We start from the raw sequence: 56,540 nt of genomic DNA on the forward strand, positions 1-56,540 counted from the left end.
TCAGTGCCGAGGCATAGACTTCGACGCTGTTCCCCGAACTGTCCGCCCCCCTGTCGTCGAGCGTTTTCCATGGAGGCCACGCCGTGTCAAAGCCGCCGTTCACGCACCTGCACGTCCACACCCAGTACTCCCTGCTGGACGGTGCCGCGCGGCTCAAGGACATGTTCAACGCGTGCAACGAGATGGGCATGACCCACATCGCCATGTCCGACCACGGCAACCTGCACGGGGCGTACGACTTCTTCCACACCGCGAAGAAGGCCGGGGTCACCCCGATCATCGGGATCGAGGCGTATGTCGCGCCCGAGTCCCGGCGCAACAAGCGCAAGATCCAGTGGGGCCAGCCGCACCAGAAGCGGGACGACGTCTCCGGTTCCGGTGGTTACACCCACAAGACGATGTGGGCCGTGAACAAGACCGGCCTGCACAATCTCTTCAAGCTCTCCTCGGACGCGTACGCCGAGGGCTGGCTGCAGAAGTGGCCCCGGATGGACAAGGAGACGATCTCCCAGTGGTCCGAGGGGATCGTCGCCTCCACCGGCTGCCCGTCCGGCGAGCTCCAGACCCGGCTGCGCCTGGGCCAGTACGACGAGGCCCTGAAGGCGGCGGCCGACTACCAGGACATCTTCGGCAAGGACCGCTACTTCCTGGAGCTGATGGACCACGGCATCGAGATCGAGCACCGGGTCCGTGACGGCCTCCTGGAGATCGGCAAGAAGCTCGGCATCCCCCCGCTGGTCACCAACGACTCGCACTACACGTACGCGCACGAGGCGACCGCCCACGACGCCCTGCTGTGCATCCAGACCGGCAAGAACCTCTCCGACCCGGACCGCTTCAAGTTCGACGGCACCGGCTACTACCTGAAGTCCACGGAGGAGATGTACGCCGTCGACTCCTCGGACGCCTGGCAGGAGGGCTGCGCCAACACCCTCCTGGTCGCCGAGATGGTCGACACCTCCGGCATGTTCGAGGCCAAGAACCTCATGCCGAAGTTCGACATCCCCGACGGCTACACCGAGGTCACCTGGTTCAAGGAGGAGGTCCGCCGCGGCATGGAGCGCCGCTTCCCCGGCGGCATCCCCGACGACCGCCAGAAGCAGGCCGACTACGAGATGGACGTCATCATCCAGATGGGGTTCCCGGGGTACTTCCTCGTGGTCGCCGACTTCATCATGTGGGCCAAGAACAACGGCATCGCGGTGGGCCCCGGCCGAGGCTCCGCGGCCGGTTCGATCGTCGCGTACGCCATGGGCATCACCGACCTCGACCCGATCCCGCACGGCCTGATCTTCGAGCGGTTCCTCAACCCCGAGCGTGTCTCCATGCCCGATGTCGACATCGACTTCGACGAGCGTCGGCGCGTCGAGGTGATCAGGTACGTGACGGAGAAGTACGGCGCCGACAAGGTCGCCATGATCGGCACCTACGGCAAGATCAAGGCCAAGAACGCGATCAAGGACTCCGCGCGCGTGCTGGGCTACCCGTACGCGATGGGCGACCGGCTCACCAAGGCGATGCCCGCCGACGTCCTCGGCAAGGGCATCGACCTGAACGGCATCACCGACCCCTCGCACCCGCGCTACAGCGAGGCCGGCGAGATCCGCGGGATGTACGAGAACGAACCGGACGTCAAGAAGGTCATCGACACCGCCAAGGGCGTCGAGGGCCTGGTCCGGCAGATGGGTGTGCACGCGGCCGGCGTGATCATGTCCAGCGAGCCCATCGTGGACCACGCCCCGATCTGGGTGCGGCACACCGACGGCGTGACCATCACGCAGTGGGACTACCCGCAGTGCGAGTCGCTCGGCCTGCTGAAGATGGACTTCCTCGGCCTGCGCAACCTCACGATCATGGACGACGCCATCAAGATGGTGAAGGCCAACAAGGGCATCGACCTGGAGATGCTCGCCCTCCCACTGGACGACCCCAAGACCTTCGAACTGCTCTGCCGCGGTGACACCCTCGGGGTCTTCCAGTTCGACGGCGGCCCCATGCGCTCGCTGCTGCGCCAGATGCAGCCCGACAACTTCGAGGACATCTCCGCCGTCTCGGCCCTGTACCGACCGGGCCCGATGGGCATGAACTCGCACATCAACTACGCGGAGCGCAAGAACGGCCGCCAGGAGATCACCCCGATCCACAAGGAGCTGGAGGAGCCGCTCCAGGAGGTCCTCGCGGTCACCTACGGCCTGATCGTGTACCAGGAGCAGGTGCAGAAGGCCGCCCAGATCATCGCCGGGTACTCGCTCGGCGAGGCCGACATCCTGCGCCGCGTGATGGGCAAGAAGAAGCCCGACGAACTGGCGAAGAACTTCACCATCTTCCAGGCCGGCGCCCAGAAGAACGGCTACAGCGACGAGGCCATCCAGGCCCTGTGGGACGTCCTGGTCCCCTTCGCCGGCTACGCCTTCAACAAGGCCCACTCCGCCGCGTACGGACTGGTCTCCTACTGGACCGCGTACCTCAAGGCCAACTACCCGGCCGAGTACATGGCCGCGCTGCTCACCTCGGTCAAGGACGACAAGGACAAGTCGGCGGTCTACCTCAACGAGTGCCGGCGCATGAAGATCAAGGTCCTCCCGCCGAACGTCAACGAGTCGGAGCACAACTTCGCCGCCCAGGGCGACGACGTGATCCTCTTCGGCCTCGAAGCGGTGCGCAACGTCGGTACCAACGTGGTCGAGTCGATCATCCGCAGCCGCAAGGCCAAGGGGAAGTACGCCTCCTTCCCCGACTACCTCGACAAGGTCGAGGCGGTCGCCTGCAACAAGCGCACCACCGAGTCGCTGATCAAGGCGGGCGCGTTCGACACCATGGGCCACACCCGCAAGGGCCTCACCGCGCACTTCGACTCGATGATCGACAACGTGGTCGCGGTCAAGCGCAAGGAGGCCGAGGGCCAGTTCGACCTCTTCGGCGGGATGGGCGAGGAGGACACCAGCGAGCCCGGCTTCGGACTCGACGTGGAGTTCACCACCGACGAGTGGGACAAGACCTATCTGCTCGCCCAGGAGCGGGAGATGCTCGGTCTGTACGTCTCCGACCACCCGCTCTTCGGCCTGGAGCACGTGCTGTCCGACAAGGCCGACGCGGGCATCGCCCAGCTGACCGGCGGCGAGCACTCCGACGGGGCCGTGGTGACCATCGGCGGCATCATCTCGGGGCTCCAGCGCAAGATGACCAAGCAGGGCAACGCCTGGGCCATCGCCACTGTCGAGGACCTCGCCGGTTCCATCGAGTGCATGTTCTTCCCGGCGACCTACCAGCTGGTGTCGACCCAACTCGTCGAGGACGCCGTGGTGTTCGTCAAGGGCCGCCTCGACAAGCGCGAGGACGTGCCCCGCCTTGTCGCGATGGAGCTCCAGGTCCCCGACCTGTCCAACGCGGGCACCAACGCGCCGGTCGTCCTCACCATCCCGGCGCTCAAGGTCACTCCGCCGATGGTCAGCAGGCTCGGTGAGATCCTCAGCCACCACAAGGGCGAGAGCGAGGTCCGCATCAGGCTCCAGGGACCCAGCAAGACCACGGTCCTGCGCCTCGACCGGCACCGGGTGAAGCCGGATCCGGCGCTCTTCGGCGACTTGAAGGTGCTGCTCGGACCGTCCTGCCTGGCGGGCTGACAGATGTGAGCAAGGGGCGCACCCGCAACCGGGTGCGCCCCTCTTTGTGCCTGGGTCTCAACAACCCTTATGCAGATGTCAGTTGTGACCGAAGCTCTTCTGCCGGCCCTTGCGGGCGACATCGCTGGGAGTCACCTGCGTGGCACGCTGCTCGACCTGCGCCTCCATCGAGGACTGCTGGGCCTCCTGCTGGCCACGCTCGGACTGCGGCTGCTTACGGTTCTGCTTCTTGTTCTTGGCCATGGTGATCTGCCTCCTGAGGGTGATCTAGGGGCCAGGGCCGGGACCAGATTCACATAAGCTGACAAGAGGCGCATTTCGGATAATTACCGTGTGTGACAGGGAATGTCGCCGGGCGATGCCCCGAAACGCCACGCCGAAGATCGAGTTCGGGCCGTTAACCCCCGCGTCGTCGGGCAGACTCGAAGCAAGCCCGAAGCCCGAAGCAAACCTCCCGGAAAGAGGGTGGATCGCGTGGACCGCTGCATCGTCCTGGTGGACGCCGGGTATCTGCTGGGGGCCGCCGCGAGCCTCCTCGCCGGGGAGCCCTCGCGGTCCCGCATCACGGTCGACCACGCCGCCCTGGTCCAGGGCCTGCGCGACCGGGCCGAGTCCGACACGGAACGCCCGCTGCTGCGCATCTACTGGTTCGACGGCGCCCCCGACCGTGTCCCGCAGCCCGAGCACCGCAGGCTGCGCGTGATGCCCCGGGTCACCGTCCGGCTCGGCGCCCTGACCCGCAGCGACGGACGCTGGGCCCAGAAGGGCGTGGACGCCGCCATGCACGCCGAGCTCACCGAGCTGGCCCGCAACCGCGCCTGCTCCGACGTCGTGCTCGTCACCGGCGACGGGGATCTGCTGCCGGGCATGATGGCCGCCAAGGAGCACGGGGTAGCCGTACACCTGTGGGCCGTGCAGGCCGCCGACGGGGACTACAACCAGTCCGAGGACCTGGTCGCCGAGGCGGACGAGCGGCGCGTCCTCGACCGTACGTGGATCACCAAGGCCGTACGGGCGAAGGACCTCGGCGGGGTCTGCGCGCCGCCGCCCGTGCCGCGGCCGGAGATCGCCGCGATCCTCTCGGCGCCGCTGCCCGAGTCCGCGCCCGCCCCCGAGCGGACCGCGGAGGAGGACGAGCACACCCAGGCGGCCGCCTCGGAGAACGGCACCCAGGAGCGGGCGCCGGCGCCCAAGGGGGTGCCCACGCCCAAGGACCTGGCCGCGCTGCGGGCGCCCGGTTCCCATCCCGCCCCGCATCCGGCGAGCGCGACCCTCAGGTGGTCCTCCGACAAGGGCTGGGTCGACCGGCCCGGCGGTGCCGCCGAACCGCCCGAGGTCGCCTCCATGCCGACGCTCGCCCAGCTGACCACCGCCGAGCAGCGCTGGGCCGACCGGGAGGAGGACATCACCACGGTCGGCGGGGACCCCTTCGAGGTGGGCCAGGTCTTCGCGCGGCGCTGGATGGAACGGCTCGGGGACCAGGGGCATCTGCAGAAGCTGTCCGGGATGTATCCGCGGGTGCCGCACCGCATCGACGGGGAGCTGCTGCGGTACGCGGCCCGTTTCGGGCTGCTCGCGCACAAGGACGACCAGATCGACGAGCACGACCGCTATGCGATCCGGGCCGGGTTCTGGCGCGAGATCGACGCGCGGACGACCGCGGAACACGCGCCCGCCGGTGAGTGAGTATTGCGGCGTATTTCGGTATGAGAGCCGCCCCGGGAACGGCGGAGCGTTCCCGACCCCGTAGTCTCGTCCCTTGTGAGTACGCGCGCGGCACAGGCACTTCGACACGGTGGTGATGTCGTGTGTGCGGTGCGCGGGCTGACCAAGACCTATCCGGCGGTACGCGGGCGGCGCGGGGCGCCGGGAACACCCGAGGTGCGGGCCACCGACGACGTACGCCTCGACATCCGGCGGGGTGAGATCTTCGGGCTGCTCGGGCCGAACGGCGCCGGGAAGACCACCCTCGTACGGCAGCTGACCGGGCTGATGCGGCCCGACCGCGGCAGTGTCGAGATCCTCGGGCACGACATCGTGCGCCACCCCGACCGCGCCTCCCGCATCCTCGCCTACCTCGGCCAGGAGTCCACCGCCCTCGACGAACTGACCGTCTCGCTCGCCGCCGAGACCACCGGGCGGCTCCGTGGCCTGGAGGCCAGGCAGGCGCGGGCCGAGCGGGACGCCGTACTCGACGAGCTGGGGCTCACGCCCCTCGCCGCGCGGCCGATCAAGAAACTGTCCGGAGGGCAGCGGCGGCTGGCGTGCTTCGCGTCGGCGCTCGTCGGGGAGCGGCCTCTGCTCGTGCTCGACGAGCCGACCACCGCGATGGACCCCGTGGCGCGGCGCGCGGTGTGGTCCGCCGTGGACCGGAGGCGGGCCGAGCGGGGGACCACCGTCCTTCTCGTCACCCACAACGTCATCGAGGCGGAGACCGTGCTGGACCGGGTCGCCGTCCTCGACCAGGGGCGGGTCATCGCCTGCGACACGCCTTCCGGACTCAAGGAACAGGTCGCCGGGGAGGTCCGCGTCGACCTCGTGTGGCGTGAGGCGGCTCCGCTGCACGTGCCCGAGGTCGCCGCGCTCCAGGACCGCGCGGTGGCCGCCGGGCGCCGCTGGACGCTGCGGCTGGCCCCCGACGAGGCCCGCGCGGTCGTCGCCACCGTCACCGGCGGGGCCGCCTTCGCCGCCCTCGACGACTTCACGCTCGCCACGCCCAGCCTGGAGGACGTGTACCTCGCGCTGGGCGGGGCCGCACAGCAGGGGCTGGTGAAGGCGTGAGCACATTGAGTACGCGGACGGCCGTATCCGTACGTCACAGGGCGACCGCCGGAGCGAAGAGGAGCAGAGCCACGTGAGTGTCGTACCCGCCGAGGCTCTGCCGGGCGCCCTGGCCGTCGAGGAGACGGGCCGGGAGGCGGCCGCCGAGCTCGGACCCCGCGCGCGGCTGTGGCCGTCGCTGGTGGCCGTGTACCGGGCACAGCTGTCCCGCGCGCGGGTCGCCCGCATCCCGCTGCTGTTCGTGGCGACCTTCCAGTCCGTCGGGATCATGATCCTGATGCGGGGGGTCGTGGACGGCGGGGGCGAGGCGCAGTCCGTCGTCGCGGGGTCTTCGGTGCTTGTTGTGGCCTTCGTCGCGCTGAATCTGCTCGCGCAGTACTTCGGGCAGCTGCGAGCGAGCGGTGGGCTCGACCACTACGCCACGCTGCCGGTGCCGCCGGCCGCCGTCGTGCTGGGCGCCGCGGGGGCGTACGCCTCCTTCACCGTGCCCGGGACCGTGGTGACCGCGGTGTTCGGGTGTGTGCTGTTCGGGCTGCCGCTGGCGCATCTGTGGGTGCTGGTGGCGGTGATCCCGCTGGCGGGGGCCGCTCTTGCGGGGCTCGGCGCGGCTCTCGGACTGCTCGCGCCGCGACCGGAACTGGCCACCTTGCTCGGACAGCTCGGCATGTCCGCCGCGCTGCTGCTCGGGGTGCTGCCCGCCGACCGGATGCCCGAGGCGGTGCGGTTCGCGCGGGATCTGCTGCCTTCGACCTACGGCGTCGAGGCCTTCGCACGGACCTTCGGGCCGCATCCCGACTGGGCGTTCGTGCTCGGTGACCTCGCCGTCTGCGGGTGCGTGGGCGTGGTCTCGCTGGCCGTCGCCACCTGGGCCTATCGTCGGGCGGCCGTCCGGTGACGCGCCGCACAGGCGGGCCTGGCACGATGTCAGGGTGACCGCACCATTGACTCCTCCTCCGCCGCCCCACGAACCCTCCGCGTCCTCGCACGACGTGTGGCAGGCCCCGCACGTCGGGTACGCGGCTCCCGCCGAAGCCTCGTACGGGCAGGGTGGGCCCGGGATGAAGACCGAGCTGATCGAGGCCGCGGTGATCACGGTGGCCGTGGCGGTCGGCGGGGTGCTGCTGGGGGCGCTGTGGTGGTGGCTGGCGCCGCATGTGCCGCTGGTCGGGGATGTGGACGCGTCGGGGAACTGGGTCGTCTATCTCAAGGACACCGAGGGGGAGCAGGCGGTGGGGGTGGACGGGACGTTCACCCTGCTGGCGCTCGCCCTTGGCGTTGTGAGCGCGCTCGGCGTGTTTCTGTGGCGGCGGCGGGGTGGTGTGCCGCTGGTGGTGGGGCTGGCCGTCGGGGGGCTGCTGGGGTCGCTGCTCGCGTGGCGGATGGGGATATGGCTGGGGCCGTCGTCCGATGTGCTCGCCCATGCGAAGTCGGTGGGCAAGGGGGTGACGTTCTCCGCGCCGCTGAAGCTGGGGGCGAAGGGGGCGTTGCTGGCCTGGTCGCTCGCGGGACTGGTGGTGCATCTGGGGCTTACGGCGTTGTTCGGGCCTCGGGATTTTGAGCCTGGGTACGGGGCGCCGGTTCCTCGGGACGGGTACGGGGCGCCTGTGCAGTAAGGGGTGTTTCTTCGCCCCCGCCGCCCCTACCCGTCCCATCCCCAGGGGCGCTGCCCCTTCGACCCCGTTCCTGGGGGCTGCGCCCCCAGACCTCCATCGGCCCTGAAGGGGCCTCTTCCTCAAGCGCCGGACGGGCTGAGACGCGCGGACCGGTGGTCAAAGGGGAAGCCCAGGGGTTGGGTGGGGGTTCGGGACGGTGAGCGCCTTGTCCTCAAGCGCCGGACGGGCTGAGACGCGCGGACCGGCGGTCAAAGGGGAAGCCCAGGGGTTGGGTGGGGGTTCGGGACGGTGAGCGCCTCGGCCTCAAGCGCCGGACGGGCTGAACTACGCCGGGCGGCTGCCGTGGTTCGAGCGGCCCTTCTTCGTGCGCCACTTTCGCTTGCGTGTTTTCTTCGACATGCCCTTTCTGATTAGTCGAGGAAGGGGATTCCGTCGAGGGGTCACGCGCGGGCGATGGGTGCCAGGATCGCGTTCGTGAGGTGGGCCAGGTCGGTGGGGGCCAGTTCCACCTCGAGGCCTCGGCGGCCGGCCGAGACGCAGATCGTGGGGTGGGCGGAGGACGAGGCGTCCAGGACCGTGGGGAGCTTCTTGCGCTGGCCGAGGGGGGAGATGCCGCCGCGGACGTAGCCCGTGGTGCGTTCGGCGAGGGTCGGGTCGGCCATCGTCGCGCGTTTGCCGCCCGCGGCCGTCGCCAGGGCCTTGAGGTCCAGTGAGCCCGCCACCGGGACCACCGCCACCGTCAGCGCGCCGTCCACGTCCGCCACGAGGGTCTTGAAGACGCGTTCCGGGGAGACCCCCATCGCCTCGGCCGCCTCCTCGCCGTAGGAGGGGTGGGCGGGGTCGTGGTCGTAGGCGTGGACCGTGAAGGGCACGCCTGCCGTGGTCAGGGCCACCGTCGCCGGGGTGCCTGCGGACTGCTGCTGCTTCTTCGCCTTCTTCGGCATCTGGCGCTTCCCCGGCCTCAGTTCAGACTCGTCGGGCCGAGCGTCAGCTCGGACGCCGGCAGCGACGGAAGGTTACGGATGATCGACGTCTCCGCGCGCAGGAGCTTCAGTTCGTCACGGAGGCGGGACGCGGTGTCGGGGGCCTGGAGGAGGCGCTGTTTCGTGGGGGTGTCCAGCATCATCGCCGCCGCCACCAGGTAGGAGACCACCGACGGTTCGTCCGGGAGATCCGCGCCGGAGGACAAGGAGCGTTCCCGCGCTCCCGCCAGGCGCTTCTGGTACTGGCGGAAGGCCCGCAGCACCCCTTCCGCGAGCGCCCCGGACCCGTCGCCCGTCTCCTCGGGCAGCTCAGCCAGTTCGGCCGTCAGATACGGACCCGAACTGTCGACGGACAGCAGACGGACCCGGGTCGTGCCGGTCGCCAGGACCTCGAAGGTGCCGTCCGCCCGCTCCCGTACCGTCGCCGCGTCGGCCACACAGCCGACCGCGTGGAACGCCTTGAGCGGGTCGTCCCCGAACCCGGCCGCGGGGCCGCGCTCGGCCACGGTCGTCCGGTCCGGCATGCCGGGGGCGCTGGGCGCCACCTCGTGGCCGTCGCGGATCGCCACGACGGCGAAACGGCGCGGCTCCTCCTCGGGGGTCTTCAGCAGTTCGCGCATCATGGCGCGATAGCGCTCCTCGAAGACGTTGAGAGGAAGCACGAGCCCCGGGAAAAGCACCGAGTTCAGGGGGAAGAGCGGGAGCCGCACACTGGTCACGGCGCCAAAGCCTAATGGCCCCCGGAGCGGACACGTCCCCCGTGCTCACTCCGTGGATGGATCAGGGCATGCCGCCGGACCTCCTCGCGGGCCTCCAGGAACCGGCCCAGCGGGTCCTCCGACTCCCGGCTCCACGGGAACGAGGTCGCGTACGGGCCGATCATGCGCAGCTGCTCCAGGGCGTCCGTCCAGCGGCCGAGGCGCACCAGGACGTACACGAGCTTGTTGCGGATCTCGGCGGGCCACGGGTCGGCCGCCGCGAAGGTGACGGACAGCTCGATCGCCCGGTCGGCGGCCGCGTCCAGCCGCTCGCGCGACACCGCCGTACCGGCACCCTCGGTCAGACAGGCGAGGGCCGCCCGCGCGGGCAGCGCCTGGATGAGGGAGCCGGCCGGGGCATCCTGTGCGGCCCGGTCGGCGAAGTCGAAGCACTCGCGGTACGAGCCGCGCCAGGAGGTCGCCAGATAGCGCAGGGCGGCGACATGGCAGCCGTAGTGGAGCGGGGCGCGCCTGAGGGCCGCCTCCCAGAGCTCCCCGAAGTAGGTGTGCCCGGCCTGTGAGCCGCGCGCGTGGTCCAGCGCGATCCGCCACGGCACCGGGTCGCGGTCCTCCCCGCGCGCGGCCGCCGTGATCAGGGGGCTCACCTCGCGCAGCAGCTCCGCCCGGGCCGGTGAGTCCCAGGCCCGGTCCACCGCGAGCTGGGCACCGAGGAGCAGCTGGTCCGGGTCGGACGGGGCCTGGGCGCGCCAGGCGTCGTACCACTCGGGGCGGGAGCGGGCGAAGGCGGAGAGCCGCCGGACGTACCGGTCGCGCAGCTCCCAGGCGGCGTCCTCGCGGGTCGCGGCGAGCAGCTCGGCCGCGCGCCCGTGGGCGCCCTGTCCGGCCGCGACCAGCGCGGGCCCGAGCCGGTCGTCGGGCGCGTCGAGCAGTACCTCGTCGTCGGCGGGAAGTCCGCCGGTGAGGTACGGGGGCATCCGCGACGCGCGGATGAAGGGGGGCAGCAGAGCCATGGTGTCGACCATTGAAAGTCGGGCGGTCGGGGCAGCGCCAGTGCGCACGTGCAACTCATGGAAAGTTGTACGCCACAAAGTCAAGGGAGATTAAAAAGGTGACCGTTGAACAACATCCTGAACAGCGGTCTCACCGGTCCCTCCCAGGGCCCTGCCGATTCCTCCACAGGGCCCCGCTAACCGCGCCGCAACAGTCGCGTGGCCCCCGCCGCCACCGTGGTCGCCAGGATCCAGCCGAGGAGGATCATCGCCGCCGCCAGCCACTGCCAGCCGCCGCGCAGCTGCCAGAAACCGACCTGCCCCAGATCGATCACCGGAAGCAGCAGGTCCAGGGCGAAGAGGGCCGGGTTCCACTCCGGATGCTCGCCCCGCTTGACCGGTGGATGACTCGCGTGTGCGAACGCCAGCGTCCCCGCCGCCCACAGCACCGCCATCCATACGGCGGCCCGGCCCGGCCGGTACCCGTAGGCGACCGTCCAGTCCTGCACGTATCCCCACAGCTTGGCGGCCAGCGGCAGGCTCTCACGGCGTCGGCGCTGCTTGGCGAGGAGCACCTCGCGCGCGTCCTCGTCCTCGCCGCCGGTCCGCAGCACGGCGGCGAGCCTCTCGTACGGCTCCGGGTTGTACTCGGCGGTCGCCGCCGCCACCCACTCCAGCCGCTCGGCCAGCGGGAAGGGGCCGTGCGGCACGAGGTTCTCGTAGACGAAACCGCCCATGTGCAGATTGCCGGGGCCCGGCCAGGCGCTCGCCCGGTCCACGAGGTTGCCGACCCGCGCCCCCGACAGGACCACCTTGCCGCGCTGCGGCTTCTCGCCCAGGAACCGCAACTCCGGTGCCTGGACTCGGCGCAGCGACAGCTCCTGGTCGTCGGTGAAGGTGAAACGGGCCCGCTCCAGGTCGACGGCGTCCCCGAACCGCCCGTCGTCCAGGCGGACCCCGCCCTGGCACTCGAAACGCTGGATGCGCGTCCCGCGCGCGGGGGTCGCCCCGCTCAGCATGGAGGCACCGACGCCCGCCGGGGTCAGGTACAGCGTGCGCTCGACGGTCAGCTGCGGGGCGTTCAGCGCGAGCCTGGTGTACGGGTTGGTCAGCCGGGCGCCGCGCAGGCTCAGCGAGACGCCGATGGTGGCGCTGCGCAGGCTCAGCTCGCCGTGCGACTCGAGCAGCTCGGCCTGGAGGTCCTGGCCCACGGTCATGCCGTCGGCGGCGATCGAGCGGCCGCTGCGGTCGCGGTAGACGATGGCCTGGTTCATCAGCAGGTCCGTGCCGATGTGCGCGTCGGTCAGCCGTACGCCGTTGTGGAAGCGGCAGCGGGGCAGGTGCAGATCGCCCTCCGTGTGCACCCGGGCGGCCTCCAGGCGCGGCACCGAGCAGTCCACGAACCGCGCGGTGGTGAAGCGGGCCTCCGGCAGCAGGATCTCCCGCTCGAAACGGCAGCCCTTCATCTCCAGGTACGGCACCACCGTGCCGCCCGCGAGGTCCAGCGTGCCGCTGATCTGCACACCGGTGAGCTTCAGGGACGACACCCGGCCCGCGAGCGCGGGCGGACCGTCCAGGAGCAGCCAGCAGACGATACGCGCGCGTACCGTGCGCTCGGGGCCCCACGGATGCCCGCCGTGCGGATCGTCGACGACGGTGTCGCCGCTGCTCAGGTCGTACACGGTGCCGTTGCGGAAGGCCTGCCACATGCCGGCCTCGGCGGCGGTCAGATCGTCCGGCAGGTCTCCGTCGCGGATACCGGCCCCCTCGGTCACGGTTCTTCCAGCTCCTTGCGGCTCGTGGGATTCGTACAACCGTTCATGCCCGTTGAGTAACCCCTCGAACGCTAGACGTGAAGGGGATCTTCCGGGTTGCGTATCAGCCATTGGAATGCGCGAACGGCCGCCGACGAGGGTCTGAGAGAATTGGGAACGTGATCTCCCGAATCGATCTGCGCGGCGACGCCCTCCCCGAGGGCCCCGCCCTGCGCGACCTGCTGCCCCGAGCCGACTTCGACGTCTCGGCCGCCCTGGAGAAGGTGCGTCCGATCTGCGAGGCCGTGCATCATCGGGGTGACGCGGCGCTGATCGACTTCGCCGAGAAGTTCGACGGGGTGCGGCTGGACCGGGTGCGGGTGCCCGAGGAGGCGTTGGACAAGGCGCTCCAAGAGCTCGACCCGGCCGTGCGCGCGGCCCTGGAGGAGTCCATCCGGCGCGCCCGTCTCGTCCACCGCGAGCAGCGCCGTACGACGCACACGACCCAGGTCGTGCCGGGCGGCTCGGTCACCGAGAAGTGGGTGCCGGTCGACCGCGTCGGGCTGTACGCGCCCGGCGGCCGGTCCGTCTACCCGTCCTCCGTGATCATGAACGTGGTGCCGGCGCAGGAGGCCGGTGTCGAGTCGATCGCCCTGGCCTCGCCCGCCCAGGCCGAGTTCGGCGGGCTCCCGCACCCGACGATCCTCGCCGCCTGCGCGCTGCTCGGCGTCGACGAGGTCTACGCCGCCGGTGGCGCGACCGCCGTCGCGATGTTCGCGTACGGCACCGAGTCCTGCCCGCCCGCCGACATGGTCACCGGCCCCGGCAACATCTGGGTCGCCGCCGCCAAGCGCTACTTCACCGGCAGGATCGGCATCGACGCGGAGGCGGGCCCGACCGAGATCGCGGTCCTGGCGGACTCCTCCGCCGACCCGGTGCACGTGGCGTCGGACCTGATCAGCCAGGCCGAGCACGACCCGCTGGCCGCCGCCGTCCTGGTCACCGACTCCGTCGAGCTGGCGGACGCGGTCGAGAAGGAGCTGGAGCCGCAGGTCGCCGCCACCAAGCACATCGAGGACCGGATCCGCCCGGCCCTCGCCGGCCGGCAGTCCGCGATCGTCCTCGTCGACGGCATCGAGGAAGGCCTCAGGGTCGTCAACGCGTACGGCGCCGAGCACCTGGAGATCCAGACGGCCGACGCCGCCGCGGTGGCCGACCGGGTCCGCAACGCGGGCGCGATCTTCATCGGCCCCTGGGCGCCGGTCTCGCTCGGTGACTACGCCGCCGGGTCCAACCACGTGCTCCCGACCGGCGGATGCGCCTGCCACTCCTCCGGGCTGTCCGTGCAGTCGTTCCTGCGCGGCATCCACATCGTCGACTACACGAAGGACGCGCTCGCCGAGATCGCGCGGCACGTGGTCACGCTGGCGGAGGCGGAGGACCTGCCCGCACACGGCGCGGCGATCAAGGCCCGGTTCGAATGGAAGGTTCCCGAGAGCAAGTGACCGGCATCGACGATCTCCCCGTACGGGACGAGCTGCGCGGCAAGTCCCCCTACGGCGCGCCCCAGTTGGACGTCCCCGTACGGCTGAACACCAACGAGAACCCCTACCGGCTGCCCGAGCCGCTGGTCGACCGCATCACCGAGCGCGTCCGCGAGGCCGCCCGCGACCTCAACCGCTACCCGGACCGGGACGCGGTCGAGTTGCGCACCCAGCTCGCCAAGTACCTCACGGACACCTCGGGGCACGAGGTGGGCCTGGCCAACGTCTGGGCGGCCAACGGCTCCAACGAGGTCATCCAGCAGCTGTTGCAGACCTTCGGCGGACCGGGCCGTACGGCGATCGGTTTCGAGCCGTCGTACTCGATGCACGGCCTGATCGCGCGGGGCACCGGCACGGGCTGGATCTCGGGTCCCCGGAACGAGGACTTCACCATCGACGTCGAGGCGGCCGTACAGGCGATCGCCTCGCACAAGCCGGACGTCGTCTTCGTCACCACCCCCAACAACCCCACCGGCAACGCGGTCCCGCCGGAGACGGTCCTCGCGCTGTTCGAGGCCGCGCAGGCGGCGAAGCCGTCCATGGTCGTGGTCGACGAGGCGTACATCGAGTTCAGCCACGGGCACTCGCTCCTGCCGCTCATCGAGGGGCGGCCGAACCTCGTCATCTCGCGGACGATGTCGAAGGCGTTCGGGGCGGCGGGCCTGCGCCTCGGCTACCTCGCCGCGCACCCGGCGGTCGTGGACGCCGTACAGCTCGTACGGCTGCCCTACCACCTGTCGGCCGTCACGCAGGCGACCGCCCTCGCGGCCCTGGAGCACACCGACACGCTGCTCAAGTACGTCGAGCAGCTGAAGGCCGAGCGGGACCGGCTGGTGAGCGAGCTGCGCGCGATCGGCTTCGAGGTCGTGGAGTCGGACGCGAACTTCGTGCAGTTCGGCCGGTTCGAGGGCTCCGGAGGCTCGCACGCGGCCTGGCAGAAGATCCTCGACCAGGGTGTCCTGGTCCGGGACAACGGCATTCCGGGGTGGCTGCGGGTGTCCGCCGGAACCCCGGAGGAGAACGACGCGTTCCTCGACGCAGTACGTGAACTGAAGAAGGAGCAGAGCGCATGAGCCGCGTTGGACGTGTGGAACGGGTGACCAAGGAGACCTCGGTGCTCGTCGAGATCGATCTCGACGGCAGCGGAAAGGTCGACGTGTCGACAGGAGTCGGCTTCTACGACCACATGCTCGACCAGCTCGGCCGGCACGGTCTGTTCGACCTGACCGTGAAGACCGAGGGCGACCTGCACATCGACTCGCACCACACCATCGAGGACACCGCCCTCGCGCTCGGCGCCGCCTTCAAGAAGGCGCTCGGCGACAAGGTGGGGATCTACCGCTTCGGCAACTGCACGGTCCCGCTGGACGAGTCCCTCGCCCAGGTCACCGTCGACCTGTCAGGGCGTCCCTACCTCGTGCACACCGAGCCAGAGAAGATGGCGCCGATGATCGGCGAGTACGACACCACGATGACCCGGCACATCTTGGAGTCCTTCGTCGCCCAGGCGCAGATCGCCCTGCACGTGCACGTGCCGTATGGCCGTAACGCCCACCACATCGTGGAGTGCCAGTTCAAGGCGCTCGCCCGGGCCCTGAGGTACGCCTCCGAGCGCGACCCGCGCGCGGCGGGCATCCTCCCCTCCACGAAGGGCGCGCTGTGAACGGCCTGTCGACCCTCCTGATCGTCGTCGGCCTCTTCCTGGTCGGCGGCATCTACTCCTTCGTCAAGCAGAAGATGCCCAAGGGCCTCATCGTGCTGCTCTCCATCGCCGCCGGGATGTGTCTGGTCGCCGGCGTCGTGAGGCTGGAGGTGTGGAATTGAGCGGCTCCAAGCAAGTGGTCGTCTTCGACTACGGCTTCGGCAACGTGAGGTCCGCCGAGCGTGCCCTCGCGCGCGCGGGGGCCGAGGTCGAGATAACGCGTGACTACGACAAGGCCATGAACGCCGACGGCCTGCTGGTGCCGGGCGTCGGTGCCTTCGCCGCCTGCATGAAGGGGCTGCGCGAGGCCCGCGGCGAGTGGATCATCGACCGCAGGCTGGCCGGCGGGCGCCCGGTGATGGGCATCTGCGTCGGCATGCAGATCCTCTTCGCCCGCGGCATCGAGCACGGCGTGGAGTCCGAGGGCCTCGACGAGTGGCCCGGCTCGGTCGAGCCGTTGCAGGCCGACATCGTGCCCCACATGGGCTGGAACACCGTCGACGCGCCCGCCGACTCCCAGCTCTTCGCCGGCCTGGACGCGGACGCCCGGTTCTACTTCGTGCACTCCTACGCCGTCCACGACTGGTCGCTGGAGACGCTCAACAAGACGATGGCCGCGCCCAAGGTCACCTGGTCGACGCACGGCAAGCCCTTCGTGGCCGCCGTGGAGAACGGCGCCCTGTGGGCCACGCAGTTCCACCCCGAGAAGTCCGGCGACGCCGGTGCGCAGCTGCTGACCAACTGGATCGGAACCCTCTGATGCCTTCCAAGCTCGAACTCCTCCCCGCCGTCGACGTCCGCGACGGCCAGGCGGTCCGTCTCGTGCACGGCGAGTCCGGCACGGAGACCTCGTACGGCTCCCCCCTGGAGGCCGCCCTGTCCTGGCAGCGGGCGGGCGCCGAGTGGCTGCACCTGGTCGACCTGGACGCGGCCTTCGGCACCGGCGACAACCGGGAGCTGGTCCGCCAGGTCACCGAGGCGATGGACATCAAGGTCGAGCTGTCCGGCGGCATCCGCGACGACGCCTCCCTGGCGGCCGCGCTCGCCACCGGCTGCACCCGCGTGAACCTCGGCACGGCCGCCCTGGAGAGCCCCGAGTGGGTCGCCAAGGTCATCGCCGAGCACGGCGACAAGATCGCGGTGGGCCTCGACGTACGCGGTACGACCCTCAAGGGCCGCGGCTGGACCAGCGAGGGCGGCGACCTGTACGAGGCCCTTGAGCGGCTCGACAAGGAGGGCTGCGCCCGGTACGTCGTCACCGACATCGCCAAGGACGGCACGCTCCAGGGCCCGAACCTGGAGCTGCTGAAGAACGTCTGCGCGGCGACCGACCGCCCGGTGGTGGCCTCCGGTGGCGTGTCCTCGCTGGCCGACCTGCGGGCCATCGCCGAGCTGGTACCCCTCGGTGTCGAGGGCTCCATCGTCGGGAAGGCCCTGTACGCGAAGGCGTTCACCCTGGAAGAGGCCTTGGAGGCGGTGGCTCAGTGAGCGACGTACGACGCGTCACGACGGGCGCGCCCTGGGAGGAGACCTTCGGGTACTCCCGTGCGGTGGAGTTGCCCAACGGCCTGGTGCTGGTCTCCGGCTGCACCTCGGTGGTGGACGGTCAGATCGTCGCGGGCGACCCGTACGAGCAGACCGTCAACTCCTTCAACGTCGCGTTCGCGGCGCTGGAGCAGCTGGGTCTGGGCCGGGACGACGTGGTGCGCACCCGCCTGTACATCACCCACGCGCGGGACGTCGACGAGGTGGGACGCGCTCACAAGGAGCTCTTCGACATCGTCCGGCCCGCCGCGTCCCTGATCATCGTCTCCGGCTTCGTGGACCCCAGCCTGGTCGTCGAGGTCGAGGTGGAGGCGTTCCGAGGAGTGTCCGCAGCATGACCCTCGCCGTACGAGTCATCCCCTGCCTGGACGTGGACAACGGCCGGGTCGTCAAGGGTGTCAACTTCCAGAACCTGCGCGACGCGGGCGATCCCGTCGAGATGGCCAAGGTGTACGACGCCGAGGGCGCCGACGAGCTGACCTTCCTGGACATCACCGCCTCGTCGGGTGACCGCGAGACGACGTACGACGTGGTGCGCCGCACCGCCGAGCAGGTGTTCATCCCGCTCACGGTCGGCGGCGGCGTCCGCACGGCCGAGGACGTGGACAAGCTGCTGCGGGCTGGCGCGGACAAGGTGGGCGTGAACACGGCGGCCATCGCCCGTCCCGACCTGATCCGCGAGATCGCCGAGCGGTTCGGCCGACAGGTGCTGGTGCTGTCGGTGGACGCGCGGCGCACCGAGTCGGGGTCCTTCGAGGTGACCACGCACGGCGGCCGCAAGGGCACCGGCATCGACGCGGTCGAGTGGGCGCACCGGGCCGCCGAGCTGGGCGCCGGTGAGATCCTGCTCAACTCGATGGACGCGGACGGCACCAAGGACGGCTACGACCTCGAGATGATCGAGGCGGTCCGCAAGCACGTGACGGTGCCTCTGATCGCCTCCGGCGGCGCGGGCAGCCTGGACCACTTCCCGCCGGCCATCGGGGCGGGGGCGGACGCGGTGCTGGCGGCGTCGGTGTTCCACTTCGGGGATCTGCGGATCGGCGAGGTCAAGGAGACGTTGCGGGGGGCGGGGCACCCCGTTCGCTGAAGCCACCCGCTGCGGACGCAGCTCTACCGGGGGCTGTGCGTGGCCCGGGTCGCCACCGCCTCGCACCTCGCCGACCAGGTCGACGAGGCCGTCTCGCTGGTCGGCTACCGCCTGCGCAAACTCGCCGAGCACGGGCTGATCGAGGAGGCGCAGCCGCAGAGCGGGGACGGCCGGGAGCGCTGGTGGCAGCCGTCGTCGCAGGGCGTGAGCATCCGCGACAAGGACTTCCGGGACGCGCCGGAGCGGGCGGCGGCGCACCTGGCCGCCACCTGGCTGTTCCACGAGCAGCGCGCTGACATGGACCGCCGCTACTTCGCCCCGCTGAGCATGCCGCCGGACGGCCGCGGCCGTCGGGGAGGGAGGCACCGGGCCGGTCTTCGTCGCCAGCGCGTCGGTGTGCGCGCTCGGCGGTGTGGTCGCGCTGCGTTCCGGGGCTGCGCGGGGCGGAGCTGCCCGGGGCGGGGTTGCCTGGGTGAGGTGCGGGGTGTTGTGCCGGGCTGGTTGCCCGGGTGGGGGTTGGTGCTGCGCGGGGCGGAGCTGCCCGGGTGCCGTGTGGGCGCTGCGCCGGGCCGGGTTGCCACGGTGAGGTGTGGACTCTGTGCGGGGCGGAGTTGCTCAGGTGGCGTGCGGGATCTGGCTCGGGCGCGGTGGGGGCGGCGGGTGACGAGCCGGGCCTGCCGGTCGGTCGCCCGGGGTGGCCTACGGTCTCCGCGGTCGGCCGAGCCGTTCGAGTGACCGTCGTCGGCCGCCGGGGGATTCGGCCGCGGCCGTTCTCAGAGACCCAGTTCCTTCGCCTCGTGCAGCTTCGCGATCGCCTCCTTGTCGCCGTCCAGCCCCACCTTGGCCGCGCTCTGCCGGCCGTACAGGAACAGCAGCAGCTCCGAGGGCTCGCCGGTCACCGTGACGACCGGGGTGCCGCGGTGGGCGACCGCCGTCTGGCCGTCCGGGCGGCGCAGCACCAGGCCGGTGGGGACGCCGCGGCCCATGAGCCGGGCGCTGCGCTCCAGACGGGACCACAGGGCGTCCTGGAAGACCGAGTCCAGCTCGCGCGGCGCCCAGTCGGGGCGGGCCCGGCGGACGTCCTCCGTGTGGACGTAGAACTCGACGGTGTTCGACAGCTCCTCGACCTGCTTGAGCTGGAACGGTGAGAAGCGCGGCGGGCCGGTGCGGATCAGCTGGATCAGTTCTTCGTAGGGCTTCTCGGAGAACTCGGCCATCACCCTGTCCAGGCGGGACGCGAGCTGCTTGATCAGCAGACCGCCGGCCGCGTCGGGGCGGCGCTCGCGCACCACCACGTGCGCCGCGAGATCGCGGGTGAGCCAGCCCTCGCAGAGAGTGGGGGCGTCCGGACCCTCGGCCTCCAACAGGTCGGCGAGGAGAAGTCGTTCACGCTTGGCGAAAGTCGACATGCAGTCAGCCTACGACCGCGCCCGGGGTCCGCCCAGTGGACACCCGACAGTCACTGTCAGTGGCGCGCGGCACAATGGCAGTCATGACCAGCACGCCCCCGCCCAGCAGCAGCCTCGACCCCGAGATCGGAGCGCGCCTCAAGCGCAGCGCCGACGGGCTCGTCCCCGCCATCGCCCAGCAGTACGACACCGGTGAGGTGCTCATGCTCGGCTGGATGGACGACGAGGCGCTGCACCGCACGCTGACCACCGGCCGCTGCACCTACTGGTCGCGCAGCCGCCGGGAGTACTGGGTCAAGGGCGACACCTCCGGCCACTTCCAGTGGGTCAAGTCCGTCGCCCTCGACTGCGACGCCGACACCGTGCTGGTCAAGGTCGACCAGGTCGGCGCCGCCTGCCACACCGGCGCGCGCACCTGCTTCGACGAGGACGTCCTCCTCAAGGACGGCGTCGGTTCCGGCACCGCCGCCTCGGATCAGTAAGGTCAGCCGCCATGGACCTCGATACCTTCCGCAAGCTCGCAACCGACCGGCGCGTCATCCCGGTCACGCGCAAGCTGCTCGCCGACGGTGACACTCCGGTCGCCCTCTACCGCAAGCTCGCCGCCGAGCGCCCCGGCACCTTCCTGCTGGAGTCCGCGGAGAACGGCCGCTCGTGGTCCCGCTACTCCTTCGTGGGCGTGCGCTCGGCCGCGACCCTGACGGCCCGCGAGGGCCAGGCCCACTGGCTCGGCACCCCGCCGGTCGGCGTCCCCGTCGACGGCGACCCGCTGGCCGCCCTGCGCGCCACCATCGAGGCCCTGCACACCCCGCACCAGGAGGGCCTGCCACCGTTCACCGGCGGCATGGTCGGCTATCTCGGCTACGACGTCGTGCGCCGCCTGGAGAAGATCGGCCCGGGGGAGCGGGACGACCTGAACCTGCCCGAGCTGACCATGCTGCTCACCAGCGACCTCGCCGTCATGGACCACTGGGAGGGCTCGGTCCTGCTGATCGCCAACGCGATCAACCACAACGACCTGGACACCGGCGTCGACGAGGCCTATGCCGACGCCGTGGCCCGCCTCGACGCCATGGAGGCCGACCTCACGCGCGCGGTCGCGCAGCCCCCGGCCGTCCTCCCGCCCTCCGAGCTCCCGGAGTACACCGCGCTCTGGGGCGGCCCCGACTTCCAGGGAGCCGTCGAGGACATCAAGGAGCGCATCCGGGCCGGCGAGGCCTTCCAGGTCGTCCCCTCCCAGCGCTTCGAAACGCCGTGCACGGCCAGCGCGTTGGACGTCTACCGGGTCCTCAGGGCCACGAACCCGTCGCCGTACATGTACCTGTTCCGCTTCGACGGTTTCGACGTCGTGGGCTCGTCCCCCGAGGCCCTCGTCAAGGTCGAGGACGGGCACGCCATGGTCCATCCCATCGCCGGCACCCGCTGGCGCGGGGCCACCCCGCAGGAGGACCAGGCCCTCGCCGACGAACTGCTCGCCGACCCGAAGGAGCGCGCCGAGCACCTGATGCTGGTGGACCTCGGCCGCAACGACCTGGGGCGGGTCTGCGAGCCGGGCTCGGTGGAGGTCGTCGACTTCATGTCCGTCGAGCGGTACTCCCATGTGATGCACATCGTCTCGACGGTCACCGGCAAGGTCGCGCAGGGCCGCACCGCCTTCGACGTCCTGACGGCCTGCTTCCCGGCCGGCACCCTCTCCGGGGCGCCGAAGCCCCGCGCGATGCAGATCATCGACGAACTGGAGCCGTCCCGGCGCGGGTTGTACGGCGGCTGCGTCGGCTACCTCGACTTCGCGGGCGACTCCGACACGGCGATCGCCATCCGTACGGCGCTGCTGAGGGACGGCACGGCCTACGTCCAGGCCGGTGCCGGCATCGTCGCCGACTCCGACCCGGTCGCCGAGGACACGGAGTGCCGCAACAAGGCGGCGGCGGTCCTCAGGGCGGTTCACACGGCGAACCGGCTCGGCAAGTAGGGGCCTTCGCCGGGAAATGGGGCGCTTCTCACGGAACCCCGGGTGACCGTTCGCCCGGGGTTCGGGTGATAGTGGGGTACGTGACTGCTGTACCTCCCCCCCGTTCCGAAGCCGCAGGACCCGCCAGGGCCGGCCGCCTCAGTCTTGCCGTAGCCCTGCTCGCCGGTGCGCTCGGCGCGGCCGTGGCGCTGCTCTCGACCCGCCAGCGGTGGTCCGAGGGCACCGCGACGGTGGCCGGCGGCGCGTTCCCGCTGACCGCCAAGGGCAGCGACGTGACCGGTGTCCCGGCCGCGCTGGCCATAGTGGGCCTCGCCGCGCTGGTCGCCGTCTTCGCCGTACGCAAGGCGGGGCGTCTGCTGGTCGCCGGGGTGCTTGCGCTCTCCGGTGCGGGGATCGTGGTGGCGGCGCTGCTCGGGGCCGGTGATTCTTCCGCGCTTGACGAGCAGGCGGCGAAGGCCTCCGGGGACACGTCGGCGACGGTTGCCTCGCTCTCGCACACCGCGTGGCCGTATGTCGCCGTGGTGGGGGGTGCGCTGATTCTCGTGGCCGGGCTTCTTGCTCTTCGGTACGGGCGGTTGTGGCCTGCGATGTCGGGGCGATACGAGCGGGACGGGGCGCCCAAGGTGCGTCGTAAGGCTGTGGTGGTGGATCCCGATCGGCCTGAGGACATCTGGAAGGCGCTGGATCGTGGGGAAGATCCGACGGGGGCGTAGCGGTCGGCTTTCGGGTGCGGGCCGTATGTGGCTGGTCGCGCCCGCGCGGCGGTAGCCGCACATCGATACAGCCCCGCGCCCCTGTGGGGCGCGTCTAAGTGACCCCCGGATACATGGCGACCCTGCGTACGGAAGAATGGGCGCAGACATCACGTACTTCAGCACCTAGGAGCAAGCAATGGCGGGCAGCAGCCACGGTCACACCCCGGCCGCCTGGACCGGTGTCACTATCGCCTTCATCGGTTTCTGTGTCGCGGGCGCCTTCATGGTGATGGCCCAGCCGGCTGGCTTCTGGGCCGGTATGGCGATCGTGGTCATCGGTGGTGTCGTCGGCTGGATCATGAGCGCCATGGGGATGGGCATGCCCAAGGACGCCCACAAGCCGCTCGTCACCGCGCAGCCGGAGAAGGCGGACGCCAAGAGCTGACACGCGGACCCGAACCTCGTGGAGGGGCGGCCCGGTGGAATCGCCGGAGCCGCCCCTCACGCGTTCGAGGGAGGGCGGGGGAGAATGCCAGACGTGAACGCCGACAGTGAGCGAGTACTGCCCCGGACCGGCCCGCTGGGACGCCTGGCCGTCCCGGGCGGGATCCTCGCGGCCGTCGCCGGGGCCTTCGCGTACGTGGGGACCGTGGACCCCAACCAGCCAGGCCACTACCCCGTCTGCCCGCTCTACCGGCTCACCGGCCTCTACTGCCCGGGCTGCGGCGGTCTGCGCAGCGCGCACGCGTTCATCCACGGCGACTTCCTGGGCGCCCTCCAGGACAACGCGATGGCCGTGGTGGGCTATCTGGGCTTCGCCGTGCTGTGGACCGTCTGGGTGGTCCGTGCGGCGCGGGGCCGGCCGCTGCGGCTCAGTCTCGGCCCGGTGCAGCTGTGGACGCTGGGGGCATTGGCGCTGGTCTTCACGGTTGTCCGGAACCTGCCGTTCGGTGGCTGGCTTCATCCTTGATCAACTGGCGAACGTCCAGGTAGTGGGACCGACGTCAACCGGATGTGAGGCCTACGCCCTCCTGCGGATACCATCGCAGTGACCACCTGTTTTCATCGGTCGCTGGAACTGTCAATCGTCTGGAAGGGGGCCGCTCGCGTGAGTGTGCTCGACGAGATCATCGACGGAGTCCGTGCCGACCTCGCGGAGCGGCAGGCGCGCGTCAGCCTCGACGAGCTCAAGGAGCGCGCGGCGAAGGCTCCCGCGGCCAAGGACGGCGTGGCCGCACTGCGCGGCGACGGCGTCAAGGTCATCTGCGAGGTCAAGCGCTCCAGCCCCTCCAAGGGCGCGCTGGCCGCGATCGCCGACCCGGCGGGCCTCGCCGCCGACTACGAGGCGGGCGGCGCGGCCGTCATCTCCGTCCTCACCGAACAGCGCCGCTTCGGCGGCTCGCTGGCCGACCTGGAGGCCGTCCGCGCGCGCGTGGACATCCCGGTCCTGCGCAAGGACTTCATCGTCACGTCGTACCAGCTCTGGGAGGCCCGGGCCTACGGCGCCGACCTCGCGCTGCTCATCGTGGCGGCCCTGGAGCAGCCCGCCCTGGAGTCCCTGATCGAGCGCGCCGAATCCATCGGGCTCACCCCGCTCGTCGAGGTCCACGACGAGGACGAGGTCGAGCGCGCGGTGGACGCCGGAGCGAAGATCATCGGCGTCAACGCGCGTAACCTCAAGACCCTCGAAGTCGACCGCGGCACCTTCGAGCGCATCGCCCCCGAGATCCCGGCCGGTCTGGTCAAGGTCGCCGAGTCCGGCGTCCGCGGCCCCCACGACCTGATCGCCTACGCCAACGCCGGCGCCGACGCGGTCCTGGTCGGAGAGTCCCTGGTGACAGGGAAGGACCCGAAGACGGCGGTGTCGGACCTGGTGGCGGCGGGAGAACATCCTGCTCTCCGGCACGGCCGCGGCTGATCTCCCGCTAGGCTTGCCCCGATGAACCTCACGACGACAACCACGGACAGGTACGCCCGCCTCGCGCGCGGCTGTCGCCCCCGTGGTTGCCGCGCGCCCGCACGCAGGGTGCATGGTCGTCGGGTCCGGTATGTCATCGGTGACGAACCCGGACAGGTGAACGGCCGTCGATGGCAGCGCGCCCTATAGGGGCGCGGGACAGTGCCTGAAATGCGGCTCCGCCGCGCGAGCGCGACAAGCCACAGACGACCTTCCGTCGTCGGACAAGCCCCGCCCCCACGGCGATTAGGTATTTCCCAAACTCACCGTGAGGTTCAGTCATGCCCAGCGAGTTCTTCATCCCCGACCCCGAGGGTCAAGTCCCGAGCCCTGAAGGCTACTTCGGCACCTTCGGCGGCAAGTTCATCCCGGAGGCCCTCGTCGCCGCCGTGGACGAGGTCGCCGTCGAGTACGACAAGGCCAAGCACGACCCCGAGTTCGCCCGCGAGCTCGACGACCTGCTGGTCCACTACACCGGCCGCCCCAGCTCCCTCACCGAGGTCCCCCGCTTCGCGGAGCACGCGGGTGGCGCCCGGATCTTCCTGAAGCGGGAAGACCTCAACCACACCGGCTCCCACAAGATCAACAACGTCCTGGGCCAGGCCCTGCTCACCAAGCGCATGGGCAAGACCCGGGTGATCGCGGAGACCGGCGCCGGTCAGCACGGCGTCGCCACCGCCACCGCCTGCGCGCTGTTCGGCCTCGAATGCACGATCTACATGGGCGAGATCGACACCCAGCGCCAGGCCCTGAACGTGGCCCGGATGCGCATGCTCGGCGCCGAGGTCATCGCCGTGAAGTCCGGCAGTCGCACGCTCAAGGACGCGATCAACGAGGCGTTCCGCGACTGGGTCGCCAACGTCGACCACACGCACTACCTCTTCGGCACGGTCGCAGGACCGCACCCCTTCCCGGCCATGGTGCGCGACTTCCACCGCGTGATCGGCGTCGAGGCCCGCCGCCAGATCCTGGAGCGGGCCGGCCGGCTCCCTGACGCGGCCGTCGCCTGCGTCGGCGGCGGCTCCAACGCCATCGGTCTCTTCCACGCCTTCATCCCCGACACGGACGTACGCCTCATCGGCTGCGAACCCGCCGGGCACGGCGTGGAGACCGGCGAGCACGCGGCCACCCTGACTGCCGGTGAGCCAGGCATCCTGCACGGGTCCCGCTCCTACGTCCTCCAGGACGAGGAGGGCCAGATCACCGAGCCGTACTCCATCTCGGCCGGTCTGGACTACCCGGGCATCGGCCCCGAGCACTCCTACCTCAAGGACTCCGGTCGCGGCGAGTACCGCGCGGTCACCGACGACGCGGCCATGCAGGCACTGCGCCTGCTGTCCCGTACCGAGGGCATCATCCCGGCCATCGAGAGCGCCCATGCGCTGGCCGGTGCCCTGGAGGTCGGCAAGGAGCTCGGCAAGGACGGGCTGATCATCGTCAACCTGTCCGGTCGCGGCGACAAGGACATGGACACGGCCGCGCGGTACTTCGGCCTGTACGACACCGACGCCGAGGTGGCGGCTGACGAGGCCGGTACCGGCGCGGAGATCGAGGGGGACGCCAAGTGAGCGGGAACATTCAGCTGCTGTCGGACACCCTCGCCGGCGCCAGGGCCGAGGGACGCTCGGCGCTCATCGCCTACCTCCCGGCCGGGTTCCCTACGGTGGACGGCGGCATCGAGGCGATCAAGGCCGCCTTCGACGGCGGCGCGGACGTCGTCGAGGTCGGCCTGCCGCACAGCGACCCCGTCCTCGACGGTCCGGTCATCCAGACCGCCGACGACATCGCCCTGCGCGGCGGCGTCAAGATCGCCGACGTCATGCGGACGGTCAAGGAGACCTACGAGGCCACCGGGAAGCCGGTGCTCGTGATGACGTACTGGAACCCCATCGACCGCTACGGCGTCGAGCGGTTCACCGCCGAGCTCGCCGAGGCGGGCGGCGCGGGCTGCATCCTGCCCGACCTGCCCGTGCAGGAGTCGGCGCTGTGGAGGGAGCACGCCGAGAAGCACGGGCTCGCCACGGTCTTCGTGGTCGCGCCCAGCAGCAAGGACGCGCGGCTCGCCGAGATCACCGCGGCGGGCAGCGGGTTCGTGTACGCCGCCTCGCTCATGGGGGTCACGGGTACGCGTGAGTCGGTCGGGGCGCAGGCCCAGGACCTGGTCGAGCGCACCCGGGCCGCCGGTGGCGGTACGGACCTGCCCGTCTGTGTCGGGCTCGGTGTCTCCAACGCGGCGCAGGCCGCTGAGGTCGCCGGCTTCGCCGACGGTGTGATCGTCGGATCGGCCTTCGTGAAGCGGATGCTGGACGCGCCGGACGACAAGGCCGGCGTCGAGGGCGTCCGTGAGCTCGCGGGTGAGCTGGCGAAGGGCGTGCGCCGAGAGGCGTAACCCTCGTGCGCCTGTCACGGCGTACCTGTCATGGCGTAACGGGAAATTCGGTCACTCGAACGGGTGGACCTGGGGCCGGGGAGGCGCGGTGCGCCTCCCCGGTTCGTTTCCGGGGTGTGAGCGAGAAGAACCGTGAGGGAAAGCGCACCGCCCGGGAGCGGCTGGCGGAGGAGCGCGCGAAGCAGAAATCCGCGGAGAAGCGGCGCCGGGTGCTGATCGTGGGCGTGAGTGTCGTGTGCGTCCTGGGTCTCGCGGCGGTGGTCGGCGTCATCGCGGCCAACTCCGGCAAGGACAAGGACAGCAGCGACTCCTCGGGCCCCGTCGTGGCGCCCTCGGGGGCCAACGGCCAGGACAGCCTCGCCATCCCGGTCGGCGAGGAGGGCGCGAAGTCCACCCTCGTGGTCTGGGAGGACTTCCGCTGCCCGGCCTGCAAGGCCTTCGAGACGGCGTACCGGCCGGCGATCCACGAGCTCACCGAGTCCGGCAAGCTCAAGGTCGAGTACCACCTGGCGACGATCATCGACGGCAACATGGGCGGCACCGGCTCGCGCAAGGCGGCCAACGCGGCGGCCTGCGCCCAGGACGTCGGGAAGTTCACGGGGTACCACGACGTGCTCTACGAGAACCAGCCCGAGGAGACCGACGACGCCTTCGCCGACGACGGCGAGCTCCTGGAACTGGCGAAGAAGATCGACGGGCTCGACACCCCCGCGTTCCGTACGTGTGTCGAGAAGGGCACCCACAACAGCTGGGTCGAGAAATCGGCGGCGGCCTTCCGGGGCGGCGGCTTCAGCGGGACGCCGACGGTCCTGCTGAACGGCAAGAACATCTACCAGGACCAGACGATGACGCCGGCGAAGCTGAAGCAGCAGGTACAGGAAGCCGCCAAGGGGTAAGGATTTCAGGTCTCCCTGTTATGGACCCGTTGCCGGGCCGCCTGCCGTGGGCCCGGCCCGGCAGGGTAGCGTCGACCCTGCCATGGAACTTGCCTACATTCCCAGTCCGTCGCGCGGGGTGATCCACCTCGGTCCCATCCCGCTGCGTGGCTACGCGTTCTGCATCATCATCGGCGTCTTCGTAGCCGTCTGGCTCGGCAACAAGCGCTGGATCGCCCGTGGTGGGCGGGCCGGCACGGTGGCCGACATCGCGGTCTGGGCCGTGCCGTTCGGTCTTCTCGGCGGCCGCCTCTACCACGTGATCACGGACTACGAGCTGTACTTCAGCGAGGGCCGTGACTGGGTGGACGCCTTCAAGGTCTGGGAGGGCGGCCTCGGCATCTGGGGCGCGATCGCGCTCGGCGCGGTGGGCGCCTGGATCGGGTGCCGCCGTCGTGGCATCCCGCTGCCGGCGTACGCCGACGCCATCGCGCCCGGTATCGCCCTCGCGCAGGCGATCGGGCGCTGGGGCAACTGGTTCAACCAGGAGCTCTACGGCAAGCCGACGGACCTTCCGTGGGCGCTGCACATCACGTCCTCCACGGACGGGCGGGTGCCGGGCTACTACCACCCGACGTTCCTGTACGAGTCGCTGTGGTGCATCGGTGTCGCGCTTCTCGTCATCTGGGCCGACCGCCGCTTCAAGCTCGGCCACGGGCGGGCGTTCGCGCTGTACGTCGCCGCGTACTGCACGGGGCGCGGCTGGATCGAGTACATGCGCATCGACGACGCCCACCACATCCTCGGGGTCCGGCTCAACGTGTGGACCGCGATCATCGTGTTCCTGCTGGCCGTGACCTACTTCGTGCTCTCGGCGAGGAAGCGGCCGGGGCGGGAGGAAGTGGTGGAGCCCGGAGCGGCCGAAGACGCCGCCGACGAGGGTGAGTCGGCCGACGGCGACGAGAAGGCCGAGGCCGCGGCCGACTCCGACGAGGCGAAGGACGACGCCAAGGACGAGGCCGAGTCCGCGAAGAAGACCTGAGAGCCGGCTGTACGTCGACGAAGGGCGCCCCGAGCTGTTGTGGGGCGCCCTTCGTCGTGTCACCGGGCGCGGTGAGCGAGCGCGAGGGCGCGGTGGGCCTGGGCCACTACCGCCGCGTCGATGAAGGTGCCGTTCGGGAGGGCCTGGGCCCCCTGTTCGGTCTCCGCTGCCTTGAGGACCGTTTCCGCCTGCTCGATCTCCTCCTCCGTGGGGAGGTAGGCCCGCTCGATGACCGGGAGTTGGCGGGGGTGGATGGCCGCGCGGCCCAGGAAACCGAGGGCACGGCCTCGGACGCACGAGGCTTGGAGGCCGTCCAGGTCCCGGGTGTCGGGGTGGACCGACTGGGGTGGGGGAGGCAGGGCCGCCGCTCTCGCGGCCACGACGATCCGGGAGCGGGGCCAGTCCAGGCCGGTGTCGTCGCGCAGGGCCAGGTCGGCTCGTAGGTCCGCCTCGCCGAGGGCGATGCCCCGCAGCGTGGGGTGGGCCGTCGCGATGTCGTAGGCACGCTCGATGCCCAGAGCCGATTCCAGGAGGGCGTACAGGGGCGGAGAGCCTCCTTGGGGTCGGGCTGTCGCTGCCGCGACGTGCGTGATCTGGGCGGGGGAGGTGACCTTGGGGAGGCGTAGGCCGCAGACGCCCGGGAGGGAGGCGAGCGCTGCCAGGTCCGCTGTCGCCAGGGGGCTGTCGACGGCGTTCACGCGGACGTGGACCGGGGTCGGCTGGGGGTCGGTGAGACGTTCGGCGGTCGCCTCGCGGGCGTAGCGCTTGCGGTCGGGGGCGACCGCGTCCTCCAGGTCGATGACGACGACGTCGGCGCCGGCGGCGAGGGCCTTGGTGACGATCTCGGGGCGGTCGCCGGGGACGTACAACCAGGTGAGTGCGGTCATACGGCGCCTTCCTCGCGCAGGGTCGCCAACTCGGCGTCGGCCAGGCCGAGTTCTGTCAGGACCTGGGCGGTGTCCGCGCCGTGCGGGCGGCCCGCCCAGCGGATCGCGCCGGGGGTCGAGGAGAGCCGGAAGAGGACGTTCTGCATGCGCAGGGGGCCGAGGTCGGGGTCGTCGACGGTGGTGACCGTGTCGAGGGCCTGGTACTGCGGGTCGGTCATCACATCGCGGATGTCCTGGATGGGGGCGACCGCTGCTTCTGCCTTCTCGAAGGCCGCGAGGACCTCGTCGCGGGGGCGTTCGGCGATCCACGAGCCGACCGCCTCGTCGAGGATGTCGGCGTGTTCCGCTCGCTGCGCGCCCGTCGCGAACCACGGCTCGTCGATCAGTTCCGGGCGGCCCACCAGGCGCATCACGCGTTCCGCGATCGACTGGGCCGAGGTGGAGACGGCGACCCAGGTGCCGTCGGCGGTGCGGTAGGTGTTGCGCGGCGCGTTGTTGGCGGAGCGGTTGCCGGTGCGCTCCTGGACGTGGCCGAGCTGGTCGTACCAGGTGGGCTGGGGGCCGAGGACCGTCAGGATCGGCTCGATGATCGCCATGTCGACGACCTGGCCCTCGCCGGTGCGGTCGCGGGCCGCGAGGGCGGTCATGACGGCGTACGCCGTGGCCAGGCCCGCGATGGAGTCGGCGAGGCCGAAGGGCGGCAGCACCGGGGGCGCGTCCGGTTCGCCGGTGATCGCCGCGAAGCCGCTCATCGCCTCGGCGAGGGTGCCGAAACCGGGACGGCGGGAGTAGGGGCCGAACTGGCCGAAGCCGGTGACCCGGGTGAGGACCAGACGGGGGTTGACGACCTGCAGTTCCGGCCAGCCCAGGTCCCACTTCTCCAGGGTGCCCGGGCGGAAGTTCTCGATGACGACGTCCGCCGTCTCGACGAGGCGGAGGAAGGTGGTGCGGCCGCCCGGCCTCGAGAGGTCGAGCGTGATCGTGCGCTTGTTGCGGCCCAGGAGCTTCCACCACAGGCCGATGCCGTCCTTCGAGGGACCGTGGCCGCGGGAGGGGTCCGGTTTGGTGGGGTGCTCGATCTTGACGACCTCCGCGCCGAAGTCGCCGAGCATGGTGGCGGCCATGGGGCCCGCGAACAGGGTGGCCAGATCGACAACGCGCAGGCCGGCGAGGGGTGCGTGGGTCATGACGTGTACCCGGCCTCGATCTCGGAGCGGTACGGCATCGACGCCGACGCGCCTTCCCGCTGGACGGAGAGTGCGGCCGCGGCGGCGGCCCAGGCCATCGCCTCCCGGATCGGCCGCTCCTCACCGAGGGCGACCGCGAGCGTGCCCACGTAGGTGTCGCCCGCCCCGGTGGAGTCCACCGCGGTCACCCGGGGCGCGGGGACCGCGAGGGGTTCGGCGTCCCGGGTCAGGTAGAGGCTGCCCGCCGCGCCCAGGGTGATCACCACCCGGGGGACGCGGTCGAGGAGGGCGGCGCCCGCGGCGAACGGGTCGGGGAGGCCGGTCAGGGTGGCCGCCTCGTGTTCGTTGGGCACCAACAGGTCGGTGGCGGCGAGGAGTTCGGGTGGGAGGGGCTGGGCGGGGGCGGGCGTCAGGATCGTACGGACGCCGTGGGCCCGGGCGGCTTCGGCGCCTGCCAGGACCGCCTCCAGAGGGATCTCCAGTTGGAGGAGGAGGGCGTCGGCGGAGGCGATCAGGCCCTCGTCGCCAGGGGCGAGGTGGTCGACGGTGCCGTTGGCGCCGGGGATGACGACGATCGAGTTGCCGCCGTCGTCGTCCACGACGATATGGGCGGTGCCGGAGGGGCCCTCTACGGTGCGCAGGTGGTCGGTGGTCACGCCCGAGTGCTCCAGGGTGGAACGCAGGCGGGTGCCGAAGCCGTCGTTGCCGACCGCGCCGATCATCGAGACGGTGGCTCCGGCGCGGGCGGCGGCGATCGCCTGGTTGGCGCCCTTGCCGCCGGGGATCGTACGAAACTCCCTGCCGGTGACGGTCTCTCCGCGCTGGGGTGCCTTGTCGACATAGGCGACCAGGTCCATGTTCGTGCTGCCGAGCACGGCGATGTGGGTCATGGGCGGTGTGCCTCCCGGTGGGTGAGGTGGGCCAGGCTGTCGAAGCCGGTGCCGTTGAAGTCGGCGACGGAGGTGGCGAGGCGGTTCTTGAGGGGAGTAGTCCAGCGATCGGGGAGGTGGTCGGGGGCGCCGGCGAGGAGACCCGCGATGCTTCCCGCTGTGGCGCCGTTGGAGTCGGTGTCCCAACCGCCGCTCACCGCTTTGCAGATGGAGCGGGTGAAATCGCCGTCGGCGTGGGTGAGGGCGGCGGCGATCAGGGCGGTGTTGGGGATCGCGTGGACCCAGTGGTGGGTCCCCGCGTGGGTGGCGTGGAGTGCGTCCACGACGTCGTTGAAGTCGTCGTGCTGCTGGGCCAGTTGGACGGCCTGGGTGATGGCCTTGGTGAGGCGGGAGTTCGGGGGGATCACGGTGAGGCCGGTGCGGAGGCAGGTGTGGATGTCGGGGGTTGTCGTCGCCTGCGCGATCATCGCTGCCGTGAACATCGCCGCGTAGACGCCGTTCGCCGTGTGGGTGAGGGTGGCGTCCCGGTGGGCCTGTTCGGCTGCGGCGGCCGGGTCGCCGGGGTTGGTCCAGCCGTGGACGTCGGCGCGGATCAGGGCGCCGATCCATTCGCGGAAGGGGTTGCGGTGGCGGGCGGTTCGTGGGGGTTCCAGGCCCTGGAGGAGATTGCGGTAGGCGATGCGTTCCGCGGTGAACGTGCGGCCTGCGGGGAGTTCGTCGAGCCAGAGCTTTGCCACGTCGGTGGTGGTGAAGTGTTTGCCGTGGCGTTGGAGCAACAGGAGGTTGAGGAGGGGGTAGTTGAGGTCGTCGTCCTCGGGCATGCCGTCGATGTTCTCGGCGAGGGAGGTTGTTGCTGAGCGGCGGTTCCAGGGGTACGTCGACGCCAGGTCCTGTGGGATTCCTCTTGCTGTGAACCAGGTGTCCAGGGGCCAGTTGCCGGTGGATTTGGCCAGTTGGCGGATGGCTTCGAGGGGGAGTTTTTCTACGGGTTTGCCCAGGAGGCAGCCTGCTGCTCGGCCTAGCCAGGCTGCTTCCAGGGCGGCCTGGGTGGGGGGTGCTGTAGGGGTGTTCTCGCTCGCCCGCGCCGGCGGGGTGCCGCTTTCTGTGGGTCGGGAGCCGCCCCAGGCGGCACGACTGCCCGCAGTTGGGGCGGGCCAGTTCGGGCAGCTGGCCCTGATCTTGGCCAGGTCGGTCGGCTCGTCCTCTTGCAACTTGCTGGACAGGTCGGCGAGTTCATCGAGCAGGTCCTCTGCCAGTTGCCGCAGGTATCGCGACGTCGGCTGCTCGGACGCGCCCGCCCTGAGCGGCGCCTCCGCACCTCCCGCGCCCCTCCACCTCGCCGCGATCGCCGACGGCTCCCTGCCGTCCTGGGCTGCCTGGTGGAGTTCGTGGCCGATGAGGTCCTCCGGTTGGACCCAGGTCAGGCGGAGCATCTTGGGCCTCCGAGTTCCGCGAAGGCCGCCTCGTGGGTTCTGCGGCGGATCACGTCCTGTTCGAAGATCTGTTTGGCCACGGCGGTCAGGGTCTTCGCCGGTTCCCACAGGTCCAGGCGGCTTGCCTCCGAGACCTGTTTTGACCAGTCCTCCGGGACCGGGGAGCCCAGGGCGCCCGCCATCGCGCCGGCCATCGTGGCGATCGAGTCGCAGTCCCTGCCGTAGTTCACCGCGCCGAGGACCGCCTGGCGGTAGTCGCCCGCGGAGACGAGCAACATGGCCAGGGCGATGGGGAGTTCCTCGATGGCGTGCACGCGGGAGGGGCGGCGGGCGGCCAGGGAGGGGGCGCGGTAGTCGGGGCCGACCGTGTCGTGGGGGGACACCGCCTCGCGCAGGGGGCGTAGGGCCGATTCGAAGTCCGTGTGGTGGCCAGCCACTTCGCAGACCTGCTCGATCGCGGTGCGGGTGCCGTCCTTCGCCAGGGCGAGGCAGGTCGTGACGATCGAGTCCGGTGTCGCGCCCGGCCTCGCGGCCGCGGCCACCGCCGCCGCGAAGACTCCCGCCGCCTCGCGGCCGTACGACGACTGGTGGGCGCCCGCGATGTCGAGGGCCTCGGTGTAGGCGGCCTGTGGGTTGGCCGCGTTGACCAGGCCCACCGGGGCCATGTACATCGCCGCACCGCAGTTGACGATGTTGCCGACGCCTGCCTCGCGGGGGTCGGCGTGGCCGTAGTGGAGGCGCGTGACCAGCCATTTCTCCGCGAGGAAGATGCGCTGCAGGGGGAGGGCCTCCGCCTCCAGTTCCGGGATCCAGCGCGGGTTCGTCATCAGGTCGGGGACCAGGTGGTCGGCGATCGCGTAGGCGTCGAGATGGTCGCGGACCTGGTCGTAGACCCTGATCAGGGCGTGGGTCATCAAGGTGTCGTCGGTGATGTGGCCGTCGCCCTTGTGGTACGGGGCGATGGGGCGGGCGGTGCGCCAGGCGTCGCCGTTCCAGGGGCCGACGATGCCGTGGACGCGACCGGCGTGGCGTTCGAGGATCTGGTCGGGGGAGTAGCCCTCGACGGGGCCGCCGAGGGCGTCGCCCACCGCCGCGCCGACGAGGGCTCCGGTGATCCGGTCTTCCAGGGTGCTGGCTGCTGGGTTTTCTGGTTGTTTGGGCGCCATGCCCGGAATCATCCTCCTGGGAGGGGCGGTTGTGCGGCTTCCAGGAGTCCGGCGAGTTCCACGAGGTCCGTGCCGGTGAGGCGGGGGAGGGCGCAGCCTGAGAGTTTGCGGCAGGTGGCTCGCCAGGTGGTGGGGATCGCGGCGGTGCCTCCGAGTGCGCCGGTCAACGCGCCCACCAGGGCGGGGGCCGAGTCGGCGACCCGGGAGAGACAGGCTGCCGCGGGGACCGCTTCGGCGATACGGCCCTGTGCGGCGGTGGCCAGGGCGAGGGCCACGGGGACGGTCTCGGCGGCCGCGATGCCGTAGCTGTAGACGTGGTCGACGATCTCGTGTTCCAGCGCGGGGATCAGGGCGAACGCGCTGTCGGCGGAGTGGGCGAGGCGCAGGGCGTGGCGGGCGTTGCGGCCGATCTCCGTTTCTTCCGGGAGTTCGGTGAGGGCGGCTGCCACGCAGGTCTCCACGGGGGCGCCGGTCAGGGCGAGGGAGAGGGCCGCGGCCATCGCTCTCGCTCCGTGCACTCCGTCGCCGTCCTGGGTGTAGCGGGCGTCGAACTCGGCGAGATCGGCGGCGAGTCGGGGGTCGCCGGGGTGGGCCACCGCGAGGACGCAGGCCCGGACGCAGGCCGCGTCGTCGAAGTAGTGGGGGTTGTCGTGGCCGGTGGCGGGTGGGCGCAGGCCGGTGGCGAGGTTTCCGAGGCCCGCGCGTACGGAGATGCGGGCGCGGAGGGGGATCTTCGCGGACTCGATCTCCGGGGCCCTGTCCGTCGCTGCGGCCACTTCGGCGGCGAGGGCGTTCCAGGTGAGGTCGATGGCGGCTCTGGTACGGCGTTCTCTGGTGAGGTCGCCGAGGGCGGTGTCGTCGCCTGCCCTGAGGAGGGCCTCCGCGGTGAAGGCTGCCCATTCCGCATCGTCGGAGGGGCCCAGGCGGAGGGGGTCGGGGGGTTGGTTGAGGGCGATGGGGACGGGGAGGGTGGTGGTGGCGTTCTGTTCGGCGAAGGTGTCGAGTTCGCGGGTGAGGCGGCGGGTCCAGTCGGGCATGCGGGCGGCTCTGTGGCGGGCGGACGGCCAGCCGGCGGCGTCGCCTGCGGCTAGGCCGAGGAGGAGTCCGGTGACTCTTTGAGCGGCGCCTTCGGCCTGTTTGCTCCCACCCGCACCACCCGTCTCGCTTTCGTCGTCGGGTGCGGGTGCGTTCGGCTTCGCCGTGAGCCCCGTTGATTCGTCCCATGGGATCGGCGGAGTCATGAGGACACCTCCGTGTTGCTGCCTGCCGTCGGAACGAAGGCGTCCGGGCCCGTCACCAGCAACTCCGCCACGTCCAGCACATGATGGCCCGCCATCGACGGCAGGCAGCTTCCCCTCGCCCGGCCGATCGCCGAGGCCCAGTCGGGTGGGATCGCCGTCGCGCCCCTCGTCGCGCCCGCCAGCGCCCCCGCCACCGCCGCCGTCGTGTCCGCGTCGCGCCCCATGTTCACCGCCGTCAGGACCGCCTCGCGGAAGTCGCCGTCCGCCGCCGCGTACGCGCCGAAGGCGAGGGCCACCGCCTCCGGGGCCAGGTCGGTCCAGGGGTAGCCGCCGATGACGACGGCGGAGCGGACCGCGCGTTCGCCCCGGTGCGCGACCGCCACCGCCCTCCTCAAGGACCTCGCCGTCCAGCTGTCGTCCGGGATCACCGCCAGCGCGGAGGCGACGACGGCGATCGTGGGGGCGCCCGCCATCGCCGCCGCCACGCCCGCCGCCACCGCCTGGCCGCCGTAGATGCCCTCGCCGTCGTGGCTCACCGAGCCGTCGACGGCCACCAGGCGGGCCGCCTCCGCCGGGCGGCCTGCGGCGAAGACGCCGAACGGGGCCGCCCGCATGGCCAGACCGTCGCTCCAGGCGTGGCGGTGCTGGGCCGAGATGGGGGCCGCGAGGCCTCGGCGGAGGTTCTCCAGCGTGCCGCGCTCACTGAAACCGGCGCCCCGGAAGGGGCCCTCGTCGCGGTCCGCGATCCACTCGTGCCAGGCCGCCTCCACATGGGACGCGGTGAGGGCCGAGCCGTGCCGGGCCAGGAGGAGGCCGGAGAAGATCGCGTACTCCGTGTCGTCCGTGCCGGCCGGTTCGTCCACGACGTAGCCCTCGATACGGCCCCAGCGGGCGCGGATCTCCGAGGGCTTCAGGTTCTCGGCGGGGGCGCCGAGGGCATCCCCGACGGCCAGGCCCAGCAGGGCGCCGCGGGCCCGCTCACGGAGTTCGGCGGTGCTCCGCGGCACCGGGGGCGGGGGGACGCAGGCGATCGATGTCATACGCGGGCCTTTCCACAGAGACACCTTTTGCGGATGTGTCCCACCGTCGGCGGTTGACCGGAGCCTCCTCGGTCCCAACGTCACCCGGTCGACATCTGTGCAAGCTAGCTATCGAATGAGCGCTCGACGGTAAAGGTGCAGGTTAGCGCAGCCTCTCCTTGCTGGCGGGCGGGAATGAGCGGACGTAACGTGAGCGCTGTTGAGAATTAGAATCTGTCCAAAGTTAGCTTTGGCTTAGCTTTCCTGGGGGACCGGAATGGCCGTCATCGACATCGAAGCGCCACTGCACGAGGCGCACCGTGACAACCACACGCACCGGGACGTGAACGGCGGCTGGCTCAGGCCCGCCGTCTTCGGGGCCATGGACGGGCTCGTCTCCAACCTCGCCCTGATGACCGGTGTCGCGGGCGGGGCCGTCGGTCACCACACCGTCGTGCTGACCGGCCTTGCGGGGCTCGCCGCCGGCGCCTTCTCCATGGCCGCCGGTGAGTACACCTCCGTCGCCTCGCAGCGCGAGCTCGTCGAGGCCGAGCTGGATGTGGAGCGGCGGGAGCTGCGCAAGCACCCCCAGGACGAGGAGGCGGAGCTCGCCGCGCTGTACGAAGGGCGGGGGGTCGAGCCCGAGCTGGCCAGGGAGGTTGCCCGGCAGCTGTCGAAGGATCCCGAGCAGGCCCTGGAGATCCATGCCCGCGAGGAGCTCGGCATCGACCCCGGCGACCTGCCCTCGCCGCTCGTCGCCGCCGTGTCCAGCTTCGGGTCCTTCGCGCTGGGTGCCCTGCTCCCCGTACTCCCGTATCTGCTCGGTGCGACCGTGCTCTGGCCCGCCCTGCTGCTCGCCCTTCTCGGGCTGTTCGCGTGCGGTGCCGTGGTGGCCAGGGTGACCGCGCGGACCTGGTGGTACAGCGGGCTGCGGCAGCTCGTGCTGGGAGGGGCGGCGGCCGGTGTGACGTACGCCCTGGGCAGTTTGTTCGGAACGGCCGTAGGATAGATCGGCTGCTACTTATGCGTTGGGCCGCATAAGTAGCCGTTACTCGCTGGTTTCGAATGCTTAACCACTGGGCATGAGCCGTAAGCGCTGTGGGCAATGACGCTTGCGGCGCACTCGCGGGGTGGGCGACGCAGCCCCCTCCGCCCCCCGGGCCGATGGACGACGATCTGACCGATCAGTCCGGTCTGGAACCACATACTTCAGGCCATGTGTGCGGCACCCCCTTCGCACGGCATGGCGTCCGCATGTTGGAACGGAATATCCAGTTTCCGAGAACCGCTCCATCATGTAACCTGCACGAAATTTTGCACACACGCAGAGGGCCAACGTCGTCCCTCGGCAATCTGCATATGCCAGTTGACGACGACGGGAGAGCCGATGCGTACGCCGCGCCAGCCGTCCCAGCACTCCACGAATGGCCAGAAGTGGTCGTTCATGGATGCTCGCCCTGCTGCGCAGGGTATGTACGACCCCCGCAACGAGAAGGACGCCTGTGGCGTCGGTTTCGTGGCCACCCTCACCGGCGAGGCGAGCCATGCGCTGGTCGAGCAGGCGCTCACGGTTCTGCGCAACCTGGAGCACCGCGGTGCCACCGGCTCCGAGCCCGACTCGGGTGACGGCGCGGGCATCCTGTCCCAGGTTCCGGACACCTTCTTCCGCGAGGTCGCCGGCTTCGAACTGCCCGCGGCCGGTGCCTACGCCGTCGGTATCGCCTTCCTGCCCGAGGAGGGCACCGAGGACGCCGTCTCGAAGATCGAGACGATCGCCGCGGACGAGGGCCTGACCGTTCTCGGCTGGCGCGAGGTTCCCGTCGCCCCCGAGCTGCTCGGCGCGACCGCACGCTCGACGATGCCGGCCTTCCGCCAGGTCTTCGTCAGCGACGGCTCCGCAGCGCCTTCTAGGGGTATCGACCTCGACCGCAAGGCCTTCGTGCTGCGCAAGCGCGCCGAGCGCGAGGTCGACGTCTACTTCCCCTCGCTGTCCGCGCGGACCATCGTCTACAAGGGCATGCTGACCACCGGCCAGCTGGAGCCCTTCTTCCCGGACCTGTCCGACCGCCGCTTCGCCTCCGCGATCGCGCTCGTGCACTCCCGGTTCTCCACGAACACCTTCCCGTCGTGGCCGCTCGCCCACCCCTACCGGTTCGTCGCCCACAACGGTGAGATCAACACCGTCAAGGGCAACCGCAACTGGATGCGCGCCCGCGAGTCCCAGCTGGTCTCCGACCTCTTCGGCAACGACGACAAGGCCATCGAGCGGGTCTTCCCGATCTGTACGCCCGAGGCCTCCGACTCGGCGTCCTTCGACGAGGTCCTCGAACTCCTGCACCTGGGCGGCCGTTCGCTGCCGCACTCCGTGCTGATGATGATCCCGGAGGCGTGGGAGAACCACGACTCCATGGAGCCCGCCCGCCGCGCGTTCTACGAGTTCCACTCCACGATGATGGAGCCCTGGGACGGCCCGGCCTGTGTCACCTTCACCGACGGCAAGCAGGTCGGCGCGGTCCTCGACCGCAACGGCCTTCGCCCCGGCCGCTACTGGGTCACCGACGACGGTCTGGTCGTCCTCGGCTCCGAGGTCGGCGTCCTCGACATCGACCCCGCCAAGGTGGTCCGCAAGGGCCGTCTCCAGCCGGGCCGGATGTTCCTCGTCGACACCGTCGAGCACCGCATCATCGAGGACGACGAGATCAAGGCCGCCCTCGCCGCCGAACAGCCGTACGCGGAGTGGCTGGAGGCCGGGGAGATCGAGCTCTCCGACCTGCCCGAGCGTGAGCACATCGTGCACACCCACGCCTCGGTCACCCGCCGCCAGCAGACCTTCGGCTACACCGAGGAGGAGCTGCGCATCCTCCTGGCGCCGATGGCCAAGTCGGCCGCGGAGCCCATCGGTTCGATGGGTACGGACTCGCCGATCGCTGCTCTCTCCGAGCGCCCCCGGCTGCTCTTCGACTACTTCACCCAGCTGTTCGCGCAGGTCACCAACCCGCCGCTGGACGCGATCCGCGAGGAGCTCGTGACCTCGCTGCGCAGCTCGCTGGGCCCGCAGGGCAACCTCCTTGAGCCGAGCGCCGCGTCCTGCCGTACGGTCACCCTGCCCTTCCCGGTGATCGACAACGACGAGCTGGCCAAGCTCATCCACATCAACGCCGACGGCGACATGCCCGGCTTCAAGGCCGCGACCCTCTCCGGCCTGTACCGGGTCTCCGGCGGCGGCGACGCCCTCGCCGCCCGCATCGAGGAGATCTGCGCCGAGGCCGACGCGGCCATCGAGAACGGCGCCCGGCTGATCGTCCTGTCCGACCGGCACTCCGACGCCGAGCACGCGCCGATCCCGTCGCTGCTGCTCACCGCGGCCGTCCACCACCACCTCATCCGCACCAAGCAGCGCACCGAGGTGGGTCTGCTGGTCGAGGCCGGTGACGTCCGCGAGGTCCACCACGTCGCCCTGCTGATCGGCTTCGGCGCCGCGGCCGTGAACCCGTACCTCGCCATGGAGTCCGTCGAGGACCTGCTGCGCGCGGGCACCTTCCTGGACGGCATGGAGCCCGAGCAGGCCATCCGCAACCTGATCTACGCCCTGGGCAAGGGTGTACTCAAGGTCATGTCGAAGATGGGCATCTCGACCGTCGCCTCCTACCGCGGCGCCCAGGTCTTCGAGGCCGTCGGTCTCGAAGAGGGCTTCGTGGAGAAGTACTTCAGCGGGACCGCCTCCAAGATCGGCGGCGTCGGCATCGACGTCATCGCCAAGGAGGTCGCCGCCCGGCACGCCAAGGCGTACCCCGCCTCCGGCATCGCTCCCGCGCACCGCGCGCTGGAGATAGGTGGCGAGTACCAGTGGCGCCGTGAGGGCGAGCCGCACCTGTTCGACCCGGAGACGGTCTTCCGCCTCCAGCACTCGACGCGTGCGAACCGCTACGACATCTTCAAGAAGTACACGGACCGCGTGAACGAGCAGTCCGAGCGGCTCATGACGCTGCGCGGCCTGTTCGGCTTCAAGAGCGACCGCCAGCCGATCTCCGTCGACGAGGTCGAGCCGGTCTCCGAGATCGTCAAGCGCTTCTCCACCGGCGCCATGTCGTACGGCTCCATCTCCAAGGAGGCGCACGAGACGCTCGCCATCGCCATGAACCAGCTGGGCGGCAAGTCCAACACCGGTGAGGGCGGCGAGGACGCGGACCGTCTTTACGACCCGGCGCGCCGTTCGTCGATCAAGCAGGTCGCCTCCGGCCGCTTCGGTGTGACCTCCGAGTACCTGGTCAACGCGGACGACATCCAGATCAAGATGGCCCAGGGCGCCAAGCCCGGCGAGGGCGGCCAGCTGCCCGGCCACAAGGTCTACCCGTGGGTCGCCAAGACCCGGCACTCCACCCCGGGTGTCGGTCTGATCTCCCCGCCGCCGCACCACGACATCTACTCGATCGAGGACCTGGCCCAGCTGATCCACGACCTGAAGAACGCGAACCCGCAGGCGCGGATTCACGTGAAGCTGGTCTCCGAGGTCGGCGTCGGCACGGTCGCGGCGGGTGTGTCCAAGGCGCACGCGGACGTCGTCCTGATCTCCGGCCACGACGGCGGTACGGGTGCCTCTCCGCTCACCTCGCTGAAGCACGCGGGCGGCCCCTGGGAGCTCGGCCTCGCCGAGACCCAGCAGACGCTGCTGCTCAACGGCCTGCGCGACCGGATCGTCGTCCAGACCGACGGCCAGCTCAAGACCGGCCGTGACGTCGTCATCGCCGCGCTGCTCGGCGCCGAGGAGTTCGGTTTCGCGACCGCGCCGCTCGTCGTCTCCGGCTGCGTCATGATGCGCGTCTGCCACCTGGACACCTGCCCGGTCGGCATCGCCACCCAGAACCCGGTGCTCCGCGACCGCTTCACCGGCAAGGCCGAGTACGTCGTGAACTTCTTCAAGTTCATCGCCGAAGAGGTCCGCGAGCTCCTCGCCGAGCTGGGCTTCCGCTCCATCGAGGAGGCCGTCGGCCACGCCGAGACCCTCGACGTGACCCGCGCGGTCAACCACTGGAAGGCGCAGGGCCTGGACCTGGCCCCGCTCTTCTACGTGCCCGAGCTGCCCGAGGGTGCCGCGCTGCACCAGGTCATCGAGCAGGACCACGGCCTGGAGAAGGCGCTCGACAACGAGCTCATCAAGCTCGCCGCCGACGCCCTGGCCGCCGACTCGGCGACCGACGCCCAGCCGGTGCGCGCCCAGGTCGCGATCCGCAACATCAACCGCACGGTCGGCACCATGCTCGGCCACGAGGTGACGAAGAAGTTCGGTGGCGCGGGCCTGCCCGACGACACCATCGACATCACCTTCACGGGCTCGGCCGGCCAGTCCTTCGGCGCCTTCCTGCCGCGCGGTGTCACGCTGCGCCTGGAGGGCGACGCCAACGACTACGTCGGCAAGGGCCTCTCCGGCGGCCGGGTGATCGTCCGCCCCGACCGGGGCGCCGACCACCTCGCCGAGTACTCGACGATCGCGGGCAACACCATCGCCTACGGCGCGACCGGCGGCGAGCTGTTCCTGCGCGGTCGTACGGGTGAGCGGTTCTGCGTCCGCAACTCCGGCGCGACGGTCGTCTCCGAGGGCGTGGGCGACCACGGCTGTGAGTACATGACCGGCGGTCACGCGGTGGTCCTCGGCGAGACGGGCCGCAACTTCGCGGCCGGCATGTCCGGCGGTATCGCCTACGTGATCGACCTCGACCGGGACAACGTCAACGTCGGCAACGTGAACGCCGTAGAGGCGCTGGACGACACCGACAAGCAGTGGCTGCACGACGTGGTGCGCCGCCACCAGGAGGAGACCGGCTCCACGGTCGCCGAGAAGCTCCTGGCCGAGTGGGACACCGCGGTGGACCGCTTCAGCAAGATCATCCCCAGCACGTACAAGGCAGTGCTCGCCGCCAAGGACGCCGCCGAGCAGGCGGGACTCTCCGAGTCCGAGATCACCGAGAAGATGATGGAGGCGGCGATCAATGGCTGACCCGAAGGGCTTCCTGAACCACGGCCGTGAGGTCGCCAAGTCCCGCCCCGTCGACGTACGTCTGAAGGACTGGAACGAGGTCTACGTCCCGGGTTCGCTGCTTCCGATCATCTCGAAGCAGGCGTCCCGCTGCATGGACTGCGGTATCCCGTTCTGTCACAACGGCTGTCCGCTCGGGAACCTCATCCCCGAGTGGAACGACTACGCCTACCGCGAGGACTGGGCGGCCGCGTCGGAGCGTCTGCACGCGACCAACAACTTCCCGGAGTTCACCGGTCGGTTGTGCCCGGCTCCCTGTGAGTCGGCGTGTGTGCTCGGCATCAACCAGCCGGCCGTGACCATCAAGAACGTCGAGGTCTCGATCATCGACAAGGCGTGGGACAGCGGCGATGTCGCGCCGCAGGCCCCGGAGCGCCTGTCCGGCAAGACCGTCGCGGTCATCGGCTCGGGCCCCGCGGGCCTGGCCGCCGCGCAGCAGCTCACCCGGGCCGGTCACACCGTCGCCGTCTACGAGCGCGCGGACCGCATCGGAGGCCTCCTCCGGTACGGCATCCCCGAGTTCAAGATGGAGAAGCGGCACATCAACCGCCGTATCGAGCAGATGCGCGCGGAGGGCACCCGCTTCCGTACCGGCATCGAGATCGGCCGCGACCTCAAGGCGACCGACCTGAAGAAGCGGTACGACGCCGTCGTGATCGCCGCCGGTGCCACCACCGCGCGTGACCTTCCGGTGCCGGGCCGCGAGCTCAAGGGCATCCACCAGGCCATGGAGTACCTGCCGCTGGCCAACAAGGTGCAGGAGGGCGACTACGTCACCGCCCCGATCTCGGCCGAGGGCAAGCACGTCGTGGTCATCGGCGGTGGCGACACCGGCGCCGACTGCGTGGGCACCGCCCACCGCCAGGGCGCGGCCTCCGTCACCCAGCTGGAGATCATGCCCCGGCCGGGCGAGGACCGGGCGCCGCACCAGCCGTGGCCGACCTTCCCCATGCTGTACAAGGTCACCTCGGCGCACGAGGAGGGCGGCGAGCGGGTCTACTCCGTCTCGACGACCCACTTCGAGGGTGACGAGGACGGCAACGTCCAGTGGCTGCACCTCAGCGAGGTCGAGTTCATCGACGGCAAGCTGACCCCGAAGCCGGGCACGGAGCGCAAGATCCCCGCCCAGCTGGTCACCCTCGCGATGGGCTTCACCGGCACCGACCGGGAGAACGGCCTGGTCGAGCAGTTCGGCCTGGACCTCGACGAGCGCGGCAACATCGCCCGCGACGCCGACTTCCAGACCAACGTGCCGGGCGTGTTCGTCGCCGGTGACGCGGGCCGCGGCCAGTCGCTCATCGTGTGGGCGATCGCGGAGGGCCGCTCGGCCGCCCGCGGCTGCGACCGCTTCCTGAACGGCGCGAGCGAGCTGCCGGCGCCGATCCGGCCGACGGACCGCTCGCTGATGGTGTGATCACCGCTGGTGTGACCACACCCGCATAGACGTCCCGTACAAAGGCGTACGGAACACTGACGGCGCCTGCCCCTCCAGTCCCCGACCGGACTCCGGGCAGGCGCTGTCGCCTTTTCTCTACGGCACCTTGAACGTCTCCCCGTACACCTGCCACTCCAGCGGGGTCTCCAGGGCCAGGTTCCCGTCGTTCAGGAACCGTCGTTGCGCGGTGTCGACACGGGAGGTGTCGATGCCCGCGTCCCGGGTCCTCATCGCCGTCCGGCGGATGTCCAGGAAGGCGTCCAGGTAGGCCTTCTCGGAGCCGCCCTCGGTCGGGCTGTCGGCCTTCTTCAGGGCGCGTTCGCGCATGCCGTAGAAGCTGGTGGCGTCGGTGCCGGGGCCGTGGAAGACCATGGCGTCGTAGTACACGAACTGGCCGAGCTCGCCCAGGCCGTCGAGCTTGGCGAGGCGGACGGCCGGATCGAAGTAGACGCGGTCGCGCTCCGCGTCCTGGGCCTTCTGGAAGGCCGGCCGGGCGGCCTCCGCCTTCCAGGCGGCCGTGAAGCCCGGGTCCAGGCCCTCGTGCGAGTCGGTGCCGTCGACCTCGCGCAGGGCGGGGATGTACGGCGCGAGAGCGTTGTCGGGGTGGGCCTTCGTGTAGCGCTCGACCAGGGTGAGCAGGTCGTGGGTGCCGGTGCAGAAGCCGATGAGGCCGGCCGTGTAGCCCTGGCCGTCGCCGATGTCCTCGACGTAGGCGTAGGCGCTGCGCCAGTCGAGGGTGGAGTTCTCGGCGCTGGCCACGAGCTGCTGCGCGAGGTCCTTCTTCGCGGGGGCGGCCAGGCCCGGCGGCGCGCCGGTGAGCACGTCGTCCGCCCCGCGTTTCGCCCCCTCGGCCCAGGCCTTGGCGCCCTGGGCACCCCTGGCGTCCTGGGCCGCCTGCGACCGGTAGGCGGTCGAGAGGTCGGGGCCCGCCCCGCTCGCGCCGGAGTCCTCGGGCGCGAGGAAGTAGACCGACGCCGTGACGATCACGGGGACGGCCGCGAAGAGCAGGAGGCCGGCGCGTCTCACTGGGCTCCCGTCAGCTCGGCGACCTTGGTCCACGCGCCCACCAGGAGCAGCACCAGCAGTACGGCACATGCTCCCGCCTGCACCAGCGCGCGACGGCCGTCCCGGGGAGCGTACGCGTAGGCGAAGGTGACGATGCCACCGGCGAGCAGGCCGCCGAGGTGGCCCTGCCAGGACGTCAGCCACGCGGACATCACCAGCCACAGCAGCAGGCCCGCCATGAAGCGGTTGACCTGGGCCATGTCGGCGCCGAGCCGGCGGGCCATCACGTAGTACGCGGCACCGAGCCCGAAGATCGCGCCGGACGCGCCGAGCGTGGGTGTGGTGGGCGCGAGCAGCAGGACGAGGACCGAGCCCCCGAGCGCCGACAGCAGGTACAGGGCGATGTACCGGATCCGGCCGAGCTGGGCCTCGACCACGCGGCCGATGTTCCACAGCGACACCATGTTCATCACGATGTGCAGGATCCCGAACGTGCCCTCGGTGGGCGGCAGATGGAGGAAGGCGCCGGTCAGCAGGCGGTACCACTCGCCGTCGACGACACCCTCGGCGTGGAAGTCGGCGGGATGGGCCGCCTGCCACACGTAGTGCCCGCCGTCCGGGCCCAGGAGCCCGGCCCCCAGCATCTCGAAGCGGTCCACGATCGCCGGACGCACGATCTCGGCGACGTAGGCGAGCACGTTGAGGCCGATGAGGACGTACGTCACCAGGGGTACGGCTGTGATCCGCCCGCCGAACGCGGTCCGGGCCTGGCGCACTGACCGCGCACCCTCCCGCACGCACTCCGGGCACTGATGACCTACGGCCGCCTCTCGCATACAGGCCGGGCAGATGTACCGCTCGCACCGGGTGCAGCGGACATGGGACTCCACGGCGGGATGGCGATAGCAGGTGGTGACGGTGGATTCGGGTTCCACGGCCGGCTCCTCGGAGTGACAGGGGTGGTGATCGAGCCGGTGGGGGCTGCGGCGAACAAAATAGCGAACACAGGTGAGGGGAGAGCGCGCCGGGTGCGGGGTCGGCTGTCCGCCCCGTTGGCTTCGCCGCAGGGCCGTGCCACGCTGTGGTTGATCCGACGGGGAGGCGACGACGTATGGACGGCGCACGATCGGTGAAGCGGACGGCTCGTAGGGCGGAGTCCGGCAAGGGCGAGAAGCTCGCCGACTGGGCGGACGGGCGGCTCGGTCTGTACGCGCTGGCCAAGGCCAACATGCGCAAGGTCTTTCCGGACCACTGGTCGTTCATGCTGGGCGAGGTCTGTCTCTACAGCTTCCTCGTCCTGATCCTGACCGGCGTCTACCTCACGCTGTTCTTCGAGCCCAGCGGGGTCGAGGTCGTCTACCACGGCTCCTACGAGCCCCTCAACGGCGTGATCATGACCAGGGCGTTCGAGTCCACGCTCGACATCAGCTTCGACGTGCGCGGCGGTCTGCTGATCCGGCAGATCCACCACTGGGCGGCGCTGGTCTTCGTCACCGGCATGCTCGTGCACATGATGCGGGTGTTCTTCACCGGCGCCTTCCGCAAGCCGCGCGAGCTCAACTGGGTGTTCGGCTGGACCCTGTTGTTCCTCGGCATCATCACCGGCCTGACCGGCTACAGCCTCCCCGACGACCTGCTGTCCGGCACCGGCATCCGCTTCGCGCAGGGCGCGATCCTGTCCGTGCCGATCGTCGGGACGTATCTGTCCTTCTTCCTGTTCGGCGGGGAGTTCCCGGGCCACGACATCATCCCGAGGCTCTTCCCGATCCATGTCCTGGTGCTGCCCGGGATCATGCTCGGCCTGGTGGTGGCCCATCTGATCCTGGTCTTCTACCACAAGCACACCCAGTACCCGGGGCCAGGACGCGACAACAGGTCCGTGGTCGGCATGCCGTTCCTGCCGGTCTACATGGCCAAGGCGGGCGGCTTCTTCTTCCTGACCTTCGGCGTGCTGGCACTGATGGGCGGACTCGCCCAGATCAACCCCGTGTGGGCGTTCGGTCCTTACCGGCCGGACCTGGTGACCACCGGTGCCCAGCCCGACTGGTATCTCGGCTTCTCCGAGGGGCTGATCCGGGTGATGCCGGGATGGGAGATCAACGCCTGGGGCCACACCCTCCAGCTGGGCGTCTTCATCCCCTTCTCCCTCTTCCCGCTGATCCTGCTCGCGCTCGGCGTCTATCCCTTCGTCGAGGCGTGGATCACCGGCGACAAACGCGAGCACCACATCCTGGACCGGCCGCGGAACGTGCCCGTCCGCACCGGGCTCGGGGTGGCCTGGCTCAGCCTTTACGTCGTCCTGCTGATCGGCGGCGGCAACGACATCGTGGCCACGCATCTGCATCTGTCCATCAACGCGATCACCTGGTTCGTGCGGGTGTCGGTCTTCGTGGTGCCGGTGCTCGCCTTCGTCGTCACCAAGCGGATCTGTCTCGGACTGCAGCGCCGGGACCGGGACAAGGTGCTGCACGGGCGGGAGACCGGCACCATCAGGCGGCTCCCGCACGGGGAGTTCGTCGAGGTCCACGAGCCCCTCGCACAGGAGCAGCTGCACACCCTCACCCAGCACGAGCAGAACCCGCCGTACGAGATCGGGCCGCTCGTCGACGCCAACGGGGTGCGGCGGCCGGTCAAGCGCTCCCAGCGGGTGCGGGCCGGGCTCGCGCGGGCGATGTTCGGGCCCGACACGCGGATCGAGAAGCCGACGGTGGAGGAGTACCGGGAGGTCACCAGCGGCGACCACCACCACTGAGGACTGTCTCGCGGCACTCGTCGGGGGTGCCCCAAGCGGTGCGCAGGGCGCGGGCCCTGGTGAGCCACAGGGACAGGTCGTACTCCGCGGTGTACCCGATCGCGCCGTGCAGCTGGAGCGCCGTGCGGGCGCTTTTGTACGCCGCCTCGCACGCCGTGACCTTTGCGGCGGCGACGTCTTCCTCGGTCATCGTCAGGGCGGCGCCGAAGAGTAAGGGGCGGGCGAACTCCAACGCGATCTTCACGTCGGCGAGTTGGTGTTTGACGGCCTGGAACGAGCCGATGGGGACGCCGAACTGGGTGCGCTGCTTCACGTAGGAGACGGTCTTGTCGAGGAGGGCGAGGCCCACTCCGAGGGCTTGGGCGGCGGTGGTGAGGCGGGCCATCAGGAGGGCGGGCCTCAGGGGTGGGTCGGTGGCGAGGAGTTCACCGGCGTGGGGAGTCTTGAAGAGGCGGCGGGCGGGGTCCAGGGAGGGGCGTGGGGGGTGGTCGGGTGGGGGAGCCAGGCGGAGCTCGGTGGGGGTGCGGGTCGGGGCTTTCTCGCCCCCGCCGCCCCTACCCGTCCCATCCCCAGGGGCTGCCGCCCCTTCGACCCCGCTCCCAGGGGCTGCCGCCCCTTCGACCCCGCTCCCAGGGGCTGCCGCCCCTTCGACCCCGCTCCCAGGGGCTCCGCCCCCGGACCCCCGCTCCTCAAACGCCGGAGGGGCTGGATTTTTCGACGGAGAGGCCGGATTTTCCGCCGGAGGCGCTGGATTTTCCGGACGGGCCGAGAGGGTCAGCCGTAGGTCCGCCATGTCTGCGTCCAGTGCGTACCACCCTGTGGTCAGGGTTGCCGTCGACTCACCCGCGGCCAGCGACGGCAGCATGCGTTTCGCCAGGCCGGTGTCATCCAGTGACGTGAGCAGCGTTGCCGCCGTCACCGTTTCCACCAAGGGGCCCGGTACCGCGTGGCGGCCCAACTCCAGGAACGCCACGGTGAGTTCGACAGGGCGTGGGCCCAAGCCCTCGTAGGTCTCCGGTACCGCCAGCGCGAACACTCCCGCCTCGGCGATACGGCGCCACAGCGCACGGCCGCCGTCGTGGTCGCCGCGGCTCCAGTCCCGTATGACCGACGGAGTGCCCGCGGACGTCAGCATCGCGTTCAGGGAGGCGGCGAAGTCGCGGTGCCCGGTGTCGAGGAGGAAGCGCATCAGCGGCGTCCCTTCGGGAGGCCCAGCAGGCGTTCCGCGATGATGTCCCGTTGGATCTCGTTCGTGCCGGCGTAGATCGGGCCGGCGAGGGCGAAGACGTAGCGCTCGGACCAGTCCGGGTCCTCCTCGCCGAGGAGATCCAGGGCCGTCTCGGTGAGCGCGATGTCGTACTCGGACCAGAAGACCTTGTTGAGGCTGGACTCGGGGCCGAGTGTCTCGCCGTTCAGGAAGCGGGAGGCGGCCGCGTGGGTGAAGAGCTGGTAGGTGCGGGCGCCGATCAGGGCGTCGGCCACGCGCGCGCGGGTGGGCGTGGGGCTGCCCTGGGACTGCCAGAGGGTGAACAGCCGGTCGGCGCCCGCCAGGAACCGGCCCGGTGAGCGCAGCGTCAGGCCCCGTTCGTTGCCCGCCGCCGACATCGCGATCCGCCAGCCCTGGCCGGGCTCGCCGATGACGTCCTCGTCCGGCACGAACACCTCGTCCAGGAAGAGCTCGGCGAAGGCGGGTTTTCCGTCGAGGCGGCGGATCGGGCGGACGGTGACGCCCGGGGCGTGCAGGTCGAACATCAGGTAGGTCAGGCCCTGGTGGGGTTTCGGGGTGTCCGGGTCGGTGCGGAACAGGCCGAACGCGCGGTCCGCGAACGCGGCCCGGGAGGACCAGGTCTTCTGGCCGGTCAGCAGCCAGCCGCCGTCCACGCGGACGCCCTTCGAGCGCAGGGATGCCAGGTCCGAGCCCGCCTCCGGCTCCGACCAGGCCTGCGCCCAGACCACCTCGCCGGTGGCCATCGGGGGCAGTACGCGCGCGCGTTGCTCCTCGGTGCCGTGGTCGAAGAGGGTCGGGGCGAGGAGGCTGACGCCGTTCTGCCCCACGCGTCCGGGCGCCCCCGCCGCGTAGTACTCCTCCTCGAACAGCAGCCAGCGGATCAGCCCGGAGTCCCGGCCGCCGTACCGGAGGGGCCAGTTGACCACCGACCAGCGGCCGGCGGCCAGTTCGGCCTCCCAGGCGCGATGGGCCGCGAAGCCCTCTTCGGTCTCCAGGGACGGGAGCGGAGCGGCGGGCACATGAGTGTGCAGCCACGCGCGGGCCTCGGCACGGAAGGCCTCCTCGTCCTGCGTGAACGCCAGATCCATGGCCATCCGTCCTTCCCTAACAAGTGTTTGGTAGGTTAGCGTGGCGCTATGACAGGCGTCGAGAGTCCGGTGTACGAACCGGGGCACGGGCTGCTGAAAGGACGTACCGCCGTCATCACCGCCGCCGCCGGCGCGGGCATCGGCGGGGCGACCGCGCGCCGCTTCCTGGAGGAGGGCGCGCGCGTGCTGATCAGCGACGCGCACGCGCGCCGGCTCAAGGAGTACGGCGCGGAGCTGACCGGGCAGTTCCCGGGCGCGGTGACGTCCGTGGCGTGCGACGTCACCGACGAGGCACAGGTGGGGGCGCTGTTCGACGCGGCCGTGAGGGAACACGGACGGCTCGACATAGTCGTCAACAACGCCGGCCTGGGCGGGACCTCGGAACTCGTCGACATGACCGACGAACAGTGGTCCCGGGTCCTGGACGTCACCCTCAACGGCACCTTCCGGTGCACCCGCGCGGCCCTGCGGCGCATGAAGGACTCTCAGGGCGGCGTCATCGTCAACAACGCCTCCGTCGTCGGCTGGCGCGCCCAGACCGGACAGGCGCACTACGCAGCCGCGAAGGCCGGGGTGATGGCGCTGACCCGGTGCGCGGCGCTGGAGGCGGCCGAGTACGGCGTACGCGTCAACGCTGTGTCGCCGAGCCTCGCCATGCACCCCCACCTGGTGAAGGTGACCTCGGCCGAACTGCTGGAGGAGCTGACCGCGCGAGAGGCCTTCGGGCGGTACGCCGAGCCATGGGAGGTGGCCAACGTGATCGTGTTCCTGGCGTCCGGCTACTCGTCGTACATGACCGGCGAGGTCGTCGCCGTCAGCAGCCAGCACGCATAGGACGACAATGACTCCGTGCCGACCAAGCCGACCAAGAAGAAGCCCCAGGTGAGCGCCGCAGCGCCCGCGCGCCGGCGTGAACTCCTCGACACCGCGGCCGAGGTCTTCGCCGAACAGGGCTACAACGCCACGACCGTACGCAAGATCGCGGACCACGCGGGCATGCTCGCGGGCAGCCTCTACTACCACTTCGACTCCAAGGAATCGATGCTGGAGGAGATCCTGCGGACCTTCCTCGACGAGCTCTGGGACGGCTACGACGCCGTCCTGGGCGCCGAGCTCGGCCCGCGCGAGACCTTGGAGGCCCTGGTCACCGAGTCGTTCCGGGAGATCGACCGGCACCGCGCCGCCGTCGCGATCTACCAGAAGGAGAGCAGGCAGCTGGTGGCGCAGGAGCGGTTCGCGTTCCTCGCCGAGTCGCAGCGCAGGTTCGAGAAGGCCTGGCTGTCCACGCTGGAGCGCGGGGTCGCGGCCGAGGTGTTCCGGGCCGACCTCGACGTCCGGCTGACCTACCGGTTCGTGCGCGACACCGTGTGGGTCGCCGCGTCCTGGTACCGGCCCGGCGGACAGCACAGCCCGGAGGAGATCGCCCGGCAGTACCTGTCGATGGTGCTGGACGGGATCGCCGTACGCACGTAACTCATGGGGAAGTCTGGGGAGTTGCCATGGCCGAGGCCTACATCGTCGAAGCGGTCCGTACGCCCGTCGGGCGGCGCGGGGGAGGACTCAGCGGGGTCCACCCGGCCGATCTGGGCGCGCATGTGCTGCGCGCGCTGGTCGAGCGGGCCGGTGTGGACCCCGGCGCCGTCGAGGACGTCGTCTTCGGGTGCCTGGACGCGGTCGGGCCGCAGGCCGGGGACATCGCGCGGACCTCCTGGCTGGCGGCCGGGCTGCCCGAGGAGGTGCCCGGGGTGACCGTGGACCGGCAGTGCGGGTCCTCGCAGCAGGCCGTGCACTTCGCCGCGCAGGGCGTGCTGTCCGGGACGCAGGACCTGGTGGTCGCCGGCGGGGTGCAGAACATGTCGATGATCCCGATCGCCTTCGCGACCCGGCAGGCCGCCGAGCCGCTGGGGCTCACGCAGGGGCCGTTCGCGGGCAGCGAGGGGTGGCGGGCGCGGTACGGGGACCGGGCGGTGAACCAGTTCGTCGGCGCCGAGATGATCGCCGGGAAGTGGGGGCTCAGCCGCGAGGACCAGGAGCAGTTCGCGCTCCGCTCGCACCGGCGGGCACTGCGGGCCATCGACGAGGGGCGCTTCGAACGGGAGACGGTGGCCTACGGCCCCGTCGCGGTCGACGAGGGGCCGCGCCGGGACACCTCCCTGGAGAAGATGGCGGGCCTGAAGCCGGTGATCGAGGGCGGATCCATCACCGCCGCCTGCTCCTCGCAGGTCTCCGACGGGGCGGCGGCGATGCTGCTGGCCTCGGAGCGGGCGGTGCGCGAGCACGGGCTCACCCCACGCGCGCGCGTGCACCACCTCTCCGTGCGCGGCGAGGACCCCATCCGCATGCTCACCGCGCCCATCCCGGCCACCGCCCACGCCCTGAAGAAGACCGGCCTCACCATCGACGACATCGACCTCGTCGAGATCAACGAGGCCTTCGCCCCGGTGGTGCTGGCCTGGCTGAAGGAGACCGGAGCCGACCCGGAGAAGGTCAACGCCAACGGCGGCGCGATCGCCCTCGGACATCCGCTGGGCGCGACCGGAGTGAAGCTGATGACGACCCTGCTGCACGAACTGGAGCGCACGGGAGGGAGGTTCGGGCTCCAGACCATGTGCGAGGGCGGGGGACAGGCGAACGTGACGATCATCGAGCGGCTGTGACGGCCGCGGAACGGACGTGACGGTCATCGAGAGGGTGTGAGCCGCTCCCGTGTCTCCCCCGCCTCCTTCATGATCCGTTCCACCAGCTCCGCGCACGACGGCAGGTCGTCGATCACCCCGGCGACCTGCCCCGACGCCATGACCCCGAGATCCGTACGGCCGTCCACCATCGCCGACTTGAGCAGCATGGGGGTGTTGGCGGCGAGGAGGACCTGGCTCCAGGCGAGGTCCTTGCCGTGGTGCATCGCGAGGCCCTCGCGGGCCATTCCCGTCCAGCTCAGGCCCGACAGCTTGCGGAAGCCGGCCGCTCTTCTCAGAGCGTGCCAGAAAGCCCTGCCCCGCCCGGAGTTCTCCAGCGCGGTCACCAGGTCCGTACGCAGCATGCGGTGCGGCAGCCCGTCCACCGCCCGGGTCACCGTCACGTCCTTCACCGTCGCCGCCAGATAGCGCGCCTTCACCGCGTCCGGCACGGTCGAGTCCGAGGTGAGCAGGAACCGGGTGCCCATGGCCACGCCCGCCGCCCCGTACGCCAGCGCCGCGACCAGTCCCCGCCCGTCGAAGAAGCCGCCCGCCGCCACGACCGGGATGTCCACCGCGTCCACCACCTGCGGCAGCAGCACCGTCGTCGCCACCTCCCCGGTGTGCCCGCCGCCCTCGCCGCCCTGCACGATCACCGCGTCCGCGCCCCACGCGGCCACCTTCTCGGCATGCCGGCGGGCCCCCACGGACGGGACGACGACAACCCCCGCCCCCTTCAGCTCCGCGATCAGCTCGGCGGAGGGCGCGAGCGCGAAGGACGCCACCCGCACGCCCTCGTCGACGATCACCCGCACCCGGTCCCCGGCGTCCGTCGCGTCGGCCCGCAGATTGACCCCGAAGGGCGCGTCGGTACGGGACCGCACTTCCCGTACCGCGTCCCGGAGTTGGTCGAGCGTCATCGTCGCGGAGGCCAGAATGCCGAGCGCACCCGCGTTCGCCGTGGCGGACACCAGACGGGGCCCCGCCACCCACCCCATCCCGGTCTGCACGATCGGATGCCGGACCCCGACCAGCCGGGTGAGCGCGGTCTCCATCAGCCGCCCACCTCCCTGGAACGGGTGTTCCCCGGATCGATCACCTCGCGGATCAACCGCAACTCCTGAGCGGTCGGTTCGCGGGTGTACGGCACCTCGTCGGGGACCACCAGCTCGAACCCGGTGGCCTCCGAGACCTCCTCCACGGTGACCCCGGGATGCACCGAAGCCAGCCGCATCGCGTGGTCCGGCGTCGCGAAGTCGAAGACTCCCAGGTCGGAGACGACTCTGGGGATACGGTGATGAGGGGCGCCGTCCGCATGGTCGTACCCCACCCCGCACACCATGTCGACCTTCTCCACGAAGACCCGGCGCGAATGCCTCGGCACCCAGTAACTGGTCGGATTGTTCAGGGTGTTGACCGGCGCTCCCCGCACCCCCAGCAACTGCCGCTTCGGCCGCGCCCAGTCGCCGATGCAGGAGATGTTCTGGTTGCCGTACCGGTCGATCTGGCTCGCGCCCATCATCACGTGCCGTCGGCCGCCGGTGACGAGGGCGAGGTGCTGTCGGTACGGCAGCCAGCCCTCCACCGTGCCGTCGTCCCGCACGAGCATCGCCTCCCCGTCGGTCAGCAGGAGGTCGGGGGAGAAGGTGCGCCGCGCCAGCCGGGCGCCGACGGAGGGGATGAGGCCCATCGGACTGGCGACGATCTCACCGGCCCCGCGCCAGGCGTCGGCGCAGGCGATCACGCAGTACTCGCTCCGCGTCACGGTCACGGTGTGCCCCCTCGCAGGTACCGCTCGGCGAACTCCGGCCAGGGCGTGCTCGCGTACTCCTTCTGCACGGCCTCGTCCCGGCCGTAGTCCGGTGCGCAGGACGTGAAGTGCGCGCCGTTCGGGGCCTCCACGACCCCCGTCACCGAATGCCGCTTGATCAGCAGCGACTGCGGGCCCGCCACCTTCGTCAACTCGGCGGTGTCGACGACCTGTTCGCACGAGACGTAGGCCGTGTCCGCCGCCTCGCAGAAGAGGTCGTCGAAGTACGGGTCGGGGCCCAGGTACTGGCCGTTGCCCAGCCGGTCGGCGCGGTTGACGTGGACCAGGGCCGCGTCGAGCCGCAGGGCCGGCATGGCGACGAAGGTCTCCCCGTCGCCGTACGGCGAAGTCACCGTCCGCAGACCGGGGTTGACCCGCATCACGTCCGAGCCGATACCCGCCCGCACCGGCAGGAAGGGCAGCCGGTTCGCCGCCGCCCGCAGGCCCCACATGAACATCGCCTCATCGATCTCCACGAGCTCGAAGTCGCCGCGCTCGCGGGCCGCGCGGTAGTGCGGTTCGAGGGGGATCGAGTCGAGGGTGACGAAGGCGGCGACCAGTTTCCGGATCCGCCCCGAGGCCGCGAGCATGCCGACGTCCGGACCGCCGTACGAGACGATCGTCAGGTCGGTGACGCCGGAGCGCAGCAACGCGCGGACCAGGGCCATCGGCTTACGGCGGGAACCCCAGCCGCCGATGCCCAGGGTCATGCCGCTGTGCAGGCGGGAGACGGCCTCGTCGGCGGTCATCGTCTTGTCGCCCATCTACGCGCCCCTTCCCCGGGTGCCGAAGGTGTCCCGGACCCGGTCGGCGACCCCGCTGACGCTCGCCTCGAAGGTGAAGCCCTGCTCGAAGCGGTAGCTGCGGCGGACGTCGACGGGGTCGATGCCGTTGATGGCGGCCTTGGCCAGGCGCAGCAGCTCCCCGTCCTTGGCGGCGATCTCGCCCGCCAACTCCAGGGCGGAGTCCATCAGTTCGTCGCTCGGCACCACCCGCCACACCGACCCGTGCCGGTGCAGCTCGGCCGCCGTCACGGTGCGCGAGGTGTAGTACAGGGCGCGCATCAGATGCTGCGGGACCAGCCGGGACAGGTGGGTGGCCGCACCCAACGCCCCGCGGTCCAGCTCGGGCAGCCCGAACACGGCGTCCTCGCTCGCCACGATCACGTCCGCGTTGCCGACGAGCCCGATCCCGCCGCCCAGACAGAACCCCCGCACGGCCGCGACGACAGGCACCTCGCACTCGTACACCGCCGAAAACGCCTCGAAACAGCCGCGGTTGGCGCCGACCAGCGCCCCCGGCCCCCGCGCCTGGAGCTCCTTGATGTCCACACCGGCGTTGAAGCCGCGCCCCTCCGCCGTCAGCACCACACACCGGACCCCGGGGTCCCGGCCCGCCGTCCGCACGGCGTCGGCCAGCGCCAACCAGCCGTCCACCGGCAGGGCGTTCACCGGCGGGAAGTCGACGGTGACGACGGCGATCCCGCTCTTTTCACGGCCCTTTTCCGGGGCCGAGGTGGAGACACCCATGGAAGCATCAGCTACCTTTCCACCAAACGTTTGTTAGGTGAGAAGGGTAGCGGCGAATGGAGCTGAACGGGAGGGTCGTGGTCGTCACCGGCGGCACGCGCGGAGTGGGCGCCGGGATCGCCCGGTCCTTCGCGGAGGCCGGGGCGGAGGTCGTCGTCTGTGCGCGGAGGCCGCCCGAAGTGCCGCTGCCGAAGGCGGAGTTCGCCGGGCTGGACGTCCGGGACGCGGACGCTGTACGTGACTTCTTCGCCGAACTCCCGCGCCTGGACGTGTTGGTCAACAACGCGGGAGGGTCGCCCTATCGGCTGCTCACCGGGGCCGAACCCGAACGGCACCTGAGAGTCCTGGAGTTGAACCTTCTCGCCCCGCTGACGGTGTCTCTGGCCGCGTACGGGCATCTGAAGCGGTCCCGTGGCTCGGTCGTCATGATCGGAAGCGTCAGCGGCGGCCGACCGTCGCCCGGCGCGGCCGCGTACGGG

The 56,540-nt window shown here is 70.7% G+C and carries 52 protein-coding genes and 1 pseudogene (1 of these 53 running past the window's edge); 32 read left to right on the forward strand and 21 right to left on the reverse strand.

Translation table 11 applies throughout. The annotated features are described in order from the left end of the window. Positions 1 to 83: 83 nt before the first annotated feature. Positions 84 to 3,623, forward strand: a complete 3,540-nt coding sequence (gene dnaE, locus AB0D34_RS16640; RefSeq protein WP_362662104.1) for a DNA polymerase III subunit alpha — start codon at positions 84 to 86, stop codon at positions 3,621 to 3,623. A gap of 78 nt (positions 3,624 to 3,701) precedes the next feature. On the opposite strand, the gene AB0D34_RS16645 is transcribed toward dnaE, so the two are convergent. Then, entirely contained in the window at positions 3,702 to 3,866 is a 165-nt protein-coding gene (locus AB0D34_RS16645) for a hypothetical protein (RefSeq protein WP_362662106.1), read from the reverse strand. Positions 3,867 to 4,097: 231 nt separating this feature from the next. Between AB0D34_RS16645 and AB0D34_RS16650 the strand changes: the two genes are divergently transcribed. From AB0D34_RS16650 to AB0D34_RS16665, 4 genes are all read left to right on the forward strand, one after another. Beyond that, positions 4,098 to 5,309: an NYN domain-containing protein gene (locus AB0D34_RS16650; RefSeq protein ID WP_362662108.1), complete on the forward strand. Its 1,212-nt coding sequence runs from the start codon at positions 4,098 to 4,100 to the stop codon at positions 5,307 to 5,309. Positions 5,310 to 5,429: 120 nt separating this feature from the next. Further along, positions 5,430 to 6,404: an ABC transporter ATP-binding protein gene (locus AB0D34_RS16655; protein ID WP_362662110.1), complete on the forward strand. Its 975-nt coding sequence runs from the start codon at positions 5,430 to 5,432 to the stop codon at positions 6,402 to 6,404. Between the two features lie 73 nt (positions 6,405 to 6,477). Next, positions 6,478 to 7,299, forward strand: coding sequence for an ABC transporter permease (locus tag AB0D34_RS16660; protein WP_362662112.1), 822 nt, complete (start codon positions 6,478 to 6,480; stop codon positions 7,297 to 7,299). A gap of 34 nt (positions 7,300 to 7,333) precedes the next feature. Then, positions 7,334 to 8,017: an AAA family ATPase gene (locus AB0D34_RS16665; RefSeq protein ID WP_362662113.1), complete on the forward strand. Its 684-nt coding sequence runs from the start codon at positions 7,334 to 7,336 to the stop codon at positions 8,015 to 8,017. A gap of 440 nt (positions 8,018 to 8,457) precedes the next feature. Here AB0D34_RS16665 and ybaK read toward each other — a convergent pair whose 3' ends face one another. From ybaK to AB0D34_RS16685, 4 genes are all read right to left on the reverse strand, one after another. Continuing rightward, complete coding sequence (ybaK, locus tag AB0D34_RS16670) at positions 8,458 to 8,961, reverse strand: Cys-tRNA(Pro) deacylase (protein ID WP_362662115.1); 504 nt, start codon at positions 8,959 to 8,961, stop codon at positions 8,458 to 8,460. A gap of 17 nt (positions 8,962 to 8,978) precedes the next feature. Further along, the gene (locus AB0D34_RS16675) at positions 8,979 to 9,719 is read right to left on the reverse strand and encodes an LON peptidase substrate-binding domain-containing protein (protein ID WP_362662117.1); all 741 of its coding nucleotides are present in this window, start codon (positions 9,717 to 9,719) and stop codon (positions 8,979 to 8,981) included. Between the two features lie 11 nt (positions 9,720 to 9,730). Then, positions 9,731 to 10,741 (reverse strand): hypothetical protein, encoded by a 1,011-nt coding sequence (locus AB0D34_RS16680; protein ID WP_362662119.1) that lies wholly within the window; start codon positions 10,739 to 10,741, stop codon positions 9,731 to 9,733. A gap of 164 nt (positions 10,742 to 10,905) precedes the next feature. Further along, entirely contained in the window at positions 10,906 to 12,483 is a 1,578-nt protein-coding gene (locus AB0D34_RS16685) for an oxidoreductase (protein ID WP_362662121.1), read from the reverse strand. A gap of 158 nt (positions 12,484 to 12,641) precedes the next feature. Here AB0D34_RS16685 and hisD point away from each other — a divergent pair, with 158 nt between their 5' ends. The 9 genes and pseudogenes from hisD to AB0D34_RS16730 form a co-directional block, all read left to right on the forward strand. Continuing rightward, the gene (gene hisD / locus AB0D34_RS16690) at positions 12,642 to 13,967 is read left to right on the forward strand and encodes a histidinol dehydrogenase (RefSeq protein ID WP_362662123.1); all 1,326 of its coding nucleotides are present in this window, start codon (positions 12,642 to 12,644) and stop codon (positions 13,965 to 13,967) included. Further along, positions 13,943 to 15,079, forward strand: coding sequence for a histidinol-phosphate transaminase (locus AB0D34_RS16695; RefSeq protein ID WP_362662125.1), 1,137 nt, complete (start codon positions 13,943 to 13,945; stop codon positions 15,077 to 15,079). The genes hisD and AB0D34_RS16695 overlap by 25 nt, the downstream gene beginning before the upstream one ends. After that, positions 15,076 to 15,669 (forward strand): imidazoleglycerol-phosphate dehydratase HisB, encoded by a 594-nt coding sequence (gene hisB / locus AB0D34_RS16700; protein ID WP_362662127.1) that lies wholly within the window; start codon positions 15,076 to 15,078, stop codon positions 15,667 to 15,669. The genes AB0D34_RS16695 and hisB overlap by 4 nt, the downstream gene beginning before the upstream one ends. Beyond that, positions 15,666 to 15,830 (forward strand): hypothetical protein, encoded by a 165-nt coding sequence (locus AB0D34_RS16705; RefSeq protein ID WP_362662129.1) that lies wholly within the window; start codon positions 15,666 to 15,668, stop codon positions 15,828 to 15,830. The genes hisB and AB0D34_RS16705 overlap by 4 nt, the downstream gene beginning before the upstream one ends. Beyond that, a complete protein-coding gene (gene hisH, locus AB0D34_RS16710; protein ID WP_362662131.1) occupies positions 15,827 to 16,468 on the forward strand; it encodes an imidazole glycerol phosphate synthase subunit HisH in 642 nt (213 codons plus the stop codon). Before AB0D34_RS16705 ends, hisH begins: the two co-directional genes overlap by 4 nt. Continuing rightward, positions 16,468 to 17,196 (forward strand): bifunctional 1-(5-phosphoribosyl)-5-((5-phosphoribosylamino)methylideneamino)imidazole-4-carboxamide isomerase/phosphoribosylanthranilate isomerase PriA, encoded by a 729-nt coding sequence (gene priA, locus AB0D34_RS16715; protein ID WP_362662133.1) that lies wholly within the window; start codon positions 16,468 to 16,470, stop codon positions 17,194 to 17,196. Before hisH ends, priA begins: the two co-directional genes overlap by 1 nt. Beyond that, entirely contained in the window at positions 17,193 to 17,591 is a 399-nt protein-coding gene (locus AB0D34_RS16720; RefSeq protein ID WP_362662135.1) for a RidA family protein, read from the forward strand. Before priA ends, AB0D34_RS16720 begins: the two co-directional genes overlap by 4 nt. After that, a complete protein-coding gene (hisF, locus tag AB0D34_RS16725; protein ID WP_362662137.1) occupies positions 17,588 to 18,343 on the forward strand; it encodes an imidazole glycerol phosphate synthase subunit HisF in 756 nt (251 codons plus the stop codon). The genes AB0D34_RS16720 and hisF overlap by 4 nt, the downstream gene beginning before the upstream one ends. A 9-nt stretch (positions 18,344 to 18,352) precedes the next feature. Beyond that, positions 18,353 to 18,655, forward strand: a pseudogene (locus AB0D34_RS16730) (transcriptional regulator); the annotation flags it as partial. Positions 18,656 to 19,116: 461 nt separating this feature from the next. On the opposite strand, the gene AB0D34_RS16735 reads toward AB0D34_RS16730, so the two are convergent. Then, a complete protein-coding gene (locus AB0D34_RS16735; RefSeq protein ID WP_362662139.1) occupies positions 19,117 to 19,752 on the reverse strand; it encodes a TIGR03085 family metal-binding protein in 636 nt (211 codons plus the stop codon). A gap of 83 nt (positions 19,753 to 19,835) precedes the next feature. Between AB0D34_RS16735 and hisI the strand changes: the two genes are divergently transcribed. The 10 genes from hisI (at position 19,836) to lgt (ending at position 28,682) form a co-directional block, all read left to right on the forward strand. Continuing rightward, entirely contained in the window at positions 19,836 to 20,234 is a 399-nt protein-coding gene (hisI, locus tag AB0D34_RS16740) for a phosphoribosyl-AMP cyclohydrolase (RefSeq protein WP_362662141.1), read from the forward strand. A gap of 11 nt (positions 20,235 to 20,245) precedes the next feature. Beyond that, positions 20,246 to 21,724, forward strand: coding sequence for an anthranilate synthase component I (locus AB0D34_RS16745; protein WP_362662143.1), 1,479 nt, complete (start codon positions 20,246 to 20,248; stop codon positions 21,722 to 21,724). 71 nt (positions 21,725 to 21,795) lie between these two features. After that, a complete protein-coding gene (locus AB0D34_RS16750) occupies positions 21,796 to 22,437 on the forward strand; it encodes a TIGR02234 family membrane protein (protein ID WP_362662145.1) in 642 nt (213 codons plus the stop codon). Positions 22,438 to 22,615: 178 nt separating this feature from the next. Then, the gene (locus tag AB0D34_RS16755; RefSeq protein ID WP_362662147.1) at positions 22,616 to 22,864 is read left to right on the forward strand and encodes an HGxxPAAW family protein; all 249 of its coding nucleotides are present in this window, start codon (positions 22,616 to 22,618) and stop codon (positions 22,862 to 22,864) included. Between the two features lie 84 nt (positions 22,865 to 22,948). After that, complete coding sequence (locus AB0D34_RS16760) at positions 22,949 to 23,389, forward strand: DUF2752 domain-containing protein (RefSeq protein WP_362662149.1); 441 nt, start codon at positions 22,949 to 22,951, stop codon at positions 23,387 to 23,389. Positions 23,390 to 23,527: 138 nt separating this feature from the next. Continuing rightward, the gene (trpC, locus tag AB0D34_RS16765) at positions 23,528 to 24,337 is read left to right on the forward strand and encodes an indole-3-glycerol phosphate synthase TrpC (protein ID WP_362662151.1); all 810 of its coding nucleotides are present in this window, start codon (positions 23,528 to 23,530) and stop codon (positions 24,335 to 24,337) included. Between the two features lie 320 nt (positions 24,338 to 24,657). Continuing rightward, on the forward strand, positions 24,658 to 25,944 hold the full coding sequence (gene trpB / locus AB0D34_RS16770) for a tryptophan synthase subunit beta (RefSeq protein ID WP_362662153.1): 1,287 nt from the start codon (positions 24,658 to 24,660) through the stop codon (positions 25,942 to 25,944). Further along, positions 25,941 to 26,765, forward strand: a complete 825-nt coding sequence (trpA, locus tag AB0D34_RS16775) for a tryptophan synthase subunit alpha (protein ID WP_362662155.1) — start codon at positions 25,941 to 25,943, stop codon at positions 26,763 to 26,765. The genes trpB and trpA overlap by 4 nt, the downstream gene beginning before the upstream one ends. A gap of 116 nt (positions 26,766 to 26,881) precedes the next feature. After that, the gene (locus AB0D34_RS16780; protein WP_362662157.1) at positions 26,882 to 27,661 is read left to right on the forward strand and encodes a thioredoxin domain-containing protein; all 780 of its coding nucleotides are present in this window, start codon (positions 26,882 to 26,884) and stop codon (positions 27,659 to 27,661) included. An 82-nt stretch (positions 27,662 to 27,743) separates the two neighbouring features. Continuing rightward, positions 27,744 to 28,682, forward strand: coding sequence for a prolipoprotein diacylglyceryl transferase (lgt, locus tag AB0D34_RS16785; protein ID WP_362662159.1), 939 nt, complete (start codon positions 27,744 to 27,746; stop codon positions 28,680 to 28,682). 59 nt (positions 28,683 to 28,741) lie between these two features. Here lgt and AB0D34_RS16790 read toward each other — a convergent pair whose 3' ends face one another. The 7 genes from AB0D34_RS16790 to AB0D34_RS16820 are packed head-to-tail and all read right to left on the reverse strand — an operon-like array spanning position 28,742 to position 36,526. Then, positions 28,742 to 29,569, reverse strand: coding sequence for a CoA ester lyase (locus AB0D34_RS16790; RefSeq protein ID WP_362662161.1), 828 nt, complete (start codon positions 29,567 to 29,569; stop codon positions 28,742 to 28,744). Further along, the gene (locus AB0D34_RS16795) at positions 29,566 to 30,756 is read right to left on the reverse strand and encodes a CoA transferase (RefSeq protein WP_362662162.1); all 1,191 of its coding nucleotides are present in this window, start codon (positions 30,754 to 30,756) and stop codon (positions 29,566 to 29,568) included. The genes AB0D34_RS16790 and AB0D34_RS16795 overlap by 4 nt, the downstream gene beginning before the upstream one ends. Beyond that, complete coding sequence (rbsK, locus tag AB0D34_RS16800) at positions 30,753 to 31,646, reverse strand: ribokinase (protein WP_362662164.1); 894 nt, start codon at positions 31,644 to 31,646, stop codon at positions 30,753 to 30,755. Before rbsK ends, AB0D34_RS16795 begins: the two co-directional genes overlap by 4 nt. Next, a complete protein-coding gene (locus AB0D34_RS16805; RefSeq protein ID WP_362662166.1) occupies positions 31,643 to 33,079 on the reverse strand; it encodes an ADP-ribosylglycohydrolase family protein in 1,437 nt (478 codons plus the stop codon). The genes rbsK and AB0D34_RS16805 overlap by 4 nt, the downstream gene beginning before the upstream one ends. Beyond that, positions 33,067 to 34,245, reverse strand: a complete 1,179-nt coding sequence (locus AB0D34_RS16810) for an ADP-ribosylglycohydrolase family protein (RefSeq protein WP_362662168.1) — start codon at positions 34,243 to 34,245, stop codon at positions 33,067 to 33,069. Before AB0D34_RS16810 ends, AB0D34_RS16805 begins: the two co-directional genes overlap by 13 nt. 8 nt (positions 34,246 to 34,253) lie before the next feature. After that, positions 34,254 to 35,486, reverse strand: a complete 1,233-nt coding sequence (locus AB0D34_RS16815; RefSeq protein WP_362662170.1) for an ADP-ribosylglycohydrolase family protein — start codon at positions 35,484 to 35,486, stop codon at positions 34,254 to 34,256. Continuing rightward, positions 35,483 to 36,526, reverse strand: a complete 1,044-nt coding sequence (locus tag AB0D34_RS16820) for an ADP-ribosylglycohydrolase family protein (RefSeq protein WP_362662172.1) — start codon at positions 36,524 to 36,526, stop codon at positions 35,483 to 35,485. The genes AB0D34_RS16815 and AB0D34_RS16820 overlap by 4 nt, the downstream gene beginning before the upstream one ends. A gap of 256 nt (positions 36,527 to 36,782) precedes the next feature. On the opposite strand from AB0D34_RS16820, the gene AB0D34_RS16825 reads away from it, so the two are divergent. The 3 genes from AB0D34_RS16825 to AB0D34_RS16835 all read left to right on the forward strand — a co-directional run bounded on the left by AB0D34_RS16825 (position 36,783) and on the right by AB0D34_RS16835 (position 43,953). After that, positions 36,783 to 37,514 carry a VIT1/CCC1 transporter family protein gene (locus AB0D34_RS16825; protein WP_362662174.1) on the forward strand — a complete coding sequence of 244 codons (732 nt, stop codon included), beginning with the start codon at positions 36,783 to 36,785 and terminating at the stop codon, positions 37,512 to 37,514. Positions 37,515 to 37,892: 378 nt separating this feature from the next. After that, positions 37,893 to 42,500, forward strand: coding sequence for a glutamate synthase large subunit (gene gltB / locus AB0D34_RS16830; RefSeq protein WP_362662176.1), 4,608 nt, complete (start codon positions 37,893 to 37,895; stop codon positions 42,498 to 42,500). After that, positions 42,493 to 43,953, forward strand: a complete 1,461-nt coding sequence (locus tag AB0D34_RS16835) for a glutamate synthase subunit beta (protein ID WP_362662178.1) — start codon at positions 42,493 to 42,495, stop codon at positions 43,951 to 43,953. The genes gltB and AB0D34_RS16835 overlap by 8 nt, the downstream gene beginning before the upstream one ends. A gap of 117 nt (positions 43,954 to 44,070) precedes the next feature. Here the strand turns inward: AB0D34_RS16835 and AB0D34_RS16840 are convergent, their stop codons facing one another. Continuing rightward, entirely contained in the window at positions 44,071 to 45,000 is a 930-nt protein-coding gene (locus AB0D34_RS16840; protein ID WP_362662180.1) for a chitosanase, read from the reverse strand. Continuing rightward, positions 44,997 to 45,914 carry a rhomboid family intramembrane serine protease gene (locus AB0D34_RS16845; protein ID WP_362662182.1) on the reverse strand — a complete coding sequence of 306 codons (918 nt, stop codon included), beginning with the start codon at positions 45,912 to 45,914 and terminating at the stop codon, positions 44,997 to 44,999. Before AB0D34_RS16845 ends, AB0D34_RS16840 begins: the two co-directional genes overlap by 4 nt. A 176-nt stretch (positions 45,915 to 46,090) precedes the next feature. On the opposite strand from AB0D34_RS16845, the gene AB0D34_RS16850 reads away from it, so the two are divergent. Then, the gene (locus AB0D34_RS16850; RefSeq protein WP_362662183.1) at positions 46,091 to 47,731 is read left to right on the forward strand and encodes a cytochrome bc complex cytochrome b subunit; all 1,641 of its coding nucleotides are present in this window, start codon (positions 46,091 to 46,093) and stop codon (positions 47,729 to 47,731) included. Here the strand turns inward: AB0D34_RS16850 and AB0D34_RS16855 are convergent. Both AB0D34_RS16855 and AB0D34_RS16860 read right to left on the reverse strand, forming a co-directional pair. Next, positions 47,706 to 48,920: an acyl-CoA dehydrogenase gene (locus AB0D34_RS16855; protein WP_362662185.1), complete on the reverse strand. Its 1,215-nt coding sequence runs from the start codon at positions 48,918 to 48,920 to the stop codon at positions 47,706 to 47,708. The genes AB0D34_RS16850 and AB0D34_RS16855 overlap by 26 nt on opposite strands. Then, positions 48,920 to 50,047 (reverse strand): acyl-CoA dehydrogenase family protein, encoded by a 1,128-nt coding sequence (locus AB0D34_RS16860; RefSeq protein WP_362662351.1) that lies wholly within the window; start codon positions 50,045 to 50,047, stop codon positions 48,920 to 48,922. Before AB0D34_RS16860 ends, AB0D34_RS16855 begins: the two co-directional genes overlap by 1 nt. 48 nt (positions 50,048 to 50,095) lie before the next feature. Between AB0D34_RS16860 and AB0D34_RS16865 the strand changes: the two genes are divergently transcribed. Genes AB0D34_RS16865 through AB0D34_RS16875 form a run of 3 tightly spaced genes read left to right on the forward strand, consistent with a single transcriptional unit; the run spans position 50,096 to position 52,704 of the window. Next, a complete protein-coding gene (locus AB0D34_RS16865; RefSeq protein WP_362662187.1) occupies positions 50,096 to 50,881 on the forward strand; it encodes an SDR family oxidoreductase in 786 nt (261 codons plus the stop codon). A gap of 15 nt (positions 50,882 to 50,896) precedes the next feature. Further along, positions 50,897 to 51,520 (forward strand): TetR/AcrR family transcriptional regulator, encoded by a 624-nt coding sequence (locus AB0D34_RS16870; RefSeq protein WP_362662189.1) that lies wholly within the window; start codon positions 50,897 to 50,899, stop codon positions 51,518 to 51,520. A 26-nt stretch (positions 51,521 to 51,546) separates the two neighbouring features. Beyond that, positions 51,547 to 52,704: an acetyl-CoA C-acetyltransferase gene (locus AB0D34_RS16875; protein WP_362662191.1), complete on the forward strand. Its 1,158-nt coding sequence runs from the start codon at positions 51,547 to 51,549 to the stop codon at positions 52,702 to 52,704. Positions 52,705 to 52,727: 23 nt separating this feature from the next. On the opposite strand, the gene AB0D34_RS16880 is transcribed toward AB0D34_RS16875, so the two are convergent. The 4 genes from AB0D34_RS16880 to AB0D34_RS16895 are packed head-to-tail and all read right to left on the reverse strand — an operon-like array spanning position 52,728 to position 56,061. After that, positions 52,728 to 53,777 carry a nitronate monooxygenase gene (locus AB0D34_RS16880; RefSeq protein WP_362662193.1) on the reverse strand — a complete coding sequence of 350 codons (1,050 nt, stop codon included), beginning with the start codon at positions 53,775 to 53,777 and terminating at the stop codon, positions 52,728 to 52,730. Continuing rightward, positions 53,777 to 54,493 carry a CoA-transferase gene (locus tag AB0D34_RS16885; protein WP_362662195.1) on the reverse strand — a complete coding sequence of 239 codons (717 nt, stop codon included), beginning with the start codon at positions 54,491 to 54,493 and terminating at the stop codon, positions 53,777 to 53,779. The genes AB0D34_RS16880 and AB0D34_RS16885 overlap by 1 nt, the downstream gene beginning before the upstream one ends. Next, on the reverse strand, positions 54,490 to 55,296 hold the full coding sequence (locus tag AB0D34_RS16890) for a CoA-transferase (protein WP_362662197.1): 807 nt from the start codon (positions 55,294 to 55,296) through the stop codon (positions 54,490 to 54,492). The genes AB0D34_RS16885 and AB0D34_RS16890 overlap by 4 nt, the downstream gene beginning before the upstream one ends. After that, the gene (locus AB0D34_RS16895; RefSeq protein ID WP_362662199.1) at positions 55,297 to 56,061 is read right to left on the reverse strand and encodes an enoyl-CoA hydratase family protein; all 765 of its coding nucleotides are present in this window, start codon (positions 56,059 to 56,061) and stop codon (positions 55,297 to 55,299) included. Positions 56,062 to 56,117: 56 nt separating this feature from the next. Here AB0D34_RS16895 and AB0D34_RS16900 point away from each other — a divergent pair, with 56 nt between their 5' ends. Next, on the forward strand, positions 56,118 to 56,540 hold the 5' portion of the coding sequence (locus AB0D34_RS16900; RefSeq protein WP_362662201.1) for an SDR family oxidoreductase. Its footprint extends 327 nt past the window's final position; 423 of the gene's 750 nt are visible here — the first part of the coding sequence; it begins with the start codon at positions 56,118 to 56,120; its stop codon lies beyond the right edge, outside the window.

The sequence above is a fragment of the Streptomyces sp. NPDC048420 genome, assembly GCF_040651535.1.
Lineage (GTDB): Bacteria > Actinomycetota > Actinomycetes > Streptomycetales > Streptomycetaceae > Streptomyces.

Bases quoted from the DNA above. Each gene is read 5' to 3' on its own strand.
- AB0D34_RS16645 (WP_362662106.1), bottom strand. From the start codon at position 3,866: ATGGCCAAGAACAAGAAGCAGAACCGTAAGCAGCCGCAGTCCGAGCGT.
- ybaK (WP_362662115.1), bottom strand. From the start codon at position 8,961: ATGCCGAAGAAGGCGAAGAAGCAGCAGCAGTCCGCAGGCACCCCGGCG.
- AB0D34_RS16680 (WP_362662119.1), bottom strand. From the start codon at position 10,741: ATGGTCGACACCATGGCTCTGCTGCCCCCCTTCATCCGCGCGTCGCGG.
- AB0D34_RS16695 (WP_362662125.1), top strand. From the start codon at position 13,943: ATGGAAGGTTCCCGAGAGCAAGTGACCGGCATCGACGATCTCCCCGTA.
- hisB (WP_362662127.1), top strand. From the start codon at position 15,076: ATGAGCCGCGTTGGACGTGTGGAACGGGTGACCAAGGAGACCTCGGTG.
- priA (WP_362662133.1), top strand. From the start codon at position 16,468: ATGCCTTCCAAGCTCGAACTCCTCCCCGCCGTCGACGTCCGCGACGGC.
- hisF (WP_362662137.1), top strand. From the start codon at position 17,588: ATGACCCTCGCCGTACGAGTCATCCCCTGCCTGGACGTGGACAACGGC.
- AB0D34_RS16735 (WP_362662139.1), bottom strand. From the start codon at position 19,752: ATGTCGACTTTCGCCAAGCGTGAACGACTTCTCCTCGCCGACCTGTTG.
- hisI (WP_362662141.1), top strand. From the start codon at position 19,836: ATGACCAGCACGCCCCCGCCCAGCAGCAGCCTCGACCCCGAGATCGGA.
- AB0D34_RS16745 (WP_362662143.1), top strand. From the start codon at position 20,246: ATGGACCTCGATACCTTCCGCAAGCTCGCAACCGACCGGCGCGTCATC.
- AB0D34_RS16755 (WP_362662147.1), top strand. From the start codon at position 22,616: ATGGCGGGCAGCAGCCACGGTCACACCCCGGCCGCCTGGACCGGTGTC.
- AB0D34_RS16760 (WP_362662149.1), top strand. From the start codon at position 22,949: ATGCCAGACGTGAACGCCGACAGTGAGCGAGTACTGCCCCGGACCGGC.
- trpB (WP_362662153.1), top strand. From the start codon at position 24,658: ATGCCCAGCGAGTTCTTCATCCCCGACCCCGAGGGTCAAGTCCCGAGC.
- lgt (WP_362662159.1), top strand. From the start codon at position 27,744: ATGGAACTTGCCTACATTCCCAGTCCGTCGCGCGGGGTGATCCACCTC.
- AB0D34_RS16790 (WP_362662161.1), bottom strand. From the start codon at position 29,569: ATGACCGCACTCACCTGGTTGTACGTCCCCGGCGACCGCCCCGAGATC.
- AB0D34_RS16795 (WP_362662162.1), bottom strand. From the start codon at position 30,756: ATGACCCACGCACCCCTCGCCGGCCTGCGCGTTGTCGATCTGGCCACC.
- rbsK (WP_362662164.1), bottom strand. From the start codon at position 31,646: ATGACCCACATCGCCGTGCTCGGCAGCACGAACATGGACCTGGTCGCC.
- AB0D34_RS16805 (WP_362662166.1), bottom strand. From the start codon at position 33,079: ATGCTCCGCCTGACCTGGGTCCAACCGGAGGACCTCATCGGCCACGAA.
- AB0D34_RS16810 (WP_362662168.1), bottom strand. From the start codon at position 34,245: ATGGCGCCCAAACAACCAGAAAACCCAGCAGCCAGCACCCTGGAAGAC.
- AB0D34_RS16815 (WP_362662170.1), bottom strand. From the start codon at position 35,486: ATGACTCCGCCGATCCCATGGGACGAATCAACGGGGCTCACGGCGAAG.
- AB0D34_RS16820 (WP_362662172.1), bottom strand. From the start codon at position 36,526: ATGACATCGATCGCCTGCGTCCCCCCGCCCCCGGTGCCGCGGAGCACC.
- AB0D34_RS16825 (WP_362662174.1), top strand. From the start codon at position 36,783: ATGGCCGTCATCGACATCGAAGCGCCACTGCACGAGGCGCACCGTGAC.
- gltB (WP_362662176.1), top strand. From the start codon at position 37,893: ATGCGTACGCCGCGCCAGCCGTCCCAGCACTCCACGAATGGCCAGAAG.
- AB0D34_RS16835 (WP_362662178.1), top strand. From the start codon at position 42,493: ATGGCTGACCCGAAGGGCTTCCTGAACCACGGCCGTGAGGTCGCCAAG.
- AB0D34_RS16850 (WP_362662183.1), top strand. From the start codon at position 46,091: ATGGACGGCGCACGATCGGTGAAGCGGACGGCTCGTAGGGCGGAGTCC.
- AB0D34_RS16855 (WP_362662185.1), bottom strand. From the start codon at position 48,920: ATGCGCTTCCTCCTCGACACCGGGCACCGCGACTTCGCCGCCTCCCTG.
- AB0D34_RS16860 (WP_362662351.1), bottom strand. From the start codon at position 50,047: ATGGATCTGGCGTTCACGCAGGACGAGGAGGCCTTCCGTGCCGAGGCC.
- AB0D34_RS16865 (WP_362662187.1), top strand. From the start codon at position 50,096: ATGACAGGCGTCGAGAGTCCGGTGTACGAACCGGGGCACGGGCTGCTG.
- AB0D34_RS16875 (WP_362662191.1), top strand. From the start codon at position 51,547: ATGGCCGAGGCCTACATCGTCGAAGCGGTCCGTACGCCCGTCGGGCGG.
- AB0D34_RS16880 (WP_362662193.1), bottom strand. From the start codon at position 53,777: ATGGAGACCGCGCTCACCCGGCTGGTCGGGGTCCGGCATCCGATCGTG.
- AB0D34_RS16890 (WP_362662197.1), bottom strand. From the start codon at position 55,296: ATGGGCGACAAGACGATGACCGCCGACGAGGCCGTCTCCCGCCTGCAC.
- AB0D34_RS16895 (WP_362662199.1), bottom strand. From the start codon at position 56,061: ATGGGTGTCTCCACCTCGGCCCCGGAAAAGGGCCGTGAAAAGAGCGGG.